Genomic DNA, 56,106 nt, shown 5'->3' on the forward strand with positions numbered 1-56,106 from the left:
CGTACGCCGGCTTCGCCGCCGAGTCGGTCGACGACGACCTGCCGGAGTACCGGCCGATGCTGGCTGAGGTGCGGGCCGCCATGGTCGCGCAGGACGGCCGGCAGCCCGGCGATCCCGTACGTGGCGTCCGGGCGGTGCTGGCCGCGATGAACCAGGACGACCCGCCGCGGCGGCTCGTGCTCGGGAGCGAGGGGTACGACACCGTGGTCGGGCAACTGGAGGCGATGCTCAGCGAGCTGCGCGGGCAGGAGGCGGTCGCGCGGGGCGCGGACTTCCCGCCCGGTCAGTGAAGGAGAACGTCAGAGAGAGGAGCGCCTGAAAGGGGCCGTCCTGTTAGGACCTCATCCCCCTTTCGGCCTGCGCCGCCTCAGAGCCACCCAGGAAGCTGGGGCGCCGGCCCGCCGCCCGGCCCGGTGACACCGTGCGCCGGGCGGCCGGAGAGATAGGCGGCCAGGCCGGCGAGGGTGCCGGTGACCTCAATGGGGGCGTCCGAGTTCGCGATCGTCCACGTTCCGATGTGATCGGTGGCCGTGAGGGTCAGTGCCGGGCCGCCGAGGCCGGAACGGCTGCCGGAGATGTCGTCGATCAGCGCGATGAGGAACCCGGCCGGGAGATCGTCGAACGTCACCCCGGCGTCGAGGTCCACGGCGTGCACCATGAACTCGCGTGCGCGCATCCAGGGGACCTCGCTCGCGGGGATGGCCTGGCCCCGGGAGGTGCGGACCTCACGGCTCCACTGCCGCTCGTCCAGCTCGGCCAGCCGCGCCTCAAGGGTGCCCGACGCCCGGACGGCCCAGGCCCGCAGCTCGGCCGCCGGCAACTTCGCGCCCGCGTCGATGTCGGCGTCGCGCTGCTCGCGGGAGGCGTACATCGGCCGCTCCTCGCCCGTACGCGCCCAGTACGCCAGGTTGAGCAGCGCGTCGGCGTTGGCGGCCACGTGGGCCAGCAGGTGCTTGCCGCTCCAGCCGTCCAGCGCCGACGGCCCGTCCAGCCGCTCGTCCGGCATCGCGGCCAGGGCGTCGAAGAAGATCCTTGTGCCCTCGGCCAGCCAGCGCATGCTGTCGGCGAGGGTGCGCTTCGTACCCGTCACAGGATCACTTCCGAACGGCCGGTCTCGGCGTGGATCGACACATCGCCTCCAATGGTGGGGGTCGAGGCATCGTATCGCCGCCTGATCGGGCGCCGGCGCGGCGGCCCGGCGGCCCGGCGGCCCGGCGGTTCGTGCCGGCCGATGACGTACTGGTACTCCTTACTGCCGGTCCATGACGATGACCGGAGCCAGCAGACAACGTACGCCGGACCACAGGTCGTGCGTTGCGACGACGCCGGCGCAGACGTTGGCGTGTGAGCGTGCGGCCGCGGTGGCTTGGCCGGAGGCGACGGTGACGGCCAGGAACAGCGCCGCGGCGAGGAGCAGGCCCGCTACCAGCGCGGTGGCGCGGATGAGGCCGTGGGCGGATGGCGGCATGGGCGCTCCTTCGGCGTGAGCGATCGTGCTCCGTGGGCGATCGTTTTCATGCGTGTGCGGTGGGCGGCATCACGACTGTCGGTGAGGGGCGGGGGTGCGTCAAGGGAGGGCGGCTCAGCTGTGCTGGTAGAAGCCGGGCGGGTCAGAAGAAGCCGAGGCGCGGAGCCGTGACGTCGATGGTGTCCTTGACCAGCGCCAGCGCCGCCCCCAGCGGGCTCGACCGTCCGCCGCTCACGACCACGTCCCCGGCCTCCTGGCAGCCGAACACGACCGCCTTCTCCGGCCCGGAGAGCGCATACAGGGGGTCACCCGGCTCCGTCTCCTCCAGCCGTACCTCGACAAGCAGCGGCTGGTCGGCGCGGGCGCTCGCCACGGCGCGCAGCCGGCGGCCCCTGGAGAGCGCGGCCGGCGCGGTGACCGCGCAGGACTGGTCCACCGGCTGCGCCTCCACCCGCACCGACGCCGGGTCCCAGCCCCAGGCCAGCGCCGCCAGCAGCCGTACCTTCGTGGCGGAGTCGGCGCCGGACAGGTCGGCGGTGGGGTCCGCCTCCGCGATGCCGCGCCGTTGCGCCTCGCGGATCGCGTCCGGCAGCGGGTCGCCCGCGGCGAGGCGGTCGAGGACGTACGTGACGGTGCCGTTCGGGCAGGCCCTGATCGTCGCGCAGCCCAGGCCGCGCAGCGCCGTCCTGGCCAGGTCACCGGCCGGCAGGGCGGCCCCGGTCGCGCCGGAGATCCGGATCATGGCGTCATGTGTGCGGGCCGCCTCGCCGAGCTCCCGCCAGTGGGTGAGCAGGTGGCTCTTCGTGGCCGTGACCACGTGCACACCACGGCGCAGCGCGAGCAGGGCCTCGTCGGCGGCCTGCCGCCGCACTTCGGGCGAGGACGGCACGGCTTGGACGAGCACGCGGGCCCCCGTCCGGTCGAGCGTCTCCTCCAGCGGGCCGAGCGGGCTCCACTCCGCGCGCGGCGGCACCGGCTCGCCTGGCTGGAGCAGGCACTGCGCCGTGCTCGCGCGGACGGCGCGGACGACCGGCCGCACGCCGTGCCGCAGGGCGAGGTCGTCGGCGTGCTCCGCCAGGTGCCCGGCGAAGGCCCGGCCGACGGGACCGAAGCCCGAGAGCACCACCTCGGCCTGACTCACTTCACTCATGATTCCCCCAGAAGTCACGTGTCACCTCGTCCAGGCCGTACGGACGCGCAGGGCCTGCACGTTGGCCAGCTCGTGGACCCCCCACCGGCCGAGCTCGCGCCCGTACCCGCTGGCCTTGACGCCGCCGGTGGGCAGGCGCGGATCGGTCGCCGAGATCGTGTTCACGAAGACGGCACCGGCCTGGATCCCGGCGCCCACGGCCGCGGCGTGATCCTCGTCGGAGCTCCACACGCTGCTGCTCAAGCCGTAGCGGGAGGCGTTCGCGAGGGCGATCAGCTCGTCGTCGTCCGCGCCGGTCGTGAGCGCCCCGAGCGGACCGAACGTCTCCTCCGACAGCAGCACCGAGGGCCCGTCCACCTCGACCACCGACGGCGCGAACCACGCGCCCCGGCCGGATTCGGGCGCGTCGGCCCGCGCGATCAGCCGGCCGCCCGCCGCCAGGGCCTGGGCCTGCTGCTCGCGCAGCGTGTCGCGCAGGTCGTGCCGGGCGAGCGGCCCGACGTCGGTCTTCTCGTCCGCCGGGTCGCCGACCCGCAGCTCGTGGACGTGCGGGATCAGCGCGTCCACGAACGCGTCCCGAACGTCGCGGTGCACAAGGATCCGCTTGGCGGCGATGCAGCTCTGCCCGTTGTTCAGGAACCGGGACCGCGCCGCGGCGGCGGCAGCGGCGGGCACGTCGGCGTCGGCCAGGACCACGAACGGGTCGGATCCGCCCAGCTCCAGCACGCACTTCTTGAGCGCGGCGCCGGCCCGCGCGGCGACGAGCGCGCCCACGCGGTCGCTGCCGGTGAAGGTGACGGCGGCGACCCGGGGGTCCCCGATGATGTCCGAGGCGGTCGGCGCGTCCACGACGACGGTCCGCAGGACGTTCGCGCCGAACGCCGCGCGGAACACCTGCTCGATCGCCAGGGCGTTCCCGGTGACGGACTCGGCGTGCTTGAGCACGACGGTGTCACCGGTCGCGACGGCGGGCAGCATGGCCCGGATGACCTGCCACCACGGGTAGTTCCACGGCAGGATGGCGAAGACCACCCCGATCGGTACGATCCGCACGATCCCGGTGTCGCCGTCGAGGTCGAACGTCTCCGGCCGCAGCATCGAGGGCAGCTCGCGGGCGTAGTAGCGGCAGGCCGCGACGCACTTGTCGATCTCGGCCCGCGCCTGCGCGATCGGCTTGCCCATCTCCTGGGTGATCAGCGCGGCGAACGGCTTGCGCCCCTCCGCCAGCAGGTCGCCGAGCCGGCCGATCGCCGCGACGCGCTCCTCCGGGCGCGACCGCGCCCAGAGCGAGCGCGCGGCGGCGTCGAGCACCCGGTCCACGCCTTCGGGAGTCGTGTACGGGTAGAAGCCCAGCTCGTCCCCCGAAGCAGGATTTATCGTGACAATGCCTGCCTCGGTCACGTGTCGGCCCCAGAGACGGCGTGGACCTCGCGCAACCAGCGGGTGAACCGGCCGGTGATCGTGACCGGGTCGATCAGCAGCTTCGCGATCCCCTGGGCGTTGCCCTCCTCGATGCGGGCGTACAGGAAGGCCGGCCCGTCCACGGCGAGCAGCTCACCGAACGCGGCCCGCAGCCCGTCGGCGGTGCCGGCCCTGCGCGTGGTCCAGCCGGCGGCGGCGGCCAGCCGTTCGAGGTCGATCCTGGAGGAGTAGGTCGGCAGCGCTCCCGTCGATCCGTACACGCCGTTGTCGAGCAGCACGAGGAGCAGGTTCGGCGGCGCGAGGTAGCCGCCCGTGGGGAGCACGTTCGGGTTCATGAGCAGCGAGCCGTCGCCCTCGATGCCGACGACCTTCGGCGCGGACGGGTCCACACTGAGCGCCAGCCCGGTCGCCACCGAGCCCACCAGGCCCATCGCGTCGAGCAGGTAGAGGTGGTTGTCGCGGTCTTGCACGGAGGCCAGCTCGCGGCTGGTCGCCGCGCAGGTGACGACGACGGGGTGGCGGTCCGTCAGGCCGGCGAGCACGCCGAGCGCTTCGATCCGCTTCATCAGGCGACCTTTCCGTCGGTGTTCCAGAAGGACCCGAGGACGACCACGGGCCGGTACGTCATGACCGCGTGCACCCCGGCCTCCCGTACGGTGTCGTGCCAGTCCTCGGGCCCGCTCCTGCGGTCCAGCTCGATGACGGGCAGCCCGACGGCGCGCAGCACGGCCGGCATGGGCCGGCTGATGGAGTGGATCATCGAGTTGTACTCGCCGAGACTGCCGCGCGTGTTGGCGAAGATCAGCAACGGCAGATGGTACGACAGCGTGAACGTGGTGAGCGCCGTGAGCGCGTTGCCGAAGCCGTTGTCCTGCATCACCACGGCGCCGAGCCGGCCGGTGAAGGCCACCGCGCCCATCACGCCGATCGCCTCCTCCTCCCGCGACAGCGGGGTGACGCGCGGCGAGGTGCCGTCCGCGCCGCCGTCGGACGCGATCAACGAGGTGACGATCGGCGCCACGGTCACGGACGGGATGTACCCGACCCGCGCGGTGCCGGCCGCCCAGATGCCGTCGGAGACGGCCTCCGCATAGGTCATGTGCGGTGACTCCTTTCCAGAACGTTCTGTCAGACGGGGAAGGCGAGGGCGCGGAAGAGCACGGCGGGGTCGATGTTGCCGCCGGAGAGCACGGCCACCGCCCGGCCGTACCTGGCGGGGTCGGCCAGGTGGGCGGCGACGCCGAGGGCGCCGCTGGGCTCCACGACGAGACGGGAGCGCCGGGTCAGGGCCGTCACCGCGGCGAGGATCTCGTCCTCGCCCACGGTGACGATGTCGTCGACCGTCGCCCGCATGATCGGGAAGTTGAGCTCGCCCACGACCGTGGTCCGCGTCCCGTCGGCGATCGTGCGGGCGGTCGAGCGGGCCTCCCACTCGACCCGGTGCCCCCGGGCGAGCGAGGCGCGGGCGTCGGCGGCCAGCTCGGGTTCCACACCGATCACCCGGGTGCGCGGGGACAGCGCCGCGACGGCGATCCCCACTCCCGAGATCAGCCCGCCGCCGCCGACCGGGACGAGCAGGGTGTCGATGTCGTCCAGGTCTTCGAGCACTTCGAGGGCGAGCGTGCCCTGGCCGGCGATGACGTCGGCGTGGTCGTAGGGCGGGATCAGGGTCATGCCGCGCTCGGCCCGTACGGTGTCGGCGACGCGTTCGCGCCGGGCGGCCGGGGCCATGACGACCTCGGCGCCCAGCTCCCTGGTCGCCTCCACCTTGACCGCCGTCGCCCCGTCCGGCATGACGATCACCGCGGGGATGCCCGCCGCGCGGGCGGCCCAGGCGACCGCCTGGCCGTGGTTGCCGCTCGAATGCGTGACGACGCCACGGGCGCGGACGCCGGGACGCAGCCGCCCGATCGCGTTCACCGCCCCGCGCAGCTTGAACGCCCCGACCGGCTGGAGACTCTCGGCCTTCAGCCAGAGCTCTCCCGGCGCCCACGAAGCGGGCAGCAGCGGCGTCCGTACGACGTCGCCGGCGATCCTGGCGCGGGCCGCGACGATGTCGCCGGCCGTCACCGCGAGGCCGGGCGCGCCAGGGGACACGGTCCGCATGTCAGTCACCTTCCCGCACCGCGATGGCGTCCAGCTCGACCCGGGCGCGGTAGGGCAGCTCGGCCACAGCGATGCAAGTGCGGGCCGGCCGGGGCTCGGGCAGCGTCTCCTGGTAGACCGCGTCCATGGCGTTGCGGTCGTCCATCGTGGTCAGATAGACGGTGATCTTCACGACGTGGCGGAACTCCAGCCCCGCCGAGGCCAGCTTGGCCCGCAGGTTCGCCAGCGCCTGCCGCGTCTCGGCCGCGACGCCTCCCACCACCACCCGGCCGTCGGCGACGCCGAGCTGACCGGAGAGGAAGACGAGCCCGGTCCCGGTCTCGCGTACGGGACTGTACGGATGCCGCGCCTGCGCGGGGCTCGCCGGTGCGTGGTCGGTCATGACATTCCTCTCAGACCTGGCTCACGGGGACGTCCGTGACGACGTGGCCGCGCATCCGGCGCAGCAGGAACGTCACGGGCACGGCGGCGAGCACGAACGCGCAGCCCGCGACCGCGATGTAGGAGTGCACGCCGAGTGAGGAGTTGACCGTCTCGCCGGCCACGACGACGTCCGTCGCCCCGAGGATCGCCGATCCGACGAAGCTCATGGTCACCGAGCCGATCGCGACCATGACCATCACCATGCTGGAGACGGTGCCCTGCCGCTCGGGCGGGGCCAGGATGGAGGCCAGGTTGAACCCCGAGGTGACCAGCGAGCCCGCCGTGAGGCTCAGCATGAACGAGCAGATCACGGCGATCGGCAGGTTCGCCGCGCCGACGGTGAACATCGCGACGGAGGCGATCGTCCCGAGGGTCAGACCGGCGGCGAGGGGCCAGGCCGGTCCCACGCGGGTGGCGATCGCGCCCGCCAGGATGCCGCCGAGCATGATCCCGATCGACGGGATGCCGAACATCAGGCCGAGCGCCGCCGGCCCCGCGATCCCGTAGCCGAGGCCCTCGTCGGGTGAGACGTCGATCAGCAGGCTGAACAGCGCGAGCAGGCTCCGGTACGCACCCGTCCCCATGACCACCACGAGCAGGCCGAGCCCGAGCACCGCGGAGAGGCCGCGGATGTCGATCACCGGCTCGGGGACGCGGCTCAGCACGAAGTACCAGACGAGCAGCGCCACCACGCCCAGCACGAGCGCGGCGATCGGGGCGAGCCCCAGCCAGCCGAACTCCTGCCCGAGGCTGATGTAGACGAGCACGCCCGCCAGCCCGCCGCCGAGGACGAGCGCGCCAGCGACGTCCACCTTGCCCGGCGTCGTGATCCGCGAGTTCGGGATCACCAGGCGCACGAACAGCGCGGCCACGGCCGCGAACACCGCCGAGACGACGAACACGAACTGCCAGCCGAAGACCTCCGTCGCGACCTCCAGCACGAACGGCTGCACGATCCCGAACGCGGCCGAGCCCGAGGTGACGACGCCGGTCACGATCATGGCGAACTTGGGCGCGCAGACGTCCCTGATGATCGCGACGGTGAGGAACAGAGCGGCGACGGCGGCGCCCTGGAGGGCCCGGCCGAGGACGAAGATCCCGATGTTCGGCGCCATCAGGCACACGAGCCCGCCGAGCCCGGCGACGACGAGCGTGATCACGAGGACCTTGCGCTTGCCGTGGATGTCGGCGGTCTTGCCGAGCAGCGGCGCCCACATGGCGCCCGCCAGCATCGCGCTGGAGTCGAGCCAGGCGAACTGCGTGGTGTCGAAGGCGTCGCGCAACTGCGGCAGGACGAAGGTGGGGGAGGCGAGCACGGTGTCGACCATGACGTTCACCAGGACGAGGACCGCGACGTAGCCGATGACCCGGCCGGTCCAGCCGGTGTGCAGATCGGCCGGCGGCCTTACCGCTGTGGTGTCGGAGCTCATGTCTGGCACGAGCCGCTCCTTTCTGGCAGCGTGAGTTTACGGACGACGCCCTGCTGGGCGACCAGGACGACGTGCTCGGGCGCCGACAGCAGGCCGATGTCGCGCAGCGGATCCCCTGCGCACAGGACGAGGTCGGCGGCGTAACCGGCGCGCAGCGTCCCGAGCGTGTCCTCGACGCCGAGCAGCCGGGCGCTGTTCGAGGTCGCGGCCCTGATCGCGGCCATCGGCGACATCCCCAGCTCGACCAGGCACGACAGCTCGAAGAGGTTGCCGCCGTGCGGCGAGATCCCTGAGTCCGTGCCGGCCGCGATGTCGACCCCGCGCGCGATGGCCGCGGCGATGTTCTCCATGGTCCGCTCGTTCCAGCGCAGCTTCTTCTGGTAGCGCCACGGCGTGGTCTTGCGCGGGTCCAGCGGCTGGAAGACGGTCGACAGCGTCGGCACGAGGAAGGCTCCCCGCTCGCCGAGCAGGTCGCAGCCCTCGTCGTCGATGCCGAAGCCGTGCTCGACCGAGCGGACACCGCCGCGGATCGCGGCGAGGATGCCGGCCCGCCCCTGCGCGTGCGCGGCGACCGGGCGGTCGCGGTGGCGGCGCGCCTCGTCCACGACCGCGGCGATCTCCTCGTCGAGCAGGTCCTGGTCGTCAGGGTCGTCGTGCGCGCTGCTGATGCCGCCGCTGGTGCAGATCTTGATCAGGTCGGCGCCGGCCCGCAGCATCCGCCGCGCGGCCTTGCGCACGCCGGGCACGTCGTCGGCGATCTCGCAGTAGTCGAGGTCGAGGTTCCTGCCGCCGGGCAGGGTGCCGTCGGCGTGGCCGCCGGTGTGGCTGATCACGCCGACCGAGGTCTGCAGGCGGGGGCCGGGGACGAGCCCCGCCGCGACGGCGTCGCGGAACCCGGCGGGCAGCCCGCCCAGGTCGCGGGCCGAGGTGACGCCGGCGTCGAGCGTGCGCTTCATGCGTTCGGTCGTCTGGAGGACGCCCAGGACGGGGTCCGTCAGGAGTGCGGCCTCCACGAGCGACCGGTCGGACGGGACGCCCAGGTGGGTGTGGCAGTCGAACAGCCCGGGAAGGAGTGTTCCCCCCTGGCCGTCGATCGTCCTGACGCCCGCGCGGGGCTCGGGCGCCCCTGCCGCCGGGCCGGCGTAGGTGATCCGGCCGTCGTCGCCCGACTCCAGTACGGCGTCGTCCACGGCCCGCTCGCCGGCCCCGTCGATGAGCCGTACGTTGTGCACCCGCAACGCGGCTCCGTCGTTCGATCCCACTCGTCGCCCTGTCCTCGTTCGCCGGCTGTTGACGAGCGACACGCTAAGGTGATCGCATGCTTCGGCCGCCGAATCGCTGGAAATCTGCTCTCTGTGGCTGATCAGTGCAGGAAAGCTGATGTGATGCTCTCTTCGACGTTCGACGAGCTCGACGTCGCCATCGTCGACGCCGTACGGTCGGCGCCGCGCGCGAGCTGGCGCGACCTCGGGGAGGTCCTCGGGGTCGATCCGGCCACCGTGGGCCGCCGCTGGGCCCGGATGGAGTCAGAAGGCGCCGCCTGGGTCGCCGCCCATCCCTCGGGCGGCGCGACCCCCGCGTGCGCGCTGGTGGAGGTCGACTGCGCGCCGGGGCGGCTGGCCGAGGTCGCCCGCGCGCTCGCCGAGGACACCTACGCGGCCACCGTCAAGGTGACCAGCGGCGCCAGGGACGTGCTTGTGCTGGCCCAGGCGCCCGGCCTGGACGAACTGTCCAGCTACCTCCTCGACCTCGTGGCGCGGATCCCGGGCATCTCCAGGATCCGCAGCCACGTGGTCACCCGGTCCACCCTGGAGGCCAGCCGCTGGCGCGAGGGCGCGCTCAACCCCGAGCAGCGGCGCCGCCTCGGCTCCGACACGGGGCGCGGGTCAGGCGGCGCGGGCCCGCTGGACGACGTCGATCTGCGCATCCTGCGCGCGCTGCACACCGACGGGCGGATGTCGTTCGAACGGCTGGCCGAGCACGCGGGCATCGGCCCGGTGCCGGTGCGGCGGCGGCTGACCCGTATGCAGCAGGCGGGGCTCGTTACCTTCCGCTGCGACATCTCCCGCCATCTGTCCGGCCGGTCGGTCTCCGCGGTCTACTTTGGCTCGCTGGACGTCCAGGACCTGAGCGCCGCAGAAGAACGCATCCGCTCGCTGCCGGGGGTGCGTGCCTCCACGTTCGTCGCCGGGCCGTTCAACGTGATCGTGGACGCGTCGCTGCGATCGACCGCCGAGGTGCACGATCTGGAGTGGCTGATGAGCCAGGAAGTGCCGGCGCTGCGCATCCAGGACCGGTCACTGGTGCTGAGCATGACCAAGCTGCTCGGCCGCATCCTGGACGCCGAGGGACGATCGGTGCGCGCGGTGCCGCTCATCCCCTCATGAGGGGCCGGGGCGGCGGTAGGCGCGCAGGAACGCGTCCACCCCGTCGGCGATCACCGTCACGATCTCCGCTTCATCCTTCGAATCCTGGGTATCCAGCGTGTCCAGCGCAAGGCCGATCGTCAGAGCCGTGAAGTGGCGTGCCGCGAGGCGGGGATCGGCGGCCATGAGCTCACCGCCGGCCGTCAGCGCGGCGAAGCGCTCTTCCAGCATCCGCTCGGGACGCTCGCGCACGGCCCCCGCCAGCCGGGGGACCGCCCAGTGCTGCGAGGTCAGGCGGCGGAAGGTCACGTAGTCGGACGACGGCACGGTCTGCGTGACGACCCGCCGGCCGAACGCGGTCAACGCCTCGCGCAGGTCGCGGCCCGGCGTCAGCTCCTCCTCGATCGCGGACTGAACGGCGCCCACCAGCGCGTCGTTGACCCGTTCGAGCACCTTGAGGAAGATCGTCGCCTTCTCGCCGAAGTGGTCGTAGACGGTGCGTTTAGAGACCTGCGCGCGGGCCGCGATGGCGTCCACGCTCGCCCGTTCGTATCCCTCGGCGATGAACAGCGCCTCGGCCGCGTCCAGGATCGCCGCCTTCTTGCCCTCCGACCGGCGGCGACGCCCGGGAGTCTGCACCGCCGCGATTGCCCTCGACATGGGCCAAGCCTAGGCCACCTCCGCCCGCCCGGCTTCTAAAAGCACACTAGCTAGTGTACTTTTGGCGGTCCGGGACGGCGAGCGCGTCGGCGTGTTCTCCGCGGCACCCCGTCCGAGCTCGGCGGACATCCACCACCAGGAGGCAGTCACATGGCATTCGACCCGGCCGACCACTGGAAGGGATATCTCCCCCCGCCCACGTTCGAGGAGTACTCCGCCCGGTACGCGGACTTCTTCCGGATGCGGCGCGAGGACGGCATCATCGAGGTCCGCCTGCACACGGACGACGGCCCGTACGTGCACACCCACGCCGCGCACAACGTGTGGCCGCGCGTGTGGCAGGAGGTCGGCAACGACCCCGAGAACCACGTCCTGATCATCACGGGCACCGGCGACAGGTGGATGTCCGGCAGCCCGAAGGGCCTCAACCCCAAGCCCGCCTCCGACCTGGAGCCCGACCACATACACAGGCGGATGATGGACGGCTGGAAGCTCATCGAGAGCTTCATCGGCAACATCGACATCCCGACCATCGCGGCCGTCAACGGGCCCGGTGTGCACACCGAGTTCGCGATGATGAGCGACGTCACGTTCGCGACGCCGGACGCCGACTTCATGGACCCGCACTTCTGGCTGGGCTCCCCGCCCGGGGACGGCCAGTTCATGGCGCTCCAGGCGCTCATCGGCCCCAAGCGGGCCGCGTACTACGTCTACGCCGCCAAATCCATCCCGGCCGACAAGGCGCTCGAATGGGGCATCGTCAGCGACGTGCTGCCGCGCGAGCAGTTGCTCGATCGTGCGTGGGAGCTGGCCCGGTTCATCATGAAGCGCCCTCGCTACACGCGGTGGGCGGCGCACAACATCATCTCCAGGCACTGGAAGAAGACTGTGAGCGAGGACTTCGGCTTCCACATGGCGCACCAGATGCTGGCCAACGTGGCGAGCAAGTCCCTGGTGCCCGACCCCGAGCTGCTAGCCGACTCCGAGGCGCGCAAGCTGTTTTGACCCGGCTCGGCGGGCTTCGGCCGGAGGAGCGCGAACGATGATCGAACGGCACGAACACCTCGGCCGGCTCCTCACGGACGCCGCCACCCGACTCGGCCCCGGGCCGCCCTGGCTGGTGCTGGGCGTCGTACCGCTGGGCCGGCCGCCGGCGGGATCCGGCCTGGCGGCAGGGGCCGGTCTCGCGGACGGTGACGCGTTGCGGCGGTGGGTCCGGCGGCACGTCGACGCGTGGCCGGCGCCGATCGGGATCGCCTCAGAACCGCCGGAGCCCCATCCGGACAGGGCCGTCTTCACACCACCCGGCCGGCCCGCCGGCACGTACTACTGCGAGCTGCACGCGGACGGCTCCGCGCTCGGCGCGCTCCAGGTGGGAACGCTCAGGGCGAGTCCCACCGACGGCGGGGAGGTGTGGGCGATCGGCGAGGGGGCGCTGGCGTGGATCACGATCGCGCTGCTCCGCCTCCTGACGTCCTACGCCACCCGCGCCGACGAGACCGGCTCGGGGGAGGGTGTCGTCGAAGCCGTGGTCATCCCCGCCACCGGCGACGGTCGTGTGGTGCCGATGGAGGTGTGGAACCACGACGGCGGGACGTACGGCCGGGCGGGAGTGCGCCGGCCGGCCGCGGCCGGCACCGCCCGCCGCACCGTCGGCCTGGCGGCGTGCTCGTCTCCCGCCCTGACGGCGACGGCGCGACCGCTCATCCTCGACCTGCTGCGCCGGTTCGGGCTGTCGGAGTCCCGCCACATCGACCCGGCCGGCGTCCTGCGGCGCAGGCACTTCACCGGCCACGACGAGCTGATCCACACCTGGGCCGACGCGATCGGCGTCCCGTCGGAGCCCTGATCGCGTCCCGCCGTTCGTCCCTGATCAGGGATAGGATCCCATATATGAGAAGCCTTCAGCGGCAGGCGCCCGGAAGCAGTGGGCCCGACCGTCCAAGCGATCCATCTCCCAGCGATGTCGATGCTCGCCTGGCCGGTCGGCTCGCCGAGTTGCGGACCGAGCGCGGCTGGTCGCTGGACGACCTCGCCGGCCGGACGGGCGTGAGCCGTTCCACCCTGTCCCGGCTGGAGCGGGCGGAGATCAGCCCGACGGCGGCGCTGCTGGGCAAGCTGTGCGCGGCCTACGGCCGGACGATGTCGCACCTCCTGGCCGAGGTGGAGGCGGAGCCGCCGCAACTGGTGCGTTCCGCCCGGCAACTGGTGTGGCGGGACGGGGAGTCGGGCTTCACCAGGCGCTCGGTGTCCCCGCCGCACCCCGGGCTCAAGGGCGAGCTCCTCGAAGGCCACCTCCTGCCGGGCGCCGACATCCCCTATGACAAGCCACCCGTCCCCGGCCAGGAGGAACACATCTGGATCTTGGAAGGCGCGCTGGAGTTCACCGTGAACGGCGTCGTGCACGAGCTCCAGACGGGTGACTGCCTGCGGTTCCGACTGTGGGGACCGTCTCACTTTCACAATCCGGGCCCCGGCCCGGTCCGCTACGCCGTGATGATCGTTCTGCCGTGACCGGACACTTCAGAGACGAGGACGTCATGACAGATCCCGAGACGATCATCCGCCCCGCGACCACGGAGGATCTCAAGGACGTGGCGGAGATCTACGCCCACTACGTCACCCACACCGTGATCACCTTCGACCAGACCCCGCCGCGCCTCGCCGACTGGCAGCAGCGCCTTGCCGACCTCACCGCCCGCAGGCTGCCGTTCCTGGTCGCCGAGCACTCGGGCGACGTGGCCGGCTACGCCTACGCCGGTCAGTGGCGCCCCAAGCCGGCCTACCGCTACACGGTGGAGAACTCGATCTACCTGGCTCCCGGCCTGACCGGCAGAGGACTGGGCGGCGCCCTGCTCGGCCCCCTGATCGGCGAGTGCGCGACGGCGGGCTTCCGCCGCATGATCGCCGTCATCGCCGACACCGGGAACCCGGCCTCGGTCACCCTGCACGAACGATTCGGCTTCACCCACGCGGGCCGGCTGATCGACGTCGGTCACAAGCACGGCCGCTCGATCGACACCATCCTCATGCAACGAGCTCTCACCGCCGGCTGAGCCGCGCGCGAGTCAGAGCTGTCTCGTCATGAACACACTGTGCACATCAGGCCGATAGTCCGCGAAGGGCTCGCAGTACGCGAAGCCGAACCTCTCGTACAACCTCCTCGCGGGAAGGAAGAACTCGGTCGAGCCGGTCTCCAGGCTCAACCGGGTGAACCCCATGGCCTTGGCCTCGGTGAGGATGTGCTCCATGAGCAGGGACGCGATCCCCGTACGCTTGCGGTCGGCGGCGGTGCGCATCGACTTCAACTCGGCGTGCGCCGCGTTCAGCCTCTTGACCGCCCCGCACCCGACCACCGCCTCGCCGTCCAGCGCCGACCAGAACGTGACCTCGGGCCTGCGCAACGCGTCGAGATCGAGCGCGTGCACACTCTCCTCGGGCGTGGTGGCCCGCATCTCCCGCATGTGCTCACGGAGAAACGCGGCGATCCGCTCCCCGGACAGGTCGTCCACGACGATCCTCACCTGATTTCCCACATTTGAGACTCTATCCCACATTCGGGATATCGACTGTGGTGCCAGTGCGTAGTCGTCGATCTATGCCTTTCCCATCCTTGGACCATCGATGAGCCAGCCCGGCGGGTGTCGTCTCCATGAACGCCGACGACAACAGCTACCTTTCCACGCAGATCAGAGGTTCGCCGAAAGCCCGGAGCAGCACATGAACAAGATCGGGAAATGCGCCGCAGTTCTCGCCATGACCGTGAGTGGCGCCCTCGTCGCCGGCGGCGGATCGCCGGCACTGGCAGACCCCCACCCCGTCTTCGATGCCATCGACGACATCGTGCCGGACGCGGGTTTCCTGCCGAACCTGAGCAAGGCGGCTTCGATGCTGTGCACTCCCGGGGCGCGGAACTTCAACGTCAAGAGCGACGGAGGCCGGATACCCATCCGTCGCATCGACAACTGCGCACTGGGCGCGCAGCAGAATTCGGCGCCCCCGCCGGACGGCGGCCCCCGCTCCGAGACGGTGGTGGAGATGCAAGATTGCGCGGCCGGCGACCGGATGTGTGCAGCCACGGCGAGGTGTCCAAGGGGGAGAAGCGCGACCGACGGCGGTTTCCGCCTCATTCCCGGCGGATCCGGAGGGTGGACCGCGACGGAGAACCACGCCGTCAACGACGACGCCGGATCCGGATGGTTCGTCGAAGTCACCGACATCCCGGACGACCTGGTATTCCTTCAGGTGTACGCCGTCTGCGCCTACGCGACCCCATGACCACATCCCTCAGGGGTGGGAGGAACGGGCGAACTCGGCGGGGGTCTGGCCGTACCGGCTCTTGAAGGCATCGAGCTGTGACGTCAGGAGCGGCGGGCGGCCAGGCGGCCCACGTGTTCCTTGACGGCCAGGATCAGGGCCAGCGTCTCGGGGCCGAGGAGCAGTCCGGCGCAGAGCAGCCGGTACCAGAAGCCCACCGTCAGCGGCCCCTCGGCCAGCCCATCGGCGGCCCAGCGCAGGACCTCGGCGAAGACCGGCAGCAGCAGGAGGCAGAACCAGGCGGCCACGCCGGCCCCGCCGGCCAGCCACACCCAGCGGAACCAGCGCCCGGTACGCAGGTCGGCCTCGCTCGCGTCCGCCAGCTCCGCGGCCTCCTCCGCGCTCAGCCGGCCGAACGCCCGCTTCAGCATCAGCGACTTCACCCGCCACAGGTTGCGGCAGCCGAGCGCGTTGACCAGCACCGCGTACAGGTCGGTGCGCAAGAAGACGAGGCACTGCCAGAGCATCTGCATGACCTTGATGAACACCCAGGCGGCCAGCAGCGACCCGACCAGCTCAGGAGCCCGCCAGAGGCCGAGGTCGATCAGCAGCCGGCCGGTGAGCAGGGCGGCGAGCAGCACGGAGTCCACGGCCAGGCCGGCCAGCAGCGGGCCGTACCGTACCCGGCGCGGCAGCGTCCACAGCTGGGTGAGGTCCGTCTCGAAGACCAGCATGATCATGCGGCGGTCGACGCCGAAGCGGGTCTGGATGCCGAGCGCCCGCGCGCCGAGCCAGTGGCCCACCTCGTGGCTGGCCGCCGCGAACCAGACGAACGGCAGCCAGGCCAGCGAGCTCAGCCCGATGTCGGCGAAGGGGAAGGCGTCGGTGGCGGGCGCGGGGATCAGGCTCGGCCGGAAGGCGAAGACGCCCAGCGAGAACAGCAGGCAGGCGGCGTAACAGGTCCAGGCCACGCGGCCGAAGAAGGGGCGGACGACCTCGGGGCGGACGCTGGTCATCCAGCGGCGGGCCTGGATCGGCGCGGTGCGTACGGGATCGGGCGCGGCGGCCTCGTCCGAGGGGTCGGCCAGGAAGCCGAGCTCCCCGAGCGTCTCCACGAACGACGGCACGTTCACCGGCTCGCCGGCGAACTCCTCCGCCTCGGCCGCCGCCTCCTCGACGCTCGCGCCCCGCTGGAGCGCGGCGATCACCACCCCGCCGACCGCCGGGATCGTCACGAACGTGCCGGTCGCGGGGTCGCCGACCAGCACCTCGTCCTCACCCTCCGGCACGACGCTGAGCGCCTTGAGCGCGACGGTCCCCGTGGCGGTCATGGACGCTCACCCTCGCGCGGCGGCGCCAGCCGGCAGACCCGGCAGCCGGGGTTCCTGGGCAGGGCCTGCCACGAGGGTGTCAGTCCTTCGCGCAGATCGAGGGTCACCCGGAAGCCGGCCGCGCGCGGCGGCTCGTACCCGGTCAGGTAGCGCTGCGCCTCGAACGCGAGCAGCGAGCCGACCTGCATCGCCATCGGCCCCGTGAGCGGGTTGCTCAGCTTCATGTTCTCCACGATCCGGTACGCGATCCCCTCCGAGGTGTCCTCGGCGGGCCGGTCCGCGTAGTCGCAGGCCAGACAGGCCGTCCGGCCGGGATCCACGGAGAGGTACATCAGCTGCGTCCGGTTCGCACCGCCCAGCACGTACGGGACCCCGGCCCGGACGGCGGCCTCGTTCGCCCAGAGGTTGGCGTGCGGATGACCGTCGAGGCCGCCCGCGATCAGGTCGATGCCCTCGACCAGGTCCGCGAGGTCCCCGGGGCAGGAGACCCAGCGATCGACGGCGTTCACCTTGATGCCCGGGTCGTAGTCGCGCACCCACGCGGCCGCGCGCTCGGCCTTGGACAGGCCGATGTCGGCGTGCCGGTAGAGGAACTGCCGGGCGAAGTTACGGGGTTCGACGCGGTCCTGATCGACCAGCGTCAGTTCGCCGACGCCGAGGCCGGCCAGGCACTGCACGAGGGAGGAGCCGCCCCCGCCGACGCCGAGCACCAGGACGTGCGCTTCGCGCATCGGCCGCTGGAAGCCGGCGCGGTGGCGGTCCAGGGCGGCGTAGGTGCCGTAGAAGCAGAGGTTGGAGAAGTGGCGTTCGTCCTCGTCCGGGTCGCCGAGGCTCCTGCCGTCGGCGTCCTCGACCAGGCCCAGGGAGTCGAGCCCGCGCAGACCCTGGCCGACGTCCTCCGCCGAGACCTCGAACCCGCGCGCGCCGAGGGCTTCGCTCAGCTCGGCCGCCGTCCGCGGGGCCCGGCGCAGCTCGCTCAGGAGCGCGGCCACCTGCCCGTCGGGATCGCTCAGGGTGATCGCCTCGCGGGCGTCGAAGACCACGAGCAGATCCTCGCCGTCCGCCTCCCAGTCACATTCCTTCAACGCCACACGCATCGTGCCTCCAGCGCCAGTACGCAAAATGGGGCCCCGCGGGGAGGGCGACGGCGCTGCGCGACGTGAGCGTCGTCGTCTCGTCTCCCTCCCCGCGGAGAAATCGCCAGGCGGTGTCAGCGCCTCACGTGGCGGGGTTCTGGGTGGCCTTGACGGACTCGACCTTCTTGACCTTGATCTCCATGACATTCCTCCTCGTGAGGTTCCGCGGCCGTGAGTGCCGCTTGAGGCAAGGGTGGTCTTTGGTGCTGAAATAGCGCTGAATTTCCGCTGAGTCGGCGGTTAGGCTGCCATGAGATGATCACCGCCGGGCACTCGCGGAGGGCACGGGGGTGGCTGGAATGCGTGGGTGGTAAGACGTGGGTGGTTGACCGTGGACGGCCTTGAGTTCCGCCTGCTGGGGCCGGTGGGGGTGTGGGACGCCGGGCGGCGGCTCGGCCCCGCCACCGCCCAGCAGCGGACCGTGCTGGCGATGCTGCTGCTCGAAGCGGGGCGTCCCGTGCCGGTGACGCGGCTGGTGAGCGCGTTGTGGGGGGCCGAGTCGCCCGAGTCCGCGCGTAACGCCGTGCAGGGGCACGTCTCCCGGCTGCGCCGGTTGCTGGCGCCGTACGAGGAGGCCGAGCTGGTGACCACGGCGCACGGCTACTGCCTCACGGTGGCGCGCGACCGCATCGACCTGTTCCGCTTCCGCGAGCTGGTCCGCGCGGCCGGAAACGCCGGCGGCGAGAGCGGGGCGGGCCTTGGGAGCGGGGCGGGCGGTGAGAGCGGGGCGGGCTTTGACAGCGGCGCTGAGCGCGCCGTCGGGCTGCTGCGCGCCGCGCTGGCGCTCTGGCAGGGGACGGCGCCGCTGGCCGACGTGGCCGGCGGGTGGCTGCCCGACGTCGTCGTTCCCGGCATCGAGGAGGAACGGCTGACGGCACTGGAACGACGACTCGCGCTCGACCTGCGGCGGGGACGGCACCAGGAGGCGGCGGCGGAACTGACGACCCTGGTCGGCGAGCATCCGCTGCGGGAACGCCTGGTGTCCCTGCTCATGACGGCGCTGCTGCGCTGCGACCGCAGGACCGAGGCCCTGGCCGTCTTCCGCCGCGTCAGACGCGGCTTCGCCGAGGAGCTCGGCATCGAGCCCGGCGAGGAACTGCAACGCCTCCACCAGGCGATCTTGGCCGGCCGCGACACCATGACGGCACCCGCCGGCGTCGTCGCCGTGCCGCGTCACCTGCCCCCTGACACCGAGCTGTTCACCGCCCGGGAGCAGGAGCTGGCCGCCCTGGACCGGCTGACGCTCCCGGCCCCTGACTCCACCGCCACGCACGCCATGGCCCCGTGCGTGATCACCGGCACGGGCGGCGTCGGCAAGACCACCCTGGCCGTGCACTGGGCGCACCGGGTGAGCGACCGCTTCCCCGACGGCCAGCTCTACGTCAACCTCCAGGGGTACGGCCCCACCCACATCGCCCGGCCGCCCGGCGAGGCGGTGCGGCTGTTCCTGGACGCGCTGCGGGTGCCGTCCGAGCTGGTGGGGGCCACGCTGGAGGCGCAGGTCGGGCTCTACCGCAGCCTGCTGGCGGAGCGGCGCATGCTGATCCTGCTCGACAACGCCCTCGACTCCGACCAGGTACGGCCGCTGCTGCCGAACGCGCCCGGCTGCCTGGCCCTGATCACGAGCCGGGCCGAGCTGACCGGCCTGGTCGCGGCGGAGGGCGCCCGCACGCTGTCGCTGGGGCTGTTCTCACCCGAGCAGTCCCGCTTGCTGCTGACCCGCCGGCTCGGCGTGGACAAGGTGGACGCCGAGCCGCGGGCGGTGGACGACATCGTCTCCCGGTGCGCGGGGCTGCCGCTGGCCCTGGCGATCGTGGCCGCCCGCGCCCAGACGCGCCCGTCGTTCCCCCTCAAAGCCCTGATCTCGGGCCTGGACAATGCAGAAGGGGAGGGGAACGCAGGCCCGCGCGGTGACGGCGGGCTGGACGTCTTCGACGGCGGTGACGCCTCGACGAACATGCGGACCGTCCTGTCCTGGTCCTACCGCGCGCTCACCCCCGACGCCGCCCGCCTGTTCCGCCTGCGCGGCCTGCTGCCCGCGCCCGAGATCTCCACCGCCGCGGCCGCCAGCCTGGCCGGGATCCCGGTACGCCAGGCGCACCACCTGCTGACCGAGCTGACCAGGGCGAGCCTGGCCGTGGAGCGCACCCCGGGACGTTACGGCCAGCACGACCTGCTGCGCGCGTACGCCGAGGAGCTGACCCGCCTGCACGACTCCGAGGCCGAGCGCCACGAGGCGCTGCACCGGCTGCTCGACCACTACCTGCACAGCGCCTGCCTGGGCGACCGCCTCCTCGACCTCTACCACCGCGTCCCCCTGACCCCGGCGCCGCCCCGGCCCGGCGTGGTCGTGGCCCGCATCACCGACCGCGCGCAGAGCGAGGCCTGGTTCGGCCGCGAGCACCGGACGCTGCTGGCCGCGATCAGGCACGCCGCGCGCCTCGGGTTCGACCGGCACGCCTGGCAGCTGGCCGGCGCCTGCTGGGGCTTCCTGTCGCAGGAGGGACGCTCGGACGACCAGGCGGCCGTGCACCACATCGCGCTGGAGGCGGCGACCCGGCAGGACGACCCGGCCGCGCAGGCTCACGCCCACGTGGGGCTGGCCCAGGCCCTCATCCGGCTCGGCCAGGACGCCACCAGCGAGGCCCACCTGCGCGCGGCGCTCGACCTGTTCGGCGGGCAGAACGACGCGGTCGGGCAGGCGATCTGCCTCATCTACCGCAGCGTGATCGAGGACCGTCGTGGCCAGTACGACGAGGGCCTGCGCCTGAGCGACCAGGCGCTGCGCCTCTGCCGGGCGGCCGGCGACCGGGCGGGCGAGGGCCGGGTGCTGAACAACATCGGCTGGTTCCACGCCCAGCTCGGCGCGTACGGGGAGGCGCTGCGCCGCTGCCAGGAGGCCCTGGCCATCCACCGCGAGATAGACGACCTTCCCGGCGAGTCCGCCACCCTCGACAGCTTGGGCCACATCCACCACCTGCTCGGCCAGTACGAGCAGGCGATCACCTATTACCGCAGGTCCCTGGCCTGGCGGCGGGGCGGCAAGCGCGCCCTCGGCGCCAGGACGCTGCGTCGGCTCGGCGAGGCGCAACTGGCGGCGGGCCGGCTGCGCGAGGGCCGCTCGACCCTCCAGCGCGCTCTCGCCCTCACCGCCGAACTCGCCCCCGGCGACGCCGACGCCCTCCGCACCCGCCTCGCCGCCCTGTCCGACCCCATCGACTGACCTGCTCCGCGCGGCCTGCGGGTCCGGGTTGACGGCTGGGCACGCGGGCCGGGCCGGCGGTCGCGGGCCGGGCCGCCGTACGTCGCGGAGGAGAATCGGCTCGTGGCAGCAGAACCCTCGACTCAGCCCGGCGCCGGGCGGACGGCGTTGCGGCCGGTGGACCTGGCGCGCGAGGTGGGCGTCTCCACCCAGCAGATCCGCAACTACGCCGACGCGGGCATCCTGCCGCCGGCCGAGCGCACGCCCTCCGGCTACCGCAGGTTCGACACCCGGCACCGTGCCGCCCTGCTCGCGTACCGGACGCTGGCCAGGGGTTTCGGCTGGGACACCGCCCGCGCGGTCATGCAGGCCATCCACGAAGGGGACGTACCACGAGGACTCGCCCTCATCGACGCGAGCCACGCGGCCCTGCACGGCCGGCGCCAGGAGCTCCAGGCGACCAGCGAGGCCCTGCACGCCGTGGCGAGCGCCGCCCAGGCCCCGGACACACCCGCGCGTGTGATGCGGATCGGGGACGCCGCCAGGCACCTCGGGCTGCGTGCCTCGGCGCTGCGGTTGTGGGAGTCGGCCGGGCTGCTCAGGCCGCCGCGCGAGCCAGGCACCGGCTACCGGCGCTACGGCCCCGAGGACGTCCGTGACGCTCGGATGATCAACATCCTGCGCCAGGGCCGCCACCCTCTGCCGCAGATCAGGGCTCTGCTCGACGAGCTGCGCAGGACGGGGAGCACGCGGGCGCTGCGGAGCGCGATCGAGGAGCGGCGGGCGGAGCTCACCCGTACGGCGGCGGCCATGCTGACGGGCTCCGCCGCCCTGCACCACTACCTGAGCGCGGACGCGCCGGAAGGCGGTCTTTTCCCGGGCGGGTGAGCTGCGACCGTCCAGTTGAGACTTTCCGGCCACGACTACCCGTATTTCCAGCGGTGGTGGCAGCCAACTCTCAACCTGGAGCTTCAACGATACGCTTGAAGTCGTGAAAGTCCATCCACGCGAGGACCTCGCATCGGCCCCGGAGTGGATCCGGGTGGCCGGTGCCAGAGAGCACAACCTGACCTCCATCGACGTAGAGATCCCGAAACGCACGCTGACGGTCGTCACCGGCCTGTCGGGGTCGGGCAAGTCGTCCCTGGTGTTCGACTCGATCGCGGTCGAGGCGCAACGGCAGTGGAACGAGACGCTGCCGGCGTTCGTCCGTACGTTCCTGCCGAGTTCGGCGCGGCCGGACTTCGACCTGATCGAGCACCTGCCCGCGACGATCGCGGTGGACCAGCGGCCGCTGTCCGGTGGCCCGCGCTCCACGGTCGGCACCATCACCGACATCGCGCCGCTGATGCGGCTGCTGTTCTCCCGCGCGGGCGAGCCGTTCGTCGGTTACGCCGACGCGTTCTCCTTCAACATGCCGGCCGGCATGTGCCCGGAGTGCGAAGGGCTGGGCGAGGTCGTCGGCGTCGACCTGGACGCCTTCCTCGACCCGGCCAGATCCCTGAACGACGGCGCGCTGCTGGCGCCGCTCTTCGCCGTCGGGTCGCGCGACTGGTACCTGCTGGCCGCATCCGGCCGGTTCGACCCGGCCAAGCCGGTGGCGGACTTCACGCCGGAGGAGCGGGAAGAGCTGCTTCACGGTACGGGCGGCACGGTCCCCGTGGACGTGGGCGGCCAGCGGGTGAACATGACCTACGAGGGCGCGGTGGTGAAGTTCCGCCGCCGTTACCTCGAACCCGACCGCGAGCCGGGCACGCGGACCAAGCAGTTGATCGCCCGGTTCACCACCTCGGTGCCCTGCCCCGCCTGCGGCGGCACGCGCCTGTCCGCGCTCGCCCTGGACAGCAGGATCGCCGGTCACTCCATCGCCGACCTCACCGCGATGGAGGCCGACGACCTGCTCGGCGTGCTGCGCTCGCTGGACGTCCCGAAGGCGAAGCCGGTGATCGAGGCGTTGATCTCGCGCGTGGGTCACCTGGCCACGATCGGCCTGGGCTACCTGAGCCTGGACCGCCGCACGGGCACCCTGTCCGGCGGCGAATCGCAGCGGGTGAAGATCGTCCGGCATCTCTCCAGCAGCCTCAACGACCTGCTCTACGTCTTCGACGAGCCGAGCATGGGGCTGCACCCGCGCGACGTGCACCGGCTCACGGACCTGCTGCACGCCCTGCGCGACAAGGGCAACACGGTGCTCGTGGTGGAGCACGACCGCGACGTGATCGCCGCTGCGGACCACGTCATCGACATGGGCCCGGGGGCCGGTGCGGCGGGCGGCCGGGCGGTGTTCGCGGGCCCGCCGGGCGAACTGGCCGCCTCCGGCACGCTGACAGGCGACTTCATGAACGCCCCGACCCGGCTCAAGGAACGGGTGCGCATTCCGTCCGGGATGATGCCGGTCGTCGACGCCCGCACCCACAACCTGCGCGACCTCGACGTGGACGTCCCCGCAGGGGTGCTCACGGTGGTCTGCGGGGTGGCGGGCGCGGGCAAGTCGAGCCTGATCAACGGGGCCTTCCGTACGCAGTATCCCGACGCGGTGATCGTCGACCAGTCGATGCCGCACACGAACCGCCGCTCCACCGTCGCCACCTACACCGGCGTGGCTGATCCGATCCGGGCCGAGTTCGCCAGGGCGCACAAGGTGAGCCCGTCGTTATTCAGCGCGAACTCCTCGGGCGCCTGCCCGGCGTGTGCCGGCCTGGGGGTGATCTTCACGGATCTGGCCTCCCTGGAGGGTGTGAGCCTGACCTGCCAGACCTGCGACGGCAGGCGGTTCACCGACGAGGTGCTCGGCTACCGGGTGCGCGGCCTGACGATCAGCGACGTGCTGGAGTTGACCGTCGGGGAGGGGCGCGAGCACTTCGCGGGCAACGCCAGGATCGTCCCGGTGCTGACGGCGGTCGGGGACGTCGGGCTCGACTACCTGCGGCTGGGGCAGCCGCTGACGAGCCTGTCCGGGGGCGAGTGTCAGCGCGTCAAGCTGGCCGTCCATCTGAGCGGCAGGGGCGACACGTATGTGCTCGACGAGCCGACGAGCGGCCTGCACCTGGCCGACGTGCGGCGGCTGCTGACCACTCTCGACCGGCTGGTGGACGAGTACGCGGCCACGGTGGTGGTGATCGAGCACAACCTCGACGTGATCGCGTACGCCGACTGGCTGATCGAGCTCGGCCCCGAGGGCGGCAGCCGCGGCGGTCGGCTGCTCTACCAGGGGCCGCCCGCCGGGCTGCCCGCCGTCCCCGCCTCCCCGACCGCGACCTACCTGCGCCGGGCACTGGAAGGGAGCGCGTCATGAGCGGTGGGGATCGGCGGCGGCTGGCGGCGACGGTGGCGGGGGCGGCGGACGCGGTGGTGAGCATGCTGGCCGCGCATCCGATGCGCGGATCCGGCCCTTACCCGGCCGGCGACGTGCTCGCCGTCCTGCTCGGCCAGCAGCGGATCCTGCTGGAGACGGTGGACGGGTGGGAGGGGCCGCTGGCGGTGACCGCCGACGGCCGGCCGGAGCCGCTGGCGGGCGAACTGGCGCTGTTCATGAGCTACCTGCAGCTCTCGTGCGTGCTGTATCGGGGGCTGTCCGACATCCCCGCTCCCATGCGGGCCGACGCGGCCCGGCACCTGTCGACCATCCACCTGGCCGGCCGCCGCCTGCGCGACCACGCCCGCCGCGCCGCCCGCACGGCCTGACCCGTCCGGGACGTGGGTCGCGGGGGCGGCCTGGTCCAGGCGCGCCCACGGGATGACCGGAGGCGCGGCAGGTCAGACCGTGGGCAGACGGCGGGGTATGACTCAGGGTGGATGCGCGGGGGAGTGCCCGGTTCCTACGATGAGCGGGTGATGCGGACTCCCCGCTGGCTGGTGCTGGTCGGTCTCGGGCTGCTGGTGCTGCTGGTCGGGCTGTCTTGGGCGCAGACGATCGCGGCCGGCTGCGGCTGCGTCCCGCCGTTCGCCGGCGGCGCCGCCTTCCTCGTCCTCTGCCTCGTCATGGTGCGCACTGCGCCGGGCCGCCCGGCCGAGGTGGCCGGGCTCCTGGCGCCCGCCGCCATCGGGGCCCTCACCGGGCTCGCGGTCAACAGCGTCGGCTGGTTCATCCTGGTGCTCTACATCGCGTTCGTCGCGCTCACCCTGCGGCTCTGGCCGGGGATCGTCATGTGGCTCGCCTCGCTGGCCGTGGTGCTGGTGGCGGCGTTCACCACCCCCGACCCCGGCTGGCCCAACTGGCTGGGCGCCGTGACGCTCGTCTTCTGGAGCGCCTGGGCCGCGCGCTACCGCATCGACGTGGGCGAGCGGCTGCACCGCGCCGAGCGGGCCGCCAGCGCCGCCGCCACGCTGGCCGAGCGGCAGCGGCTGGCGGCCGACCTGCACGACATCGTCGCCCACACGCTCGCCGTGACGGTGTTGCACCTGGGCGGCGCGCGGCTGGCGATCGAGCACGAGCCGGAGCGGGCGGCGGCCGGGCTCGCCGAGGCCGAGCGGCTGGCCCGGCAGAGCATGGCCGAGCTGCGCAAGGTGGTCAGGGTCCTGGCCGAGGAAGGCGCCGATCCCGCCGTGGTCGCGCCGCAGCCCACCGCGCCCCGGCTGCCCGAGCTCTTCGACGAATACCGTACGGCGGGCCTCGATCTGGAGTCGAGTGTCGAGGGCGAGCTGTCCGTGGTGAGCCCGACGACCGGGATGGTGCTCTACCGGCTCATGCAGGAGGCGCTGGCCAACGCGAGCCGGCACGCGCCGCGCCGTTCGGTCGAGGTCCGGCTGCGCGTGTCGGACGAGGGCGGCGTCGAGGCCACGGTGGCGAATCTGCTGCCCGATCGCCCGCCCCGGCAGAATGGCGGCATGGGACTGCGGACGATGGCGGATCGGGTGCGCATGGTCGGCGGCCGGGTCACCGCCGGCCCCGAGGACGATCGGTGGGTCGTGCGGACGGAGTTACCGGCATGATCTCGGTGGTGCTCGTCGACGACCAGGAGCTGGCCAGGGCGGGTCTGCGGACGATCCTGCGCGAGCCGTACGGGTTCGACGTCGTGGGCGAGGCGTCCGACGGCCGGGCCGCGCAGGCGGAGGTCGCGCGCGCCCGGCCCGACGTCGTCGTCATGGACATCCGCATGCCGCACATGGACGGCGTCGAGGCCACCCGCGCGCTGCTGGCCGCCGATCCGGCCTGCCGGGTCCTGGTGCTGACCACGTTCGGCGAGGACGGCGTGCTGGCGGCGTCGCTGCGGGCCGGCGCGTCGGGGTTCTGCCTCAAGGACGCCCCGGCCGAGGACATCCAGCGCGCGGTCCGCGCGGTGGCGTCGGGTGACGGCTGGCTCGATCCGGCCGTCTGCGGGCGGGTGCTGCGGCGCTACCGCATCGATCCGGTGACCGACCCCGACGCGGTGCGGCGGCTCGGCGACCTCACCGCCCGCGAGCTCGACGTGCTCAAGCTCATCGGCCGGGGGCTCACGAACGCCGAGATCGCCCGGCAGCTCGTGATCGGCGAGGGCACGATCAAGACCCACGTCGGCCGCATCTTCACCAAGCTGGCGGTACGCGACCGCGCCGCGGCGGTCGTCTTCGCCTTCGACCACGGCGTCGTCCGCCCCGGCGAGTCGCCGGGTATGACTGGGGGCTGACTTCAGGTTCTGCTTGGGGCCAGACGACAGGCGGGGCGGCATCGAAGACCGTGAAGGCATGCTACTCAAAGCCCCCAGCCCACAGACCACCGCCTACGCGCTCCCCGCCATCGCCTGGCGGATCACCGGCCCCATTGCCGCCGCCGTCGTGGTCACCCTGCTGATCCTCAGCCCGTTCTACGGCTACCACCGCGACGAGCTCTACTTCCGCCTCCTCGGCCAGACCCCCGCCTGGGGCTACTTCGACCAGCCCCCGCTGACCCCGCTGCTGGCCCGGCTGTCCACGGAGCTGTTCGGCGACACCATCGTCGGTCTGCGGGTGATCCCCGCCCTCTGCGCGGGGCTGTTGATCCTGGTCGGCGCCGCGATCACCCGCGAGCTCGGCGGCCGGGCGGGAGCCCAGACGCTCGCCGCCGCCGGTCTCGGCACCGGCATGTTCCCCCTGGTCGTCGGGCACACCCTGCTCACCCAGTCGGCCGACTTCGTGTTCTGGACGACCTGCATCCTGTTCGTGCTGCGGGCCCTGCTGCGCGGCGACGGACGGTGGTGGCTGGCGGCCGGCGCCGTGGCCGGGGCGGCGACGTACAACAAGCACCTGATCGTGCTGCTGATCACCGGGCTGGCCACCGGCCTGCTCATCGGCGTCGGGCTGGCCGTGCGCGGCCCGCGCGCCGTCTTCGCCGAGCGATGGTTCTGGTCGGGGGCGGTCCTGGCCGCCGTGCTCGCCTCCCCGAACCTGGTCTACCAGGCCGTCAACGGCTGGCCCCAGCTCACCATGGCCGCCACGCTCAGCGAGCCGATCAACCGGATCATGTTCGTGCCGATGACGGTGGCGCTGCTCAGCATGGGAGCGTTCGTGATCGCCGTGATCGGATGGCGCCGGCTGTATGGGCGGCAGGAGACGCGGCCGCTGGCCATCGCGACCCTCGTGACGATCCTGCTCGGCTGGGCGTCCGGCGGCCGGGCCGACTACGTCGCGGGCAGCCTGATCTTCGCCTTCGCGGCCGGCTGCGTACCCGTCGCCGCGTGGATGGAGCGCCGCGCCGCCCGGCGCGGAGCGGTGTGGTGCGGGCTGCTCGGCACCTCGCTCATCGGGATCGCCGTGGCGCTGCCGCTGCTCCCGCTGCCGGCGCTGGGCTACTCGCCGAACGAGGTGTCCAGGGAGTCGGTGGGCTGGCCGCGCTTCGCCGCCCAGATCGCCGGGGTGCAGCGGGAGCTGCCGCAGGGGACGGTCGTCATCACCGCGAACTACGGCGAGGCCGGCGCGCTCAACCGATTCGCCCCGGACGTACCCGTCTACAGCGGGCACAACGAGCTCTGGTACCAGGGCCCGCCGCCCGAGACTGCACGCACGGTGGTCGCCGTGGGGCTGCCGCTCGAGGAGCTGCGGACCCGCTTCGCGCGGTGCGCGTCCGCCGGAACCGTCGACCACGGCACCGGCGTCCCGAACGAGGAGCTGGGCCTGCCCATCACCATCTGCTCGGAACCGCACACCCCGTGGACCACCGGCTGGACCGACTACAGGCACGCGAGCTGAGGGAGTCATCATGAGCGCCGTCCTGATCGTCATCCCGACCTACAACGAACGAGACAATCTGCCCCGCATTGTCGCCAGGATCTGCGTTGCCGTGCCCGCCGCCCACCTGCTCGTCGTGGACGACGACAGCCCGGACGGCACCGGCCGGATCGCCGACCGGCTCGCCGCCGAGCTGCCCGGCGTGCACGTCCTGCACCGTAAGGAGAAGCAGGGCCTGGGCGCCGCGTACACGGCGGGCTTCCGCTGGGGGCTCGCCCGCGGGTACGACCTGCTGGTGGAGATCGACGCCGACGGCTCGCACCCGCCCGAGCGGCTGCCCACGCTGCTGAGCGCCGCTGGGCGGGCCGATCTCGTCATCGGCTCGCGCTGGACGCCCGGCGGCCGGGTGGCGAACTGGCCGCGTCACCGGGAGCTGCTCTCGCGCCTGGCCAACCGATACGCCCGGCTGGCGCTTCGGCTGCCCGTCGCCGACGTCACCGGCGGGTTCCGCGTCTACCGGGCCGCCGCGCTGGCCCGGATCCTGCGCGGCGGCGTCGAGTCGCGCGGCTACTGCTTCCAGGTGGACCTCACCCTGCGGGCCGTGCGCCAGGGCTGCACGGTGGCGGAGGTGCCGATCACCTTCGTCGACCGTACGGCGGGGGCGAGCAAGATGGACGCGGGCGTCCTGTTCGAGGCGCTCTGGCGGATCACCGCCTGGGCCTTCCATACCCTCTCCGGGCCCGCGCCCACCGGCTCGCGATCATGAAACGGCGGGCGCTCCCGTCAGCGGCCGGTCAGGTCGAGCTGCAGGTAGTCGAGGTTGAAGTTCTGGTACGCGCTCTCCGGCATGCGCAGGACCAGCTCGTGCGTGCCCTTGGTGAGCAGGCGGCGCTCCAGCGGCTGGAGCGTGAACGCGTCGTGGTTGGTGGTGTTCGCGATCGGGGCCGTCGTGCCGGTGCCCGTGCCCCAGTCGAGCACGACGGTGCCGGCGGGGGAGTAGGGCGAGGAGACGCGGGCCGAGACCTGGTAGAGGCCGGCCTTCCTGACCTCGAAGCGGTACTTGAGCCATTCGCCGCCGCGGATCCAGTTCACCGCGATGGCGCCTTCGAGGTCGCAGATGTCCACGCCCTCGTCGGGGCGGGCCACGGTGCAGCGGTTGGGGTCGAGGTCGTGGTAGCCGACGCCCTCGCCGCCCGGCGCGAAGTCCTCGCCCTCGACGCGGATCGTCCGGTCGCCGTGCTGGCGCCCGTAGCGGGACAGGTCGCCGCCGTCGCGCCAGTAGTCGAGCGCTTCGACGTTGTCGGTCTGGATCATGTTCGCGCCGTAGGTCCTGACCAGGGTGCGCCAGCCGAGGTTCTCGTCGCGCAGGGACGCCTCGTCGGTGTACTTGGCGGCCAGGCCGTACCACATGCTGTTGATCCAGACGCGGCTGTGCCGCGCGATCTCGGCCAGCGTCTCCCGCGTGACCTGCGGATCGTCGGTGCTGTCGAAGACCACCTCGTACGCGACCGGCCGGCGGCCGGGGAAGGTGCCGACGACGCCGGCGGTGGCGTCGTCGATGATGTGCATGTAGAGGATCTCGGGGTCCTGGGCCATGAAGGCGGCGGCCTCCTCGACCGTGGGAGCGCCCTTGAACAGGCCGTGGTCCACGGTGCCTGTGCGCTTCAGCACCTCGTACATCTGCTGCCTGACCGGCCAGCCCTTGTCCAGGTTGACCAGCGCCCTTCCCTTGGCGGTCCGCATCGCCTCCTCGAAGGTCGGCACGGTGTGCTCGGTGACCGCGGCCTGGCCGCCGCCCAGGCCCTGCTTGAGGTGGAGCGCCTTGATCTGGTCGAGGGTCAGGTCGGCCACGCGGCCGGTGCCGTCGGTGGTGCGGTCGACGCTCTCGTCGTGCATGAGCACGAGGTGGCCGTCCTTGGTGGGCCGTACGTCGATCTCGACGACCTCGGCGCCGTCCCTGATGGCGGCGTCGATGGCGGCCAGGGAGTTCTCGGGGGCCGCGCGCCACTGGCCGCGATGGGAGGCGATCATGAGCGGGGCGCCGCGGCCGTGCTTGAGCAGGCGCTGGTGAACGCGGTCGATCCCGCCGGGCGCGGTCGCCGCCGCGGGGGCCGGGGGGAGCGTGGTGAGGGCGGTGGCGCCGGCCAGAGCGATCAGGCCGGTGGCGGCCAGGCCACGACAGAACTTCCGAATCATGGACATAGACCCTGTAATGACGACATGTCGCTCATATGAACAGACGGCGGACGCCCCCGCAAGCCGAGATGATCTCGCGGCGGCCGCTGTGCGGGTCAGCGGGATGAGGCGCGGAAGGAGCGGCGGTAGTTGTCGGGCGGGACGCCGACGATCCGTTTGAACTGGCGCCGCAGCGTCGTGGCGGTGCCCATGCCGGTGGCGGCGGCGACCGCCTCCACGCTCTCGTCGGTGGTCTCCAGCAGCTCCTGGGCACGGCGTACCCGCTGGGTCAGCAGCCACTGCAGCGGCGTCCGCCCGGTCACCGCGCGGAACTGGCGGGCGAGGTTGCGCGGGCTCGTGTTCGCCTGCCGCGCCAGCTGCGTCACCGTGAGCGGCTGGTCCAGCCGTTCACTGGCCCAGGCGAGCACGGACGCGAGCGCGTGGTCGCCGGCGACCCGCACCGGCGTGGCCACGAACTGGGCCTGCCCGCCCGGACGATGCGGCGGCATGACCAGGCGGCGGGCCACCGAGTTGGCGATGGCCGCGCCGTGGTCGAGGTGGACCAGGTGGAGGCAGAGGTCGACGGCGGCGGCCTTGCCGGCGGCGGTCAGGACGCTGCCGTTGTCCGTGTAGAGGACGTCCGGGTCCACGACGGCCTGAGGATGACGGGCGCTGAGCTCGGCGGTGTGCGCCCAGTGGGTGGTGGCCCGGCGGCCGTCCAGCAGGCCCGCCGCTCCGAGGATGAACGCACCTGTGCAGAGGGAGGCGATCCTGGCCCCCGCCTCGTGTGCCGCGCGTACGGCCTCGACCAGCTCAGGGGGCGGCGGCTCGTCGATGTCCGCGCACGCGGGCAGGATCACGGTGCCGGCCTCGGCGAGCCGGTCCAGCCCGTGATCCGGCTCGACCGCGAACGGGCCGACCCGCACCGGGCCCGGGCCGCAGAGCCGGACGTCGTACCAGCCGTCCACGGCTTCCTGCGGCGGGTTGCCGAAGATCTCGTAGGCCACGCCCAGCTCGAAGTGCAGCAGGTGCCCGGCGGTCGCCAGCGCGACGGTGTGCATGTCCGAAAGTGTACGCATGCTGTCGTTCCGGACTCTCACACTTGGGGTCCGCGTCCGTGGAGAGTGGACTCCTCAGCACAACGGAGATCGGGGAAGTCATGAGTACGTCGGACGCGGTGGTGGTCTACGGGGCGACGGGGCACACGGGACGGTTCGTCGTGACCGAACTGCTCCGGCGCGGTTTCACCCCCATCCTCTCGGGTCGCGACGCGAACCGCCTGACGGCACTGGCCAAGGAGCTCGGGGAAGGGCTCGCGCCGGGCAGCGTGCAGGCGTCGGGTCGAGTGGCGCCGGGCGGGGTGGAGGTGCGGGCGGCCTCGGTGGATGATCCGGAGGCGCTGGATCGGGCGCTCGCCGGCGCGGCCGCCGTCGTCAACTGCGCGGGGCCGTTCGCGGTGACGGGAGGTCCCGTGGTCGAGGCGGCCCTGCGAGCCGGCATCCCGTACGTGGACGTGGCGGCCGAGATCGAGGCGAACGCGTCGATGTTCGCCACCTACGCCGAACAGGCCGCGCAGGCCGGGACGCCGGTGGTGCCCGCGATGGCCTTCTACGGCGGGCTCGGCGACCTGCTCGCCACAGCGGCCCTGGGGGCCCTGGGCGGCTCGACGGCCGCCGACGAGGTGCACGTCGCGTACGGGCTGAGCAGCTGGCATCCCACGGAGGGCACCAGGGCGGCGGGCCGGGTGTCCCACGAGCGCCGCGCCGGCCGCCGGGTCCGGTTCAGGAACGGCGCGCTGGAGTACCACGACGACGGGCTGACGGAGCAGGACTGGGCCTTCCCCGAGCCGCTGGGCCGGCGGGCGGTGCTCGCGGAGTTCACCATGGCGGACGTCGTGACCGTATCGAGCCACTTGGACGTGCCCGAGGTGCGCGGCTACATGACGGTCGTGGCCGCGCGGGACCTGTCCGGCGCCGACACCCCGGCGCCCGAGGCGGCCGACGAGTCGGGGCGCTCCGACCAGACCTTCGTCGTGGACGTCGTGGTGCACGCGGACGGCGTCGAGCATCGCGCCACGGCCGCCGGCCGGGACATCTACGCGATCACCGCGCCACTGGCGGTGGAGGCGGTGGCGCGCATCCTGGCGGGGGACTTCCGGGTGAAGGGGCTGGCCTCGGCCGGCGCGATGTTCGACGCGGCCGGCTTCCTGCGCTCCTTGGAGCCGCACCTGACGGTCGAACTCCCCGAACCGGCCAAGGCGTCTTGACCGGCCAAGGCATCCTGACCGGCCAAGGCGTCTTGACCGGCTGGGGCCGATCGGGTCGGCTTGGCCTCAGCCCGGAGCCGGGGCGCTCGGGTCTCGCCGGAGTGCTCGCCCCCGCCGTGGCCGGCCGCGTGGCCGGCCACGCCGGGGCGCACGAGCCGGCCGGGCGCTGGAAGCCCCCGTTCGTGTCGGAGCCTTCCAGCTCGCGTTCTCGTACGCCCCGGCCCGGTCAGCAGTCCGTGCGGGGCAGCGTGGCGTCGCGGCGGACCTGGGTGTGCGGCAGCAGGCGTACGTCGAACGAGGCCGTCCTGTGGCCGTCGGCGCTCACCTGGACCTCCTGCTTCAGCAGGCCGTCCGGCAGCCACAGGCGGTAACGGCCCTGCGCGTCGGTGGTCGCCGTCCACGAGTCGCGGCCCCGCCGCAGCGTCACCGTCGCGCCCGGCAGCGGGCTCACCTTGCCGTCGCACGCCTTCGAGCCCACCTCGCCGGACAGCCGGGCCCAGTGCCAGGGCGCCTCCGCCTTGAGGGTCACGCCGATGGCCGGCGCGGGATACGGGGTGTCCTCGTTGACCGTCAGCCGTGCCTCGTACGTTCCCGGCTCGGCGAGCTCGCGGGCGTCGAGAGTGAGGGTGACGCGGACGCTGCGGCCGGGCGCGAGGGTGCCGTGCCCGGGGTCCGCGCTCAGCCAGGGCGCGGCCGTGCCCGCCGGATCGCAGTCGTCCAGAGTGGGCAGGACCTCGCCGAACGGAGTCACGCGCGGGCCGTTCGCGCCACCGATCTTGTACAGGCCGCAGGCGGTGGCGCCGCGGTAGAGGGCGTTGCGGGAGTTCGGCAGCCTGGTCCAGGCGTCGGCGTCCGGGTCGTAGACGAGGGTACGGGCGGCGGGCGTGCCGTCCTGGCCCCAGCCGGTGACCACGTAGAACTTGCCGTCCACGAACGCCGAGGCGGGCTTCTGCCTGGCGTCCGGCATGTCGGCCAGCCGGGTCCAGGTCTTGGCGGCCGGGTCGTAGACGTAGGAGGCGGGGGTGCCGCCCTCGCCGCGCAGGGAGCCGCCGAAGGAGTAGACGCGGCCGTCGTGGTACCCAACGGCGTTGTCCCTGATCGTGGTCGGATAATCCGATATATCCACCCAAGGCGCCGCCGCCGGCACTCCACCTTCGGTTGCCTGCGTCCCGTCCGGCGCGGATGTGGTGTCGTCCGCAGTGGCGGCGGGCTCGGGCCTCGTGCCGGCCGTCGCGGCGGTGGTCGGTGCGGGTGCTGCGCCGTCGCCGGGCCGCTGAACACCTCGCGCTCGCCCTCCCGCTACGCCACCACCCGCCCCGAGCCCGTCGCGGTCTCTTGACCCGCCTCCGAGCGTCCGCCCCGGTCCCGTAGTCCGAGCCCGCCCCGGTCCCGTAGTCCGAGCCCGTCCCGAGCCCGTCCCGAGCCCGTCCCGAGCCCGTCCCGAGCCCGTCCCGGCCCCGTGGCCCGGTCTCGGCAGGCAGCCTCCCTGTGTCGTATATTTCCTACATTGTCTGTAGGATTACCATTCAATTGCTGCGTGGACGCTCCGAAAGGGACCTGCCGTGACATCCACAACGACGGTCGCCACCCCGCGCGACGACCCGGCCCCCGACGGCCCGCTGCTGCTCGTCGACCAGGTGGCGATCGGCTACCAGCGGCAGGGCCGCCACGTGCCCGCCGTCGAGGAGGCGACCTTCGAGGTGGCGTACGGGGAGAAGGTCATGCTGCTCGGCCCGTCGGGGTCGGGCAAGTCGACCATCCTCAAGGCCGTCGGCGGGTTCCTGCGTCCCACGTCCGGCCGCGTCGTCGTCGGGGGCAGGGAGGCGCCGGAGCCGGGCCCCGACCGGGCGTTCGTGTTCCAGGAGTTCGACCAGCTGTTCCCGTGGCGCACCATCCTGGGCAACGTCAGCTACCCGCTCAAGGTGACCGGCGCCGACCGGGCCGGGGCGCGGCGCCGGGCCATCGAACACCTGGAGCTCATGGGCCTGCACGACGTCCTCGACAGCTATCCGCACCAGCTGTCCGGCGGGATGAAGCAGCGGGTCGCCATCGCGCGGGCGCTCGCGATCGACCCGCTCATGCTGCTCATGGACGAGCCCTTCGGCGCCCTGGACGCCCAGACGCGCGGACGGCTCCAGCGCGAGCTGGCCGACATCGTCGCGCGCACCCGGGTGGCGCTGCTGTTCGTCACCCACAGCATCGACGAGGCGGTGCTCCTCGGGGACAAGGTGGTCGTGCTCGGCGGCCGTCCCTCGCGGGTCAGGGAGATCGTGGACGTGTCCGGCCTGGACGGCCCCGACGCGCCCGGCTTCGCCGACGCCCGGCACCGGCTCCGCGCCCTGCTCGCCGAGGAAGGGGAGGACCTCGACGGTGCCGTCTTCGAATAGCGCATCCCCTCCAGCTTCCGCAGTCGCGCGTGTGGCGGGGCCCGCCGCAGCCGGCCGGCCGTCCGGCTCGTGGACGCGCCTGCCCACCTGGTCGCGGCGCGCGATCATCCTCGTCGTCCTGATCGGGATCTGGCAGGCGTACGCGTCCCTGTCCGGGGTGAGCCCGTTCGTCTTCGCCGGCCCCTGGGACGTGGCCGTGGCCTGGGCCGGCGGCTGGGCCTACGGCGAGATGGCCGTCTCCACCCTGACCACCCTGCGCCTGCTGGGCACCGGCATGGCCATCGGCATCGTGCTCACGGTGGTGCTCACCGTGCTGGCCGCCACCACCACGATCGGGAACGACGCCCTGCAGCTGGTGTCGTCCATGATCAACCCGCTGCCGTCGGTGGCCATCCTGCCCCTCGCGATGCTCTGGTTCGGGCTCACCGACACGGCGCTGATCTTCGTCACGGCCAACGCCGTCCTGTGGCCGATGACCGTCAACGTCAGCATGGGCCTGCGCACCACGCCGGCCACCCTCGTCATGGTCGGCCGCAACCTGGGCCTGCGCGGCTGGCGGCTGACCCGTGACGTGATGATGCCCGCCGCGCTGCCGCACGCCATCTCCGGGCTGAAGACCGGCTGGGCGTTCGGCTGGCGCACGATCATCGCCGCCGAGCTGGTCTTCGGCACCGCCGGGACCGACGGCGGGCTCGGCTTCTTCATCAACAACGCCCGCTACTACGCGCGCACGCCCGACGTGTTCGCCGGCCTGGTGACGATCGCTCTCATCGGCATCGCGCTCGACCTGGTCTTCGGCCTGGTCGAACGGCACACGGTGACGCGGTGGGGCATGAAGGAAGGAACCTGATGACATTCTCCCGCGCCGCCGGTGACCGCCGGGCCGCCGCCGGTGACCGGCTGAGCGCCGCCGTGGGGCGGAGCTCGTACAGCCGCAGGGACGCGCTGCGCCTCGGCGTCACCGGCGCCGGCCTGCTGGCGCTGACCGCCGCGTGCGGCGGAGGCGGGTCCGGTGGCTCCGGCGGTACGGGTGGCTCCGGTGGCTCCGGTGGGGAGATCAACATCTCCCAGGGGTCGGGCATCAGCTACGCCGCGCTCATCATCATCCAGGCCAAGGGCTGGCTGGAACAGGACCTGCCCGGCCGTACGATCAACTGGAAGACCGTCAGCGGCGGCGCCGCGACCAGGGACGGGATCGTCTCGGGCAGCCTCCAGCTCGGGGTCAGCGGCTACGGCCCCTACCTCATCGGCTGGGACGCCGGCGTCCCCTGGAAGATCGTCTGCTCGCTCAACGACATGCCGCTGTGGCTGGTGGCCAAGGACCCGAAGTTCCGCAGCCTGAAGGACTTCGGCCCGGCCGACCAGATCGCCGCCGTCTCGCCCGGCTCGATCCAGTCGGTGATGTTGCAGCGGGCGGCCCAGCAGCAGCTCGGCGACGCGCACGCGCTCGACAGGAACATCGTGGCCATGGCCCACCCCGAGGCGCTGCAGGCCCTGGTCGTCGGGCAGCTCGCGGGCGCCTACACCTCGCCGCCGTTCCAGTTCCAGGCCGTGGAGCAGGGGGCGCGCAAGCTGGTCGACAGCTACGAGCTCTTCGGCCCGCACGGCTTCAACGCGGTGGTGACCAGCGAGGAGTACGCGGCCGCCAACCCCGACGTGCTCGCCTCCTTCTACCAGAACATCACCCGCGCCAACGAGCTCATCACCAAGTCGCCCGCCGAGGCCGCGAAGATCCTCTCGGAGGCGGAGAAGGGGAAGATCTCGCCGGAGAAGTACCAGGAGTACCTGACCTACAGCGGCATCGAGTTCACCACGGCCCCGCACGGCGTGCTCAAGCTCAGCGCCTTCATGAAGGAGGTCGGCGTCATCAAGAAGACCCCGGCCGACTGGCGCGACATCGTCTTCGACCAGGCCAAGAAGGAGAACGGCTCGTAGGCCCGCACGCCGGCGGAGGACAGGCCCACGCGACCCTGCGGTGGTTCACCGCGACGTCGTTGTCGGCGGCGTCGTTCACCCCGCGCCGGAGTTGAGCTTGTCGGCGACGGCCTTGGCCACCTCCAGCGCGCCCCGGGTCAGCCTGCCCTCCGGGTCCTCGGTGACGCGGCGGTCGTACGTCACCTCGATCACCGCGTTGCTCACGCGGACCCCCACGACCGCCGTCGTCGGCCCCTTGCCGGTGTCGCCCGGCAGGGTCCAGCCGGTGACGAAGGAGTCGTCCCCGATGACCGGGTCGGGCTTGGTGTAACCCTTGGGGATCAGCGCGGACTCGGCCCTGCGGGCGACGAACTGCTCATGCGCCTCGGCCACGCCGCCGGTGAACACCTTCGTGTAGACCTTGAGCTTGTGGTACATGTTGTCGGGAATCCCGGGGCCGAACTTGGGCAGGGTCCCCCATTCGCACTCCTCCTTGTAGATCTTCGTCTCCTTGGGGAAGAGCACGAGCTTGACCCGCAGGTCCTCACCGACGAGCTTGCACGGGTCGACCTCCTTGGTGAACTTCGCCTCCCCCGTCGGCACCGGCTCGCTGGTCGAGGGCTGCGCGCTGGGCTCACTGGTGGGTTCGGTCGTGGGCCCGGTCGTAGGCTCAGTGCCCTCGGACGTCCGCGCGGCGACGGGCGTGGTGACGGGCGCGGGCGGCGGCTGCCTCGTGGCCAGGAAGACGATGGTGAAGACCATCAGCACGAGCACCGCCATCGCCCCGCTGAGCAGGCCTGGCGTCATCCGGAGACCGGGTCGCTTGACGGGGGCCGTGTTCGGGTAGTCGTTCATCTCGTTCGTGGCGGGGCGGCCGCCACGTCTCCTCTCCGCGAGTCTGGGGGAACTGCTGCCCGCATCAGCCGGTGTCCTGGGGCGAGGTGTTCCTGAGGGTGTCCGCCGCCGCGCCGGCGAGCTTGCGCGCCCAGTTCTGGTGCTTGGCCTGGGGCTTGGCCACGTCGAACGTGGCCGCGTCGATCTGGACGACGACGTTGCTGACCCGCAGCCACACGATGCTGTGGGTCTGGGTGAACGTCGTCGCCCACCAGTTCTGGCCGAACGCGCCGTCCCCGACGCCGGGGAGATCGCGTACGGCCTCGTACGTCGAACCGCCGCTGCTGCCCGCCTTGGAGGCCTGGGCGTCCTTCCTGCCGCCGAAGACCTTGCGTGCCGCCGCCACCGTGGCCGAGCGCGTGACCTTGACCGTGATCACGTCCTCCCCGCCGGTCCAGGTGCACTCGGCGGGGTCCATCCCGCCCTGCCGCCTGCCCAGGCCGGGAATGATCTTCGCGGCCTGGTCCTCTGACACCAGGCCGCAGGCGTTGGGTGGGGTGGCGAACTTGCCGTCGCCCGGTGGACGCGGGGACGCGGTCGTGGTGGCCGCCGGGCTCGGCGGAGGGCTGGAGGGCGGCTCACCGGACGGCCCGTTCGACGGCCCGTCGGACGGCTGGGCGATCGTACGGGTTTCCGGGGGCGGCGTCGTCCCGGTGGAGGCGTTGACCAGGAGCACCGCGCTGACCGTGAGGGCCGTGGCGGCCGTCAGGCCGGCCAGCACCAAGGGCAGCCTGCTCTTGTCGCGGGGCATCGGCATCGTGGCGATACCGCTAGAGGGGCCGCTGGACGGGCCGGTGGCGGGATCCGTGGGGTGACGCGCGGGGGCGGCGGGACCCGTGACCGGGCGGCGGGCGGGCAGGGGGGCCGCGATCGGGCCGAGCACGTCCTTGATCACGGAGAGCGGCGGGCGCGCGGCCGGGTTCTTGTCCAGCAGCGCCATGAGCAGGCCGCCGATCGGCCCCGCGTGGACGGCGGGCAGCGGAGGCTGGGTGAGCACCGCCGCCACCATCGCCATGGGGGTGTCGCGCCGGAACGGGCTCTGCCCCTCCACCGCCGTGTAGAGGGTGGCGGCCAGTGACCAGTGGTCGGAGGCCGGGCCCGTGGGCTCGCCGCGCAGCCGCTCCGGCGCGACGTAGCCGGGCGTGCCCGACTGCTCGGCCGCCGCGAGCGCCGAGGCGGCGCCTGGGCCGCCGCCGGTCCACGCGCCGCTGCGCGGATCGGCCTGCGCGCCGTATCCTGGCCCGTTCTGCGGCCCCGGCCCGCTCTGAGGCCCGCTCTGAGGCCCGCTCTGAGGCCCGCTCTGAGGCCCGTTTTGAGGCCCGCTCTGAGGCCCGTTCTGCGGGTCGATCTGGGCGGCGATGCCGAAGTCGGTGAGGATGGCCTCGCCCGCGTCCGTGATGATCACGTTGCCCGGCTTCACGTCACGGTGCAGGATCCCGCGCCGGTGGGCCGCGTCGAGCGCGTCGAGCACCCGCAGCCCGATGGTGGCCACCTGACCTGAGGGAAGCCGTCCTGACTCCTTGATCAGGTCGGCCAGCGACCGCCCCGCGAGCAGGTCCATGACGATCCACGGCTGGCCCTGCTCGGCGATGACGTCGTGCACGGTGATGATCGCGGGATGGTTCAGCGCGGCGGCGGCGCGGGCCTCGCGCAGGGTGTCCTCGAGTGCCTTGTCCCTGCGGGCCGGGTCGGACGGCAGGCGTACCTGCTTGACCGCGACCTCGCGGCGCAGCACCGCGTCCTGCGCCCGCCAGACCGTGCCGGCGCCGCCCGCCCCCAGCGGTGCGACCAGGTGATATCGCCCGGCGACTACGTGCATGCGTCAGCCCTTGGCGTCGAGGTTCTCGGCGAGGTACTTGATCGCCTTCGGGATCTTCTGCCGCAGCGTGGGGTCCTCCTTGACGTCACGGGTGTAGCGGACCTCGCCCACGATGTTGCCGGTCTTGAACACCGAGTAGACCGTGACCTTCTTGGTGCTGAACGTCGTCTCCTTCACCTCCCAGGCGACCGCCTGGTCACCGGCGCCGGGGATCTCGAAGACCTCGCCGTGCTCGCCGCCGCTGCCGCCCCTGCCGGCCTCCGACTCGGCCTTCGCCTTGGCGCCCTGCACGTGCTCCTCGGCGAGCTTGGTCTCGTAACCGTCGCCCTGCTGGGTGTAGAGGTAGAACGTGGCGTAGATGGCGAGGTCCGCGCTGTCGCCCAGCGAGCCCCAGCCGCACCTGACGGTGGGCTCGGTGCTGGAGGTCACGAATCGGCCCACCAGCTCGGTGGCCTGCTGCCGGGTGAGCAGCTGGCACGGCCTGGGGACGGCGGTGAACTTGCCGGGGGTGCGCGCGACCGGCGAGCCGGTGGGCGCCGCGGTGGTGGAGGGCTCGGGGGTGCCGGCCGGCGTGGTGGTGTCGGGGGTTGGAGCAGGCCGGTCGGTGCTCGACGTGGTCTTCGGGGCGGCGACCGGGGTGGTGACCGGGGCGGCGGGCGCGGACGAGGTGGCCAGGATGAGCACGACCGCCGCGACGAAGGCGACCGCCACGGCCGCCGCGGAGCCGTACACGGGGATCCGGGGGAGCGTCCAGGACGCCGGTTGCGCCGACGCGACGGTCGCGGCGGTGTGGCCGGTCAGGTGCTGCAGCGACTCCCTGAGCGCCACCGTGTCGGGGCGCTGCGCCGGGTTCTTCTCCAGCAGCCGCATGAGCACGGGCGTGAGGGCGCCGGCCCGCTGCGGCGGCCTGGGCGGCTCGGTCATCACCGCGCCGTGCGTGGCCATGGCGGTCGGACGCGAGAACGGCGGTACGCCCTCGACGGCCGTGTAGAGCGTCGCCCCGAGCGACCACAGGTCGGCGGCGGGCCCGGCGGCCCGGCCAGGCTCCTCGGTGAGCGTCTCGGGAGCGGTGAACCCGGGCGTGCCCATGGGCGCCCCGCCCGGCTGCCCGCCGCCGGTCCGCGTGGCGATGCCGAAGTCGGACAGCAGGATGCGGCCGTCGTCGGCCAGCAGCACGTTGCCCGGCTTGACGTCACGGTGCAGCAGGCCGCGCGCGTGCGCGGCGGCCAGCGCCGACAGCACGAACAGGCCGATCGAGGCGGCCCATTCCGGCGCCATCGGCCCGCCCGACTTCACGACCTGGTCGAGAGAGCGCCCGTTGACCAGCTCCATGACGATCCACGGCTCGCCCCCGTCCTCGACCACGTCGTGGATCGCGACCACGGCGGGGTGTCTGACCTCGGCGGCGGTCCGCGCCTCGTGCAGGGTCCGCATGCGCAGCCGCGCCTGGTCGTCCGGGGACAGGTTGGGCGGCAGGTGCACCTGCTTGATCGCCACCTCGCGCCCGATCCCGGTGTCGAGGGCCCGCCACACGGCACCCATACCGCCGCGGCCGATGGGCGCGAGCAACTGGTAACGCCCGCCCACGAGTCGTGGCTGGTTCATTGCATCACTCCTGGCGTCCTAGCGCCGCCGCGATCCATCGGGCGGCGTCACGCGCGCCTTTGCGCATGGCCTCATCGTCGCCGATCTTCCCGGCGTCGATGTACTTGATCTCCATCACGACATTGCTCACCCTGAAGACGACGTCGTGCCGCTCCACCTGGCCCTTCGGGTTGACCAGCTCGTAGCTGAACGCCTCGTCCCCGATCCCGTTGACCTCCTCGTACGACCTGCGCTTCTGGGTGATCAGCTTGTCCAGGCCGATGCCCGGCCAGTTCCAGGAGAGCTCGGCTCCCGACTCGGCGACGTTGAGCGTGTTGACGAACTTCTCCGACGCCTCGTCCACGCTGCGGCCCCAGGCGCTCTCCAGCTGTACAGGGCGCAGCGGGACCACCGCGACGCCCTTGCCGCGGGTCACCCACTCGCAGCCCTCGTCCTGCTGCTTGCCCTTGGCGGGTGCCGCCGGGACCAGCCGCCGCACCTGGGCCGGCGTCAGGAGCGTACACGGGCTCACCGGGACGTCGAACTTCGCCTCCGCCACGGAGGGCTTCGCGGTGACCGGCTCGGACGGCTCGGGGGTGGAAGACGCAGACGTGGCGGGCGGCGCGGCGGTGCCCGGGGTGGACGGACGAGGGGTCGGCTCCGGCTTGAGCAGCGTGGCGCCGGCCACGGCCGCCACCGTGACGACCGCGGCCGCCGCGGTCGCCGCCGCCCCGATGAGGAGCGGCCGCCGCCCGCTCTTGCGCGGGGGCGCGGGCAGCGGCGCCATCGGCTCCTGGCCCTCCGCCACCCGCTGCAGCAGGTACGCCGCCGAACGCGGATCGGGACGTTCGTGCGGCTCGCGGGCCAGCATGCGCATGAGCACCGGCCCCAGGCTCCCGGCACGGACCGGCGGCCGGGGCGGCAGGGTCAGCGCGTCACGCAGCACGGCCATGGGGGAGGTGCCGACGTAGGGGGCCTGGCCCTCGACGGCGGAGTACAGGGTGGCGGCCAGCGACCACAGGTCGGAGGCCGGGCCGCCGCGCTCGCCGCGCAGTCGTTCGGGAGCGATGTAGCCGGGCGAGCCGATGAGCAGGCCCGACTCGGTGATCGTGGCCAGATCCTCCAGCCGGGCGATGCCGAAGTCGGTCAGCACCACCCTGCCGTCGTCGGACAGGAACACGTTGGCCGGCTTCACGTCGCGGTGCTGGATGCCGTGGGCGTGCGCGGTGGACAGCGCGTCCAGCACCCGCAGCCCGAGCGCCGCCACCCGCTCCGGCGCCCAGGGGCCCTCGGCGGCCACCGCGTCCTTCAGGTCGCGGCCCTTCAGCAGCTCCATGACGATCCAGGGCATGCCGTCGTGGGTGAGCACGTCGTGGATCTTGATGATCTCCGGATGGCGCAGCTGGGCGGCGGCCTGGGCCTCGCGGGTCGAGCGTTGCAGCGCCTCCTCGCGCTCGGCGGGGGAGAGCGAGTCGGGGAGCCGTACTTCCTTGATCGCGACCTCGCGGTCGAGGAGTTCGTCGTGGGCGTGCCAGATGGTCCCCATGCCTCCTTGACCGAGCGCTCCGAGCACGCGGTAGCGGGAGGCGATTCTCTCTTCCGGAAGTCCAGGCACAATGGCAACAGTATTGAGACCCCCTTTCGCTTCGCTATATTTCGCCCCAATCCCTGTGACGACCGACCCACGGAGCGAATATGACCACAGGACCTCCCGTGCCTCCCGCGTCGTACTGGCCGGACGGGGGCAGCACGCGGCCGGCGACGTCGAAGCCGCCGGGCTGGGCGGTGGGCATCATGTCCGCGTCCGCGGTGGTGGCGCTGATCGGCGGCGTGGTCCTCGCCACGCGCGACGCGGGTACCGGCACGCCCATCGCGGAGCCTCCCGCCAAGGTGGACCTTCCCGTCACCCCGCCCACCGACCGGCCGTCCCCTGGGCCTTCGCTGGATCCCCCGTCCTCCGCCCCGGAGCAGACCGCCGAGGCATCCCCCTCCGCGGGCGCCACCTCCACCTTCGCGCCGGTCGCGGACGTGCCCGAGGTGTGCGACCTGCTGCCGGAGAGCCTGACGTCGCGGCTGGCGCCCAAGAGCGCGTCGGCGCCCGGCGTCGCCAAGGACGGCTACGGCGCCAAGCGGAAGGACTGCCGGTGGGACCAGAAGGGGTACCACATGGTAGGCGGCTACAACCTGTCGCGGTCGATCAACGTCAAGGTCAACGCCTTCCAGGATCATGACAACGCCCTGGAGGACGCCGACTTCATGTGGGACTCGATGCGCGACTTCTCCGGGCAGACGCGCGAAGATCCGTACAACACGAAATATGGGGAGATCAAGGAAGTCTCCGGGCTGGGCGACAAGGCGTACATGATCTACAGCGAGCACACCGTCCGGCGCACCGCGAACGCCTGGATCTACGTCGTCCGGGGGAACGCCACGCTCGACATCAGGTTCACCGGCGTCGACAACAAGGGCCGCGAGATCCTCTCCAACGAGAACAGCCGGCCGGTGCCCGAGGAGGAGATGCTCAAAGGCGTGGAGGAGATCGCCAAGGAGGTCCTCAAGGGCCTGTCCTGACCGAACCCCCTGGCCGATCGGGCCGCTTCTCACGACCGGTGCACGGTACGTCGCCGGGCGGCGGGATAGCATGACATTGCCTTCCTGATCCACCGCACGATCGCGGGGATGTGTTCATGCCCTCAGGAGCACACGACGGCCCCGAGACGGTCCGTCCTACGCCCGAGTCCGACCTGGGTGTGTTGTTACGCGCCTGGCGGGAGCGGGCGCTGCTGACCCAGGATCAGCTTGCCGCGCGGGCGGGGCTCAACGTCCGCACGGTGCGCCGGCTGGAGACCGGCGAGCTGCGCCGCCCGCGTAGCGCCTCGGTGCGCCTGCTGGCGGAGGCGCTCGACCTGGGCGAGGCGGACCTGGCGACACTGAAACGCCTCGCGACCGGCGATCCGCGCACCCCGCGCGGGGCCTGGACGCCGCCGCACCAACTGCCCGCCGACGCGGCCGCCTTCGTCGGCCGCACCCGCGAACTGGCCCTCGTCAGCGCGACGCACCACCCCACAGATCGTGCGGAGACGGCGGGCACGGCTGACCACGCGGCCATGGCGGGCGCGGCGGACCCCGCGCATCCCGCGGACCCTGTGGGCGTCGGGAACCCTGTGGGCAGGGTGGGGATGGCGATGGTCGTCGCCATCGACGGCATGGCGGGCGTCGGGAAGACCGCGCTCGCCGTGCACGCCGCCCACCGCGTGGCCGCTCACTTCCCCGACGGTGACCTGTTCATGGACCTGCACGGTCACACCCAGGGTGTGCCGGCGGCCGATCCGGCGCAGACGCTGGCCCGTTTGCTGGAGGCGCTGGGCGTCCCGGGGGAGGCGATCCCGCAGGACGCCGGCGACCGGGCCGCCCTCTACCGCAGCATCCTGGCCGACAGGAAGATGCTGATCGTGCTGGACAACGCCGCCGACGAGGCCCAGGTCCGGCCGCTGCTGCCGGGCGCGGGGGGCTCGCTGGTGCTGATCACGAGCAGGCGGCGGCTGGTCGGCCTGGACGAGGCCCGTACGATCTCGGTGGACGTCCTGCCGGTCACGGAGGCGATCGCGCTGTTCACCGGCACCGCGGGCGAGGAACGGGTGGCGGGCGCGTCGCGGGAGGTGCTGGCCGAGGTCGTACGGCGGTGCGGCCTGCTGCCGCTGGCGATCCGGCTGGCCGCGGCCCGGCTGAAGGCCCATCCCGCCTGGAGCGTGCGGCATCTGCTCGAACGCCTGGAGGAGCACCAGCGGCTGCTGAGCGAGCTGCACGCGGGCCGGCGCAGCATCGCCGCCGCGCTCGACCTGTCGTACCGGGAGCTCAGCGGCGCCGAGCAGCGCGCGTACCGGCTGCTGGCCCTGCACCCTGGCGCCGACATCGCGGCCGAAGCCGCCGCCGCGCTGCTGGCCGTCCCCGCCGCCCGCGCCACCGCGACCCTCGACCGGCTGCTGGAGGCGCACCTCCTGCAAGAGCCCAATCCCGGCCGCCACCGCTTCCACGACCTGGTCCGCGCCCACGGCGCCGAGCGGGTGGCCGGCGAGCCGGAGACCGATCGGCGCGCCGCCATGACCAGGCTGCTCGACCACTACGGCCGGGCCGCGTCGGCCGCGATGGACCTGCTCTACCCCTACGACCCCGCCCCGCCCCCGCCCCGTCCCTCCGCCACGACGCAGTCAGGCGCGGCCATGCCCGACGCGGGCGCGGCCACCGCGTGGCTGGACGCCGAGCTGCCCAATCTGCTCGCCCTAGCCCAGCACGCCGCCGACCACGACTTCCCCGGCCACCTCCAGCATCTGTCGGCCACCCTGCACCGGTGCCTGCGCGGCCGGGGCCGTAACGCCGAGGCCGAGTCCCTGCACGCGCGGGCCCTGTCCGCCGCTCGCGACCTGGGCGACAGCGCGGGGGAGATGGAGGCGCTCCTGCGGCTGGGCGAGATCAGGAGCGTGTCCAGCCGGTACGAGGCCGCCGTCGCCGACACCACGGACGCCCTGCGGATCGCCCGCGCCATCGGCGACGAGGCCGGCGAGCTGCGGGCCCTGTACGGCCTGGGCGTCAGCACCGGCTCCCGGGGCCGGTTCCCCGAGGCCGTGGCGTACTACACCCGTGCCCTGGAGATCGCCCGGACCATCGGGCACCGTACCGGCGAGCTGGACGCGCTGATCGGCTTCGGCAACGCGCACCGGGCGATGGGGGAGCCCGAGCAGGCGGCCCGCGCGCTGACCCTGGCGCTGGAGATCGCCCGCGTCACCGGCCACCGCATCGGCGAGCTGCGCGCGCTGAACGGTCTCGGCCGCATCCACCTCGCGGCCGGCGACCACGGGGCCGCAGCCGCCTGCCTGGGCCGGGCCCTCGACCTGGCCCGCGCCACCGGCCACCGGCTGGGCGAGCTGAGCGGCCTGACGGCGCTCGGCCTCCTGCACCGCGGCCAGGGACGGCTTGAGGCGGCCGTGGACTGCTACCGGCGGGTCCTTGAGATCGCGCGTGAGATCGGCAATCGCAACTGGCAGTTCGAGGCCATCCACGGCCTCGGCCGGCTGCACCACGACCTCGGTCGCCCGGGTGAGGCGCTGGAGAGCCACCGTACGGCCCTGGCGCTGGCCTCCGACCTGGGCCAGCGTGGCGACCAGGCCCGCGCCCACGACGGCCTGGCCTGCGCCGGCGCCGCGCTCGGCCGCCCCGACCTGGCCCGCCACCACTGGTCCCAGGCCCTGGCCATCCTGACCGGCCTCGGCGCCGACCGCGCCGAGGAGAGCGGCGTCGACGCGGAGAGCATCCGCGCCCGCCTGGCCGAAGTGGCGCCGAAGGTCACTCCACGTACTGGAAGATGAACGGTGCCACCAGCCCGATGAGGGCGAGCGCCTCGGTGAGGACCCCGGCCCTATCGCGGCCAAGCCGTGACCGATGGCTGTGACGTTGCCGGAGGAAGTGAAATGCGCTTGATGACAGTCGATCTCGGGGAGGCGTCGGCGGCGTCACCGAGTACTGCGGAAAGGCAGTCCCTAGGGGTGATTCCCGAGGCCTGGGGTGGTACGCGCGACCCCCGGCGTACATGCGAGGACGTAGGCCGACTGTCTCCCTCAGCCTGACGTTTCCCGGCGCCGGTTTCGCGACGCTGAACGCAGACGAAATCGACGACCTCGACGAAGGAGCCCGGGATGAACGCCGCCATCGACACCATGATCTCCAAGCTGGCCGCCTGGCTGAGCCGGCACAGCATCGACGTCCTGCGCGTCAGCCTCGGGCTGGTCTTCGTGGCCTTCGGCACGCTCAAGTTCTTCCCAGGAGTCAGCCCGGCGGAGGCGCTGTCCGTGGCCACGCTGGAGAAGTTGTCCCTGGGCCTGCTGACGGGCTACGCGGCGCAGGCCGTGATCGCCGCCATGGAGGTCTTCATCGGCCTCACGCTGGTGACCGGCAAGCTGCTCAAGACCGGCCTCGTGGTGCTGACCGGCGCGCTGGCGGGGTTCTTCGCCCCGTACGCGCTGTTCTTCACCGACCTGTTCCCCGGCGCCCCGACGCTGGAGGCGCAGTACATCTTCAAGGACATCGTCCTGGCCGCCGCGGCGATGGTGATCGCGGCCCGCGCGCTGGGCGCCCGCCTGGTCCCGGTCCGCGAGCCCCAGGAGCGGGTTCACGACCTGCGCCGGCGGGCAGCGGCCTAGGCGACAGGACGCGGCGGTGCCTTCCGGACCTGGTCCGGGGAGCGCCGCCGCGTTCTCATGGGGTCAGCACGACCTTGCCGGCCACGGTGCCGGACTCCGCCATCCGCATGGCCTCGGCGACGTGGGTGAGCGGGAACCGCGCGGCGATCTGGGGGGTCACGTCGCCACGCCGCAGTGCCGCGAAGACCTGGGTGAGGTCGGCGCGCAGCCGGGCGCGGAACCGGTCCTTCGACAGAGCCCGCCCGGCCCAGATGTTGTAGAAGCAGGCGCGGCGGCGGTTGGGCAGCGCGTTCCACAGCCACACCCGCAGCAGCAGCTTGACCACGGGCCACTGCTTGGAGCCCTGATCGTCCCTGGTGGAGGCGGTGCCGTAGGCGACGAGCGTGCCGCCGGGCGCCAGCAGCCGCCAGGAGTCCACGATGCCGGGCCCGCCGACGTGGTCGAAGACGGCGTCCACGCCGCCCGGAGCCACCTCGCGGACGCGTGCGGCGACGTCACCCGCGCGGTAGTCGATCGGGACGACGCCGCGCTCGCGCAGCGTGTCGTGATGGCGGGCGGACGCGGTGCCGATCACCGTCACGCCGGCGGCCTGGGCCAGTTGGACCAGGACCGAGCCGACGCCGCCGTTGGCGCCGTGCACCAAAATGGTCTGGCCCGCGCGGACGCGCGCCTCGCGGTGCAGCATCTGCCAGGCGGTGATGCCGTTGACCACGACGGTCTCCGCCTCCGCCGCGCCGATCCCCTCGGGGACGGCCACCACGTCCGCCGCGTCCACGACGACGTGACTGGCCCAGCCGCCGACCTTGACCAGCGCGGCCACGAGGGTGCCGGCCAGGCCGGGCGGCACGCCCGCGCCGGTCGCGACGACGGTGCCGACCAGGTCGTAGCCGGGCACGAAGGGGAACGGCGGCTGGTCGTAGTAGCGGCCCCGGCGCATCTGCTGCTCGGCGAACGAGACGCCGGTCGCCTCCATCCTGATCACGACCTGGCCGGGGCCGGCGTCGGGGACCGCTCCGCGCCGGACCTGTAGCTCCTCCGGCTCCACCTTGCCCGGCAGGACGACCTCGACGAGCTCTTCGGTGTTCATGACGACCCTCCTGAGTTACTAATACTTGCTTCAGTTAGAAGCTATAACTCATGAATGAGACTGTCAATCACGACAGTGATAGGCTCTAACCAATGTGAGGAGCTGATGAGATGGCCGAGCCGGCGACTCCGCGCGGGCGCTACCGCGCCCAGGTGCGGGCCGAGATCAAGGAATGCGCGTGGGAGCAGATCGCCACGGCCGGGGCCTCGGCGCTCTCACTGAACGCGATCGCCAGGCAGGTGGGCTTGAGCGGCCCCGCGCTCTACCGGTACTTCGCCGGCCGCGACGAGCTCATCACCGAGCTGGTCAAGGACGCGTACCGGAGCCTGGGCGCCGCCTTCGGAGCGGCGGGCCCGGGGGCGGGGGTGGCCGAGCTGGCGCACGTCCTGCGCGGCTGGGCGCTCGACGATCCGCAGCGGTATTTCCTCGTCTTCGGCACCCCCGTGCCCGGCTACCACGCGCCGGGCGACGTCACCACGATCGCGTCCGAGATCATGACGACCCTGCTCGACGCCTGCACCGCCCCACTTCCCGACGGCCCCGAACCATCGCACGCCGCCCCACTTCCCGGCGGCCCGGCGCCACCGCACGCCGCCCCGCCGGCCGCCCTGCGCCGGGCGCTGACGTTCTGGACCCGGCTGCACGGGGTCCTGTCGCTGGAGCTCGCCGGGCACTTCACCGGGATGGACTTCGACCCCGCGCTGCTCTACGCCGCCGAGCTGGACGCCTTGACCTGCGCGGATGACGGGCGCGACGAGCCCTTGACCCACAGGTAGCTGCCGGGACGGCGACGCTCCAGCCGCAGCGACCCCACCGTGAACCGGCACACCATCTCCTTCACCCAGGCGGCCACCTGGCCGCTCAGGATCCACTCCACCGGCGAGTCGTCGGCCCTGACGAACTGGATCAGGCCGTCGCGCCGCCCCAGGCTGACGCACTGGATCAGGTACCGGAACCGGAACGGCCGCGCGGCCCGACCGGCGGCCCTGGCGTTGACGACGTCGGCCGCGTGGGCCGCGATCGGCATCCCGGCCGCGCACGACATCCGGGACGTCCCGCCGGGCACACGCACGGCCGCCGCGTCGCCGACCACGTACACCTCGGGATGCGACACCGACCGGAGCGTCTCGTCCACCAGCGCCCGCCCGCGCGAATCCACGGCCAGCCCCGCCTCGGCGGCCAGCGGCGGTACCACGAACGACGCCGCACAGACCACCACGTCGGCCGCCACGTCGCCCCGATCCGTCCTGACCACGCCGGGGCCGGCTCCCGTCGCCCGCGTCCCCGCGTGCGTGCGGACGCCGAGCCGGGTCAGGGTGCGGGCCAGGTGCCGCCTGCCCTTCCCCGACAGCCCGGCACCCGGCTCGCCGCCGGTGACCAGCGCCACCTGCCACGACGGATAACTCTCGGCCAGCTCCGCGGCCATCTCGACGCCGGTCAGCCCGCCGCCGACCACGGCCACCCGGCCGCCGCTCCCTTCGAGCCGGGTGCGCAGCTCGGCGGCCGTCTCGGCGGTGTAGGCGTGCTCGGCGACGCCGGGGGCGCTCACGTCGGTCCCGCTGCCCAGGGCGTACACGAGCGTGTCGTACGGGAAGACGCGCCCGTCGTCGGTGCGCACCCGCCGCGCCTGAAGATCGATGCCGCTCACCCGCGCCTGGACCGTGGCGATGCCGGTGCCTCTGGTCAGCTCGGCCAGCGGGATCGTCACGCCGGGCCGTCCCGCCGCCAGCTCGTGCATCCTGATCCGCTGCCTGAACGACGAGTCCGCGCTGATCAGGGTGATCCGGTGGGTGCGGTCCAGCCGCAGCGCCGTCGTGAGACCCGCGTAGCCCGCTCCGATGACCAGGATGTCCATGTCCGCCTCCTTGAGAATCTCAGCTGCGGGACAGACGGCACGGCGGAGCGGAACGTGAGCGTGAGACGCGTCACACCCAGTGAGGAGGCCAGGTCACAACCCAGGGAGCCGGCCGGGTCACACCCCGGCCAGCTTGGCCGGGTTCCGCACGTGGCACACCTCGGTGATGCGCCCGTCGGCGACGGTGAAGGCCAGCACGGAGTCCACCGTGCCGTCCGCGTTCCTGACCACCACGCCGGGAGCGCCGTTGACCTCGACCAGCTCGGAGGTCATGCCCGCGTACCAGCGCTCGATCACGCCCTGCACCAGCCTGGCCACCCGCCGCGCCCCCACCACCGGCACCAGCGCCGCGCCGACCACGCCGCCGCCGTCGGCCCGCCACACCACGTCGGGGTCGAGCACCGCGACCAGCCCGCGCAGGTCGCCGGTGACCGCGGCGGCGGTGAACGCCGCCACCGCCTTGCGGTGGGTCACCCGGTCGCCGGAGCTGCGCGGCGCGTACTCGCGCACCCGGCCGCGCGCCCGCGAGGCGAGCTGCCGCACCGCCTCGTCACTGCGCCCGAGCACACGGGCGATCTCGTCGAACGGCACCGCGAACACGTCGTGCAGCACGAACGCGACCCGCTCGGCCGCCGACAGCCGCTCCAGCACGGCCAGCAGGGCCAGGCTGACCGATTCGTCCATGGTGGCCCGGTCTTCCGGACCCGGCTCCCGCACCACCGGCTCGGGCAGCCACTCCCCGACGTACGACTCGCGCCGTGCCCGGGCGGAGGTGAGCGCGTCGTAGCAGATCCGGCTCACAATCGTGGTCAGATAGGCGCGCACGTCCTCGACGACGCCGGGATCCGCCCGCTGCCAGCGCAGCCACGCCTCCTGGAGCGCGTCGTCGGCGTCGGTGCGGGTGCCCATGATCCGGTACGCCACTCCCCACAGGTGGGAGCGGTGGGCCTCGAACGCCGCCAGCCGTGCGGCTTCACCATCCTGCACGAGGCCCACCCTGCGTCCGGACACCGGAGCACGTCAACTCGCGCCTCATGAGCCGAAGGCACGCCGGTAGGCGGCGGGGCTGACGCCGGTCGTCTTCTTGAACCGGTCGCGGAAGGCGGTCGGCGAGCCGAAGCCGACCTGGGCGCCGATGCGCTCGACGGGATGGCGGGTGCTCTCCAGCAGGTGCTGGGCCTGCCTGATGCGGGCGCGGTGCAGCCACTGCAGCGGGGTCGTGCCGGTCTGCTCGCGGAAGCGGCGGATCAGCGTGCGGGTGCTCATCCGGGCCTGGGCGGAGATGTCGTCCAGCGTGAGGGGGCGGGCGAGGTTGTCCTGGAGCCAGGTGAGCAGCGGCTCCAGCTCGGCGCCCCGGGGCGTGACCTGGTGGTCGTGCGCGATGAACTGGGCCTGCCCGCCCTCGCGTTCCAGCGGCATGACCGACAGCTGGGCGGCGTCGGCGGCCACGGCCGAGCCGTAGTCGCGGCGGATCAGGTGCAGGCACAGGTCCAGCCCGGCGGCGGCGCCGGCCGAGGTGAGGAACTGGCCGTGGTCGACGTACAGGACGTCGGGGGCGACCTCAAGCCGCGGGTGGTCGGCGGCCAGCCGGTCGGCCAGGATCCAGTGGGTGGTCACCCGCAGGCCGTCCAGGAGCCCGGTCGCGGCCAGGGGGAACGCGCCGGAGCAGATGGAGGCCATGCGGGTGCCGTCCGCGGCGGCCGCGCGCAGCGCGTCGCGGACGGCGCCGGGCAGCGGATCGAACGGCGTCGCCGTGCCCGGCACGATGATCGTGTCCGCGGCCTTGAGCCCGTCCAGGCCCCAGGGCGCGCGCAGCGTGAACGCCCCGGCGTCGATCTCCGGCCGCTGCGCGCACACCCGGATCCGGTAGCCGGGCCGGCCGTCGGGCAGCCGCGCCCGGCTGAAGGTCTCGATCGGGGTGGACAGGTCGAACGGGATCACCTGGTCGAGCGCGAGGACCGCGACGGTGTGCATGGCGCGAACCTACCTCCGCGCACCGCCGGTCCCGCGCCCGCCCCAGACGGTGACCTGGCTGGCAGGGCCTGGCGCTTTTCCGTCGACAGCCCTCGTTGATGCCGGGGCCGGTCGAGGCGTCAAGCGCCTCCAGCGCCAGGCTCGGTGCTCAGCGGCCGATCGGGTGCCAGACCGTCTTGATCTCCAGGAACGGGCGGATCCGCGACAGCCCGGGATCGGCGTCGGCCCAGTCGTCCCGGCCCGGCCGCAGCACCCGCTTGAGCGTGCCGGCCGCCAGCTCCTCCAGCTCGGCCGCGAGAGCGCCGGCGCCGGTCAGGTCCAGGGCGTTCACGTCGGCGTGCCCGGCCAGCGGCGGGGCCAGCTCGGCGACCCGGCCGGTCAGGATGTTGGCCACGCCGGGCGGCAGGTCGGAGGTGGCCAGCGCCTCGGCCAGCGTCACGGCCGGCAGCGGGACGCGTTCGCCCGCCACCAGGACGGCCGTGTTGCCCGAGGTGATCACCGGCGCGAGCACCGACACGAGCCCGAGCAGCGAGGAGGAGGCGGGGGCGAGCACGCCCACGACGCCGGTCGGCTCGGGATCCGAGACGTTGAAGTAGGGGCCGGACACCGGGTTCGCGCCGCCGAGCACCTGACCGATCTTGTCGGCCCACCCGGCGTAGTAGACCCAGCGGTCCACCGTCGCCGACACCAGCGCCTGCGCCCGCCCCGCCTTCACGCCCTCGGCCGCGGCCACCTCGGCGGCGAACTGGTCGCGCCGCCCCTCCATCATCTCGGCGATCCGGTAGAGGATCTGCCCCCGGTTGTACGCGGTCCGCCCCGACCAGCCCGGGAACGCCTTCCGCGCCGCCACCACGGCGTCCCGCACGTCCTTGCGTGAGGCCAGGGCCGCGTTGGCGAGGTGATCTCCGGCCGCGGACGTCACGGGATACGACCTCCCTGATTCCGAGCGCGGGAACGCGCCACCGATGTAGAGCTTGTACGTCCTGCGCACGCCGACCCGCGCCGCCGCCGTCGTCTCACCCACGGAGATACGCCTCCAACCCGATCAGTCCGCCCTCGCGGCCGTATCCCGACTCCTTGTAGCCGCCGAACGGGCTGGCCGGGTCGAACACGTTGAACGTGTTGGACCACACCACCCCGGCCCGCAGCCGGGCCGCGGTCCACAACATCAGCGAGCCCTTCTCCGTCCACACCCCCGCCGACAGCCCGTACGGCGTGTTGTTCGCCTTGGCCACGGCCTCCTCCGGCGTACGGAAGGTGAGCACCGACAGCACCGGCCCGAAGATCTCCTCGCGGGCGATCCGGTGTGCCTGCGTGACACCGGTGAACACGGTGGGCGGGAACCAGTAGCCCCGCTCGGGCAGCGAGCAGGCCGGCGACCAGCTCGTGGCGCCCTCGGCCTCCCCCGCGGCGGACAGCTCGCGGATCCTGGCGAGCTGGGCGGCCGAGTTGATCGCCCCGATGTCGGTGTTCTTGTCCAGCGGGTCGCCGAGCCGCAGCCGCCCGATCCTGGCGCGCAGCCGGGCCAGCAGCTCCTCGGCGATCGACTCCTGCACCAGCAGCCGCGAGCCCGCGCAGCACACGTGGCCCTGGTTGAAGAAGATGCCGGTGACGATGCCCTCGACGGCCTGGTCGAGTGCGGCGTCGTCGTAGACGATGTTGGCGCCCTTACCGCCCAGTTCGAGGGTGAGCCGCTTGTCCGTGCCCGCCACGGCGCGGGCGATCTGCCGGCCCACCTCGGTCGAGCCGGTGAAGGCCACCTTGTCGGCGTCCGGGTGGGAGACCACGGCCCGGCCGGTGTCGCCGGCGCCGGTCACGATGTTGACCACGCCGGGCGGCAGCTCCGCCTCCTGGCAGATCTCGGCGAAGGCCAGCGCCGTCAGCGGCGTGGTCTCGGCCGGTTTGAGCACGACCGTGTTCCCGGTGGCCAGCGCGGGCGCGACCTTCCACGCCAGCATCAGCAGCGGGAAGTTCCACGGGATGACCTGCGCGGCCACGCCCAGCGGCCGGGCGCCGCCGAGCCCCGCGTGGGCCAGCTTGTCCGCCCAGCCGGCGTAGTAGAAGAAGTGGGCCGCGACCAGGGGCAGGTCGACGTCCCTCGTCTCCTTGATCGGTTTGCCGTTGTCCAGCGACTCCAGCACGGCCAGCTCGCGGGCACGTTCCTGGATGATGCGGGCGATGCGGAACAGATACTTGCCGCGCTCGGCGCCCGGCAGCTGCGACCACACGCGCTCGTACGCCCGCCGCGCCGCGGCGAACGCCCGCTCCACGTCGGCCTCGCCGGCGGCGGCCACCTCGGAGAGCGGCTCCTCGTCGGCCGGGTTGACGGTGACGATGCGCTCGTCGCTCTTGGCCTCGACGAACTCCCCGTCGATGAACAGGTCGTACGACGGCCGGACGGACACGATGGAACGTGACTCCGGCGCGGGCGCGTACTCGAAGATCTCCACGCCTCTCCCTAGTCGATGGTGTAGTAGTCGGGCCCGGAGTAGTGCCCGGTGGCGAGCTTGGTGCGCTGCATGAGCAGGTCGTTCAGCAGCGTGGACGCGCCGAGCCGGAACCAGGCGGGGTCCAGCCAGTCGTCCCCGGCGATCTCCTTGACCAGCACCAGGTAGCGGATCGCGTCCTTGGTGGTACGGATGCCGCCGGCCGGCTTCACCCCGGCCTGCCGCCCGGTCGCGGCCCGGTAGTCCCTGACCGCCTCCAGCATGATCAGCGTGACCGGCAGCGTGGCGGCGGGGGAGACCTTGCCCGTCGAGGTCTTGATGAAGTCGGCCCCGGCGTGCAGCGCCAGCCAGGACGCCCGGCGCACGTTGTCGTAGGTGACCAGCTCGCCGGTCTCCAGGATGACCTTCAGATGCGCCTGGCCGCACTGCTCCTTGACGGCGGTGATCTCGTCGAAGACCTTGCCGTAGTCGCCCGCCAGGAACGCCCCGCGGTCGATGACCATGTCGATCTCGGTGGCTCCCGCGGCCACCGCCGCGCGGGTGTCGGCCAGCTTGACCTCCAGCGACGTACGCCCGGCGGGGAAACCGGTGGCGACCGAGGCGAGCCCGACGCCGGTGCCCGCCAGCGCCTGCGCGGCCGTGGCGATCATGTCGGGGTAGACGCAGAGCGCGGCCACCGAGGGCGCGGTGGGGTCGGCGGGATCGGGCCGCACGGCCTTGGCCGCCAGCGCGCGTACCTTGCCGGGGGTGTCCGAGCCTTCCAGCGTGGTCAGGTCGACCATCCGGATGGCCAGGTCGATCGCCTGCCGCTTCGCGGTCGTCTTGATCGACCGGGTGGACAGGTCGGCGGCTCTGCGGGCCACTCCGACCTCGTCCACACCGGGCAGTCCGTGCAGATAACCCCGAAGCGAGCCGGGCAGGGTGTCAGGCACGGGCGCCACGCCTTTCGATGAGCAGGTTGAGCACGAGGGCGACCAGCAGGATGAGACCGGTCACCACCATCTGGAAGAAGGAGCCGAGGCCGAGCAGGTTGCACAGGTTCCGCAGCACCGACAGCAGCAGCACCGCCACGAACGTGCCGAACACGCCGCCTCGCCCGCCGAACAGGTTCGTGCCGCCGAGCACCACGGCCGCGATGGCGTCCAGTTCCAGCCCGTTGAACGCGGTGGGCTGGCCCACCGTCAGGCGGGAGGTGAGCAGCACCCCGGCCAGCGCGGCCAGCCCGCCCGACACGGCGAACACGGTCGTGATCACCCCGCGCACCGGCAGCCCGGACAGCCGGGCCGCCTCCTTGTTGCTGCCGACCGCGTAGACGTACTCGCCGAACGTGGTGCCGCGCAGGATCCCGGCGGCGAGCAGGGTGACCACCACGAAGATGATCCCGACGATCGGGACGTAGCCGATGAACCCGCCGCCGAGCAGCTGGAACGCCTCAGA

General features: G+C 72.7%; 52 protein-coding genes (2 of these 52 running past the window's edge). 23 read left to right on the plus strand and 29 right to left on the minus strand.

Translation table 11 applies throughout. The annotated features are described in order from the left end of the window. A protein-coding gene (locus tag AB0C28_RS17905) for an SDR family NAD(P)-dependent oxidoreductase (protein WP_358075679.1) crosses the window boundary here: on the plus strand, nt 1-290 show its final stretch. Its footprint begins 553 nt before the window's first position; the window shows 290 of its 843 coding nt (coding positions 554-843); its start codon lies off the left edge, out of view; its stop codon occupies nt 288-290. Between the two features lie 77 nt (nt 291-367). Here AB0C28_RS17905 and AB0C28_RS17910 read toward each other — a convergent pair whose 3' ends face one another. The 10 genes from AB0C28_RS17910 to AB0C28_RS17955 form a co-directional block, all read right to left on the minus strand. Next, nucleotides 368-1,090 (minus strand): maleylpyruvate isomerase family mycothiol-dependent enzyme, encoded by a 723-nt coding sequence (locus AB0C28_RS17910; protein ID WP_357863132.1) that lies wholly within the window; start codon nt 1,088-1,090, stop codon nt 368-370. Nucleotides 1,091-1,249: 159 nt separating this feature from the next. Beyond that, complete coding sequence (locus AB0C28_RS17915; protein ID WP_357863130.1) at nt 1,250-1,468, minus strand: hypothetical protein; 219 nt, start codon at nt 1,466-1,468, stop codon at nt 1,250-1,252. 142 nt (nt 1,469-1,610) lie between these two features. Next, entirely contained in the window at nt 1,611-2,618 is a 1,008-nt protein-coding gene (locus AB0C28_RS17920; RefSeq protein ID WP_358075682.1) for a hypothetical protein, read from the minus strand. 21 nt (nt 2,619-2,639) lie between these two features. After that, a complete protein-coding gene (locus tag AB0C28_RS17925) occupies nt 2,640-4,019 on the minus strand; it encodes an aldehyde dehydrogenase family protein (protein WP_358075685.1) in 1,380 nt (459 codons plus the stop codon). Further along, entirely contained in the window at nt 4,016-4,606 is a 591-nt protein-coding gene (locus tag AB0C28_RS17930; protein WP_357863121.1) for a thiamine pyrophosphate-dependent enzyme, read from the minus strand. Before AB0C28_RS17930 ends, AB0C28_RS17925 begins: the two co-directional genes overlap by 4 nt. Next, complete coding sequence (locus AB0C28_RS17935) at nt 4,606-5,139, minus strand: hypothetical protein (protein WP_358075688.1); 534 nt, start codon at nt 5,137-5,139, stop codon at nt 4,606-4,608. The genes AB0C28_RS17930 and AB0C28_RS17935 overlap by 1 nt, the downstream gene beginning before the upstream one ends. Nucleotides 5,140-5,168: 29 nt before the next feature. Continuing rightward, a complete protein-coding gene (locus tag AB0C28_RS17940; protein WP_358075691.1) occupies nt 5,169-6,146 on the minus strand; it encodes a threonine/serine dehydratase in 978 nt (325 codons plus the stop codon). Nucleotide 6,147: 1 nt separating this feature from the next. Next, nucleotides 6,148-6,528: a RidA family protein gene (locus AB0C28_RS17945; protein WP_358075694.1), complete on the minus strand. Its 381-nt coding sequence runs from the start codon at nt 6,526-6,528 to the stop codon at nt 6,148-6,150. Between the two features lie 10 nt (nt 6,529-6,538). Then, complete coding sequence (locus AB0C28_RS17950; protein ID WP_358076481.1) at nt 6,539-7,999, minus strand: MFS transporter; 1,461 nt, start codon at nt 7,997-7,999, stop codon at nt 6,539-6,541. Continuing rightward, nucleotides 7,996-9,261: an amidohydrolase family protein gene (locus AB0C28_RS17955; RefSeq protein WP_358075696.1), complete on the minus strand. Its 1,266-nt coding sequence runs from the start codon at nt 9,259-9,261 to the stop codon at nt 7,996-7,998. The genes AB0C28_RS17950 and AB0C28_RS17955 overlap by 4 nt, the downstream gene beginning before the upstream one ends. A gap of 123 nt (nt 9,262-9,384) precedes the next feature. On the opposite strand from AB0C28_RS17955, the gene AB0C28_RS17960 reads away from it, so the two are divergent. After that, nucleotides 9,385-10,386 (plus strand): AsnC family transcriptional regulator, encoded by a 1,002-nt coding sequence (locus tag AB0C28_RS17960; RefSeq protein WP_358075698.1) that lies wholly within the window; start codon nt 9,385-9,387, stop codon nt 10,384-10,386. On the opposite strand, the gene AB0C28_RS17965 is transcribed toward AB0C28_RS17960, so the two are convergent. Then, nucleotides 10,381-11,025, minus strand: a complete 645-nt coding sequence (locus AB0C28_RS17965) for a TetR/AcrR family transcriptional regulator (RefSeq protein WP_357863104.1) — start codon at nt 11,023-11,025, stop codon at nt 10,381-10,383. The two genes, AB0C28_RS17960 and AB0C28_RS17965, sit on opposite strands and share 6 nt — an antisense overlap. Nucleotides 11,026-11,175: 150 nt before the next feature. Between AB0C28_RS17965 and AB0C28_RS17970 the strand changes: the two genes are divergently transcribed. The 4 genes from AB0C28_RS17970 to AB0C28_RS17985 are packed head-to-tail and all read left to right on the plus strand — an operon-like array spanning nt 11,176 to nt 14,081. Next, nucleotides 11,176-12,030 (plus strand): enoyl-CoA hydratase/isomerase family protein, encoded by an 855-nt coding sequence (locus AB0C28_RS17970; protein WP_358075700.1) that lies wholly within the window; start codon nt 11,176-11,178, stop codon nt 12,028-12,030. 37 nt (nt 12,031-12,067) lie between these two features. After that, complete coding sequence (locus AB0C28_RS17975; protein WP_358075703.1) at nt 12,068-12,874, plus strand: hypothetical protein; 807 nt, start codon at nt 12,068-12,070, stop codon at nt 12,872-12,874. A gap of 44 nt (nt 12,875-12,918) precedes the next feature. Beyond that, nucleotides 12,919-13,539 (plus strand): helix-turn-helix domain-containing protein, encoded by a 621-nt coding sequence (locus AB0C28_RS17980; protein ID WP_357863096.1) that lies wholly within the window; start codon nt 12,919-12,921, stop codon nt 13,537-13,539. 26 nt (nt 13,540-13,565) lie between these two features. Continuing rightward, nucleotides 13,566-14,081: an N-acetyltransferase family protein gene (locus tag AB0C28_RS17985; protein WP_358075706.1), complete on the plus strand. Its 516-nt coding sequence runs from the start codon at nt 13,566-13,568 to the stop codon at nt 14,079-14,081. A 12-nt stretch (nt 14,082-14,093) separates the two neighbouring features. Here AB0C28_RS17985 and AB0C28_RS17990 read toward each other — a convergent pair whose 3' ends face one another. Beyond that, nucleotides 14,094-14,561 (minus strand): GNAT family N-acetyltransferase, encoded by a 468-nt coding sequence (locus AB0C28_RS17990; RefSeq protein ID WP_357863091.1) that lies wholly within the window; start codon nt 14,559-14,561, stop codon nt 14,094-14,096. A gap of 184 nt (nt 14,562-14,745) precedes the next feature. Here AB0C28_RS17990 and AB0C28_RS17995 point away from each other — a divergent pair, with 184 nt between their 5' ends. Then, complete coding sequence (locus tag AB0C28_RS17995; protein ID WP_358075709.1) at nt 14,746-15,303, plus strand: hypothetical protein; 558 nt, start codon at nt 14,746-14,748, stop codon at nt 15,301-15,303. A gap of 83 nt (nt 15,304-15,386) precedes the next feature. On the opposite strand, the gene AB0C28_RS18000 is transcribed toward AB0C28_RS17995, so the two are convergent. Continuing rightward, complete coding sequence (locus AB0C28_RS18000) at nt 15,387-16,613, minus strand: hypothetical protein (protein WP_358075712.1); 1,227 nt, start codon at nt 16,611-16,613, stop codon at nt 15,387-15,389. Further along, nucleotides 16,610-17,710, minus strand: a complete 1,101-nt coding sequence (locus AB0C28_RS18005; RefSeq protein ID WP_358075715.1) for a ThiF family adenylyltransferase — start codon at nt 17,708-17,710, stop codon at nt 16,610-16,612. The genes AB0C28_RS18000 and AB0C28_RS18005 overlap by 4 nt, the downstream gene beginning before the upstream one ends. Nucleotides 17,711-18,080: 370 nt before the next feature. Here AB0C28_RS18005 and AB0C28_RS18010 point away from each other — a divergent pair, with 370 nt between their 5' ends. The 8 genes from AB0C28_RS18010 (at nt 18,081) to AB0C28_RS18045 (ending at nt 28,839) form a co-directional block, all read left to right on the plus strand. Then, nucleotides 18,081-20,972, plus strand: coding sequence for a BTAD domain-containing putative transcriptional regulator (locus tag AB0C28_RS18010; protein WP_358075718.1), 2,892 nt, complete (start codon nt 18,081-18,083; stop codon nt 20,970-20,972). Nucleotides 20,973-21,074: 102 nt separating this feature from the next. Beyond that, a complete protein-coding gene (locus AB0C28_RS18015) occupies nt 21,075-21,839 on the plus strand; it encodes a MerR family transcriptional regulator (protein WP_358075721.1) in 765 nt (254 codons plus the stop codon). Between the two features lie 103 nt (nt 21,840-21,942). Further along, on the plus strand, nt 21,943-24,246 hold the full coding sequence (locus tag AB0C28_RS18020; protein WP_358075724.1) for an excinuclease ABC subunit UvrA: 2,304 nt from the start codon (nt 21,943-21,945) through the stop codon (nt 24,244-24,246). Further along, on the plus strand, nt 24,243-24,635 hold the full coding sequence (locus AB0C28_RS18025; RefSeq protein ID WP_358075727.1) for a hypothetical protein: 393 nt from the start codon (nt 24,243-24,245) through the stop codon (nt 24,633-24,635). The genes AB0C28_RS18020 and AB0C28_RS18025 overlap by 4 nt, the downstream gene beginning before the upstream one ends. A 150-nt stretch (nt 24,636-24,785) precedes the next feature. Then, nucleotides 24,786-25,883, plus strand: a complete 1,098-nt coding sequence (locus AB0C28_RS18030; RefSeq protein WP_358076482.1) for a histidine kinase — start codon at nt 24,786-24,788, stop codon at nt 25,881-25,883. Further along, nucleotides 25,880-26,557, plus strand: coding sequence for a response regulator transcription factor (locus AB0C28_RS18035; protein ID WP_358075730.1), 678 nt, complete (start codon nt 25,880-25,882; stop codon nt 26,555-26,557). Before AB0C28_RS18030 ends, AB0C28_RS18035 begins: the two co-directional genes overlap by 4 nt. A 58-nt stretch (nt 26,558-26,615) precedes the next feature. Continuing rightward, nucleotides 26,616-28,094, plus strand: a complete 1,479-nt coding sequence (locus AB0C28_RS18040; RefSeq protein WP_358075733.1) for a glycosyltransferase family 39 protein — start codon at nt 26,616-26,618, stop codon at nt 28,092-28,094. A 10-nt stretch (nt 28,095-28,104) separates the two neighbouring features. Beyond that, nucleotides 28,105-28,839 carry a polyprenol monophosphomannose synthase gene (locus tag AB0C28_RS18045; RefSeq protein ID WP_358075736.1) on the plus strand — a complete coding sequence of 245 codons (735 nt, stop codon included), beginning with the start codon at nt 28,105-28,107 and terminating at the stop codon, nt 28,837-28,839. Nucleotides 28,840-28,856: 17 nt separating this feature from the next. On the opposite strand, the gene AB0C28_RS18050 is transcribed toward AB0C28_RS18045, so the two are convergent. Together AB0C28_RS18050 and AB0C28_RS18055 are read right to left on the minus strand one after the other, a co-directional pair. Beyond that, nucleotides 28,857-30,275 (minus strand): glycerophosphodiester phosphodiesterase family protein, encoded by a 1,419-nt coding sequence (locus tag AB0C28_RS18050; RefSeq protein ID WP_357863060.1) that lies wholly within the window; start codon nt 30,273-30,275, stop codon nt 28,857-28,859. An 89-nt stretch (nt 30,276-30,364) separates the two neighbouring features. Continuing rightward, nucleotides 30,365-31,309 carry a helix-turn-helix domain-containing protein gene (locus AB0C28_RS18055; protein WP_346107347.1) on the minus strand — a complete coding sequence of 315 codons (945 nt, stop codon included), beginning with the start codon at nt 31,307-31,309 and terminating at the stop codon, nt 30,365-30,367. 98 nt (nt 31,310-31,407) lie between these two features. On the opposite strand from AB0C28_RS18055, the gene AB0C28_RS18060 reads away from it, so the two are divergent. Then, nucleotides 31,408-32,514: a saccharopine dehydrogenase NADP-binding domain-containing protein gene (locus AB0C28_RS18060; RefSeq protein WP_358075739.1), complete on the plus strand. Its 1,107-nt coding sequence runs from the start codon at nt 31,408-31,410 to the stop codon at nt 32,512-32,514. A gap of 226 nt (nt 32,515-32,740) precedes the next feature. On the opposite strand, the gene AB0C28_RS18065 is transcribed toward AB0C28_RS18060, so the two are convergent. After that, nucleotides 32,741-33,640 carry a kelch repeat-containing protein gene (locus AB0C28_RS18065; RefSeq protein ID WP_358075742.1) on the minus strand — a complete coding sequence of 300 codons (900 nt, stop codon included), beginning with the start codon at nt 33,638-33,640 and terminating at the stop codon, nt 32,741-32,743. Nucleotides 33,641-34,076: 436 nt separating this feature from the next. Here AB0C28_RS18065 and AB0C28_RS18070 point away from each other — a divergent pair, with 436 nt between their 5' ends. Genes AB0C28_RS18070 through AB0C28_RS18080 form a run of 3 tightly spaced genes read left to right on the plus strand, consistent with a single transcriptional unit; the run spans nt 34,077 to nt 36,836 of the window. Continuing rightward, nucleotides 34,077-34,901 (plus strand): ABC transporter ATP-binding protein, encoded by an 825-nt coding sequence (locus AB0C28_RS18070; protein ID WP_357855567.1) that lies wholly within the window; start codon nt 34,077-34,079, stop codon nt 34,899-34,901. A gap of 31 nt (nt 34,902-34,932) precedes the next feature. Beyond that, nucleotides 34,933-35,751, plus strand: a complete 819-nt coding sequence (locus AB0C28_RS18075) for an ABC transporter permease (protein WP_358075745.1) — start codon at nt 34,933-34,935, stop codon at nt 35,749-35,751. Continuing rightward, nucleotides 35,751-36,836 (plus strand): ABC transporter substrate-binding protein, encoded by a 1,086-nt coding sequence (locus AB0C28_RS18080; protein WP_358075748.1) that lies wholly within the window; start codon nt 35,751-35,753, stop codon nt 36,834-36,836. Before AB0C28_RS18075 ends, AB0C28_RS18080 begins: the two co-directional genes overlap by 1 nt. A 75-nt stretch (nt 36,837-36,911) precedes the next feature. Here AB0C28_RS18080 and AB0C28_RS18085 read toward each other — a convergent pair whose 3' ends face one another. From AB0C28_RS18085 to AB0C28_RS18100, 4 genes are all read right to left on the minus strand, one after another. After that, nucleotides 36,912-37,670 (minus strand): hypothetical protein, encoded by a 759-nt coding sequence (locus tag AB0C28_RS18085; protein ID WP_358075751.1) that lies wholly within the window; start codon nt 37,668-37,670, stop codon nt 36,912-36,914. 64 nt (nt 37,671-37,734) lie between these two features. After that, on the minus strand, nt 37,735-39,528 hold the full coding sequence (locus tag AB0C28_RS18090) for a protein kinase (protein ID WP_358075753.1): 1,794 nt from the start codon (nt 39,526-39,528) through the stop codon (nt 37,735-37,737). A gap of 3 nt (nt 39,529-39,531) precedes the next feature. Next, a complete protein-coding gene (locus AB0C28_RS18095) occupies nt 39,532-41,133 on the minus strand; it encodes a serine/threonine-protein kinase (RefSeq protein ID WP_358075756.1) in 1,602 nt (533 codons plus the stop codon). Between the two features lie 4 nt (nt 41,134-41,137). Next, nucleotides 41,138-42,727, minus strand: a complete 1,590-nt coding sequence (locus tag AB0C28_RS18100; RefSeq protein ID WP_357855584.1) for a protein kinase — start codon at nt 42,725-42,727, stop codon at nt 41,138-41,140. 80 nt (nt 42,728-42,807) lie between these two features. Between AB0C28_RS18100 and AB0C28_RS18105 the strand changes: the two genes are divergently transcribed. The 3 genes from AB0C28_RS18105 (at nt 42,808) to AB0C28_RS18115 (ending at nt 47,306) form a co-directional block, all read left to right on the plus strand. Further along, nucleotides 42,808-43,683 (plus strand): hypothetical protein, encoded by an 876-nt coding sequence (locus tag AB0C28_RS18105; protein WP_358075759.1) that lies wholly within the window; start codon nt 42,808-42,810, stop codon nt 43,681-43,683. Nucleotides 43,684-43,799: 116 nt separating this feature from the next. Further along, on the plus strand, nt 43,800-46,475 hold the full coding sequence (locus tag AB0C28_RS18110) for a tetratricopeptide repeat protein (RefSeq protein ID WP_357855590.1): 2,676 nt from the start codon (nt 43,800-43,802) through the stop codon (nt 46,473-46,475). Between the two features lie 327 nt (nt 46,476-46,802). Further along, nucleotides 46,803-47,306, plus strand: coding sequence for a DoxX family protein (locus AB0C28_RS18115; RefSeq protein WP_357855592.1), 504 nt, complete (start codon nt 46,803-46,805; stop codon nt 47,304-47,306). A 55-nt stretch (nt 47,307-47,361) separates the two neighbouring features. Here the strand turns inward: AB0C28_RS18115 and AB0C28_RS18120 are convergent, their stop codons facing one another. Then, on the minus strand, nt 47,362-48,393 hold the full coding sequence (locus AB0C28_RS18120) for a medium chain dehydrogenase/reductase family protein (RefSeq protein WP_358075762.1): 1,032 nt from the start codon (nt 48,391-48,393) through the stop codon (nt 47,362-47,364). Nucleotides 48,394-48,503: 110 nt separating this feature from the next. Between AB0C28_RS18120 and AB0C28_RS18125 the strand changes: the two genes are divergently transcribed. Continuing rightward, entirely contained in the window at nt 48,504-49,169 is a 666-nt protein-coding gene (locus AB0C28_RS18125; protein ID WP_357855598.1) for a TetR/AcrR family transcriptional regulator, read from the plus strand. Here the strand turns inward: AB0C28_RS18125 and AB0C28_RS18130 are convergent. From AB0C28_RS18130 to AB0C28_RS18160, 7 genes are all read right to left on the minus strand, one after another. Further along, a complete protein-coding gene (locus tag AB0C28_RS18130) occupies nt 49,100-50,248 on the minus strand; it encodes an FAD-dependent oxidoreductase (protein WP_358075765.1) in 1,149 nt (382 codons plus the stop codon). The two genes, AB0C28_RS18125 and AB0C28_RS18130, sit on opposite strands and share 70 nt — an antisense overlap. A 117-nt stretch (nt 50,249-50,365) precedes the next feature. Then, nucleotides 50,366-51,235 (minus strand): RNA polymerase sigma factor SigJ, encoded by an 870-nt coding sequence (gene sigJ / locus AB0C28_RS18135; RefSeq protein WP_358075768.1) that lies wholly within the window; start codon nt 51,233-51,235, stop codon nt 50,366-50,368. Between the two features lie 45 nt (nt 51,236-51,280). Further along, nucleotides 51,281-52,222: a helix-turn-helix domain-containing protein gene (locus tag AB0C28_RS18140; protein WP_358075770.1), complete on the minus strand. Its 942-nt coding sequence runs from the start codon at nt 52,220-52,222 to the stop codon at nt 51,281-51,283. Nucleotides 52,223-52,370: 148 nt separating this feature from the next. Then, nucleotides 52,371-53,246: an aldehyde dehydrogenase family protein gene (locus AB0C28_RS18145; protein ID WP_358075773.1), complete on the minus strand. Its 876-nt coding sequence runs from the start codon at nt 53,244-53,246 to the stop codon at nt 52,371-52,373. Beyond that, on the minus strand, nt 53,239-54,666 hold the full coding sequence (locus AB0C28_RS18150) for an aldehyde dehydrogenase family protein (protein WP_358076484.1): 1,428 nt from the start codon (nt 54,664-54,666) through the stop codon (nt 53,239-53,241). The genes AB0C28_RS18145 and AB0C28_RS18150 overlap by 8 nt, the downstream gene beginning before the upstream one ends. A 14-nt stretch (nt 54,667-54,680) precedes the next feature. Continuing rightward, nucleotides 54,681-55,601: a deoxyribose-phosphate aldolase gene (gene deoC / locus AB0C28_RS18155; RefSeq protein WP_358075776.1), complete on the minus strand. Its 921-nt coding sequence runs from the start codon at nt 55,599-55,601 to the stop codon at nt 54,681-54,683. Then, nucleotides 55,594-56,106, minus strand: the 3' portion of a protein-coding gene (locus AB0C28_RS18160; RefSeq protein WP_357855615.1) for an ABC transporter permease. 492 nt of this gene lie beyond the right edge of the window; the window shows 513 of its 1,005 coding nt (coding positions 493-1,005); the start codon falls outside the window, past its right edge — the gene reads right to left on this strand; it ends in the stop codon at nt 55,594-55,596. Before AB0C28_RS18160 ends, deoC begins: the two co-directional genes overlap by 8 nt.

Origin of the sequence: Nonomuraea sp. NPDC048892 (assembly GCF_040649735.1) — a bacterium.
Classification (GTDB): domain Bacteria; phylum Actinomycetota; class Actinomycetes; order Streptosporangiales; family Streptosporangiaceae; genus Nonomuraea; species Nonomuraea maheshkhaliensis.

What these genes read in the sequence shown, in the direction of transcription:
- AB0C28_RS18035 (WP_358075730.1), top strand. Translation starts at nt 25,880, where the DNA reads ATGATCTCGGTGGTGCTCGTCGACGACCAGGAGCTGGCCAGGGCGGGT.
- AB0C28_RS18085 (WP_358075751.1), bottom strand. Translation starts at nt 37,670, where the DNA reads ATGAACGACTACCCGAACACGGCCCCCGTCAAGCGACCCGGTCTCCGG.
- AB0C28_RS18060 (WP_358075739.1), top strand. Translation starts at nt 31,408, where the DNA reads ATGAGTACGTCGGACGCGGTGGTGGTCTACGGGGCGACGGGGCACACG.
- AB0C28_RS18110 (WP_357855590.1), top strand. Translation starts at nt 43,800, where the DNA reads ATGCCCTCAGGAGCACACGACGGCCCCGAGACGGTCCGTCCTACGCCC.
- AB0C28_RS18050 (WP_357863060.1), bottom strand. Translation starts at nt 30,275, where the DNA reads ATGTCCATGATTCGGAAGTTCTGTCGTGGCCTGGCCGCCACCGGCCTG.
- AB0C28_RS17980 (WP_357863096.1), top strand. Translation starts at nt 12,919, where the DNA reads ATGAGAAGCCTTCAGCGGCAGGCGCCCGGAAGCAGTGGGCCCGACCGT.
- AB0C28_RS17950 (WP_358076481.1), bottom strand. Translation starts at nt 7,999, where the DNA reads ATGAGCTCCGACACCACAGCGGTAAGGCCGCCGGCCGATCTGCACACC.
- AB0C28_RS18080 (WP_358075748.1), top strand. Translation starts at nt 35,751, where the DNA reads ATGACATTCTCCCGCGCCGCCGGTGACCGCCGGGCCGCCGCCGGTGAC.
- AB0C28_RS17975 (WP_358075703.1), top strand. Translation starts at nt 12,068, where the DNA reads ATGATCGAACGGCACGAACACCTCGGCCGGCTCCTCACGGACGCCGCC.
- AB0C28_RS18030 (WP_358076482.1), top strand. Translation starts at nt 24,786, where the DNA reads ATGCGGACTCCCCGCTGGCTGGTGCTGGTCGGTCTCGGGCTGCTGGTG.
- AB0C28_RS17960 (WP_358075698.1), top strand. Translation starts at nt 9,385, where the DNA reads ATGCTCTCTTCGACGTTCGACGAGCTCGACGTCGCCATCGTCGACGCC.
- AB0C28_RS18040 (WP_358075733.1), top strand. Translation starts at nt 26,616, where the DNA reads ATGCTACTCAAAGCCCCCAGCCCACAGACCACCGCCTACGCGCTCCCC.
- AB0C28_RS17935 (WP_358075688.1), bottom strand. Translation starts at nt 5,139, where the DNA reads ATGACCTATGCGGAGGCCGTCTCCGACGGCATCTGGGCGGCCGGCACC.
- AB0C28_RS18115 (WP_357855592.1), top strand. Translation starts at nt 46,803, where the DNA reads ATGAACGCCGCCATCGACACCATGATCTCCAAGCTGGCCGCCTGGCTG.
- AB0C28_RS18140 (WP_358075770.1), bottom strand. Translation starts at nt 52,222, where the DNA reads ATGCACACCGTCGCGGTCCTCGCGCTCGACCAGGTGATCCCGTTCGAC.
- AB0C28_RS18000 (WP_358075712.1), bottom strand. Translation starts at nt 16,613, where the DNA reads ATGACCGCCACGGGGACCGTCGCGCTCAAGGCGCTCAGCGTCGTGCCG.
- AB0C28_RS17920 (WP_358075682.1), bottom strand. Translation starts at nt 2,618, where the DNA reads ATGAGTGAAGTGAGTCAGGCCGAGGTGGTGCTCTCGGGCTTCGGTCCC.
- AB0C28_RS17985 (WP_358075706.1), top strand. Translation starts at nt 13,566, where the DNA reads ATGACAGATCCCGAGACGATCATCCGCCCCGCGACCACGGAGGATCTC.
- AB0C28_RS17965 (WP_357863104.1), bottom strand. Translation starts at nt 11,025, where the DNA reads ATGTCGAGGGCAATCGCGGCGGTGCAGACTCCCGGGCGTCGCCGCCGG.
- AB0C28_RS17915 (WP_357863130.1), bottom strand. Translation starts at nt 1,468, where the DNA reads ATGCCGCCATCCGCCCACGGCCTCATCCGCGCCACCGCGCTGGTAGCG.
- AB0C28_RS18055 (WP_346107347.1), bottom strand. Translation starts at nt 31,309, where the DNA reads ATGCACACCGTCGCGCTGGCGACCGCCGGGCACCTGCTGCACTTCGAG.
- AB0C28_RS17970 (WP_358075700.1), top strand. Translation starts at nt 11,176, where the DNA reads ATGGCATTCGACCCGGCCGACCACTGGAAGGGATATCTCCCCCCGCCC.
- AB0C28_RS18095 (WP_358075756.1), bottom strand. Translation starts at nt 41,133, where the DNA reads ATGAACCAGCCACGACTCGTGGGCGGGCGTTACCAGTTGCTCGCGCCC.
- AB0C28_RS18105 (WP_358075759.1), top strand. Translation starts at nt 42,808, where the DNA reads ATGACCACAGGACCTCCCGTGCCTCCCGCGTCGTACTGGCCGGACGGG.
- AB0C28_RS18130 (WP_358075765.1), bottom strand. Translation starts at nt 50,248, where the DNA reads ATGGACATCCTGGTCATCGGAGCGGGCTACGCGGGTCTCACGACGGCG.
- AB0C28_RS18045 (WP_358075736.1), top strand. Translation starts at nt 28,105, where the DNA reads ATGAGCGCCGTCCTGATCGTCATCCCGACCTACAACGAACGAGACAAT.
- AB0C28_RS18125 (WP_357855598.1), top strand. Translation starts at nt 48,504, where the DNA reads ATGGCCGAGCCGGCGACTCCGCGCGGGCGCTACCGCGCCCAGGTGCGG.
- AB0C28_RS17940 (WP_358075691.1), bottom strand. Translation starts at nt 6,146, where the DNA reads ATGCGGACCGTGTCCCCTGGCGCGCCCGGCCTCGCGGTGACGGCCGGC.
- AB0C28_RS18025 (WP_358075727.1), top strand. Translation starts at nt 24,243, where the DNA reads ATGAGCGGTGGGGATCGGCGGCGGCTGGCGGCGACGGTGGCGGGGGCG.
- AB0C28_RS17945 (WP_358075694.1), bottom strand. Translation starts at nt 6,528, where the DNA reads ATGACCGACCACGCACCGGCGAGCCCCGCGCAGGCGCGGCATCCGTAC.
- AB0C28_RS17930 (WP_357863121.1), bottom strand. Translation starts at nt 4,606, where the DNA reads ATGAAGCGGATCGAAGCGCTCGGCGTGCTCGCCGGCCTGACGGACCGC.
- AB0C28_RS18090 (WP_358075753.1), bottom strand. Translation starts at nt 39,528, where the DNA reads ATGCACGTAGTCGCCGGGCGATATCACCTGGTCGCACCGCTGGGGGCG.
- AB0C28_RS18005 (WP_358075715.1), bottom strand. Translation starts at nt 17,710, where the DNA reads ATGCGTGTGGCGTTGAAGGAATGTGACTGGGAGGCGGACGGCGAGGAT.
- AB0C28_RS18120 (WP_358075762.1), bottom strand. Translation starts at nt 48,393, where the DNA reads ATGAACACCGAAGAGCTCGTCGAGGTCGTCCTGCCGGGCAAGGTGGAG.
- AB0C28_RS17995 (WP_358075709.1), top strand. Translation starts at nt 14,746, where the DNA reads ATGAACAAGATCGGGAAATGCGCCGCAGTTCTCGCCATGACCGTGAGT.